This window comes from Caloramator sp. Dgby_cultured_2, assembly GCF_028872215.1.
Taxonomy (GTDB): domain Bacteria; phylum Bacillota; class Clostridia; order Clostridiales; family Caloramatoraceae; genus Caloramator; species Caloramator australicus.
In genome coordinates, this window is sequence record NZ_CP118396.1 from 1,161,671 (window position 1) to 1,217,959 (window position 56,289).

Consider the following 56,289-nt stretch of genomic DNA (forward strand, 5'->3'; position numbering starts at 1 on the left):
TTAGTTTGCCGTATGGGGTTGATAACTTGAATTTTGCATCTTTTTCTTTTTGTTTTCTTGCATATTCTTCAAGCAAACCTTCAAAGAATTTTATGCTATTTTCAAGCTGTCGGTTTTCTCTTTCTAGCCAATTCTGAATCCTTTTAATTTCTGCTTCTGCAAGTTTCTCATTCTCTTGTTGTTTTTTCTTATAAACTGCAATCTTCCTAAGAGCCCAATTTGCTTGTTCTAAATCTCCAATTATAAACTTTTTGGTAGGTTCATCATTTTCTTCCCAATAAATCCAATCAATTTTACTCTCAGCTTCCTTAAGATCTTCCCAATAGTCATTCCTAAGGTCTAAGGCTTCTAAAGCGTTCATAACTTTACCTCCTCATTTAATTCTTTTAATATGCTCTCCCCTCGTCTAAACTTAATTATGTCAATCAGTATTTGATAAATCTGTTCTTCCCCGTATGTGTCGCACATCTTCCAGAGCTGATCCGTTACCTTATCATATGTTGTTTCATACACTTCACTTTACCCCTTTGTCGAAAACTTTTTGCAGGAATTTTCTCTTTCTTGTAGAAATTTTTTACAAGAAAGGAGGTGACACTATGTCTTTTAAAATTAAAGGTTTAAATGAATTTAGAAAAAATCTTAAAAAAATTGAGGACAATCTAAAAGAATTTGAAAAAACTAATACCGTAAGTTTCAATGAATTATTTAACAGTCAATTTATGAACAAATATACTAATTTTTCAAGTTTTGAAGAGTTTCTCTCTTATGGCGGTTTTATTGTAAACTCGCAAGAAGATTTTGAAGCTATACCAGATGACAAAATGAATGAACTTGTTCAGAAAACCACTATATTTTCTTCCTGGGAAGAAATGCTTTCAAAAGCTACGGAAACTTATTTAGCTAAGAAACTAGGCTTCTAATCTACATTTATTCCGACTTTAATTTCACCTAATTTAGTGGTGATTTGTTCAAGTCGGTTTATTGCTTTGTTAAATTCATCAATTGCCTCAACTAATTCTTTTAGTAGGCTACTATTTTCAAAATTAACTTTAACTTTTGGTTCCTTCATTCTCTTACACCTCCTCTCATCATTTTCTTTTGTATAAAATATTTAGCAGGATTTCCCTCTTTCTTGTAGAAATTTTTACAAGAAAGGAGGTGAAATCATTGAAAATTATTCGTTCTTTTAGTGGTTTTTGCCCTACGTTAAACAAAGATAATACTATTAATGTAGAATATCTTGATGCTAGAAGTTTTGATAATGATAATCTTTTTATAAAAGGTCTTGCTGAATGTGAATATCATAGTAACTTTAATTGTCCTATAGCCAATGATTGCCCTATACTTAAAACTGTTCCTGAAAAACTCAATCTTTAATTCTATTTATTAGCCAAACCGACTTTATTGGTTTGGCTATTTTTCTTCAATAAACTGGAAATCATTAGTTAACAGTTTTAATGTTACTTCTATCAAAGGTGCACTGTCCGCTGTAATTGAAGTTGATACAACATAAACATAAGGACTAAAATCATTGTCATTTATTAATACTTTATACTTCTGTTGTTCAAAATCAGTTTTTCTTTTGAGTTTTATTACCTTTACACTTGGTAACATTCCTCTTACCTCCTTTGTCGAATTATTTTCGAATGATTTTCCACCCCCATGTAAAAGTTTATCTAAGGGGATTTTGCCCAGATTCAACTTCTCGCAAGGATTTTACAGCTTCTTGAAAAATATCTTTTGGAAGAAGACATAGACAAATAGTTTGTAACCAATAAGAAATTCGGTTTAGTGGCTGTTCTTGAGCTTTCTTTTCAAGTTCAGCCACTCTTTTTCAAGCTCTGCTACTCTTTGCTCCAAGTTCATCACTTTGCACCTCCTTCTTGTAACTTTTTAATAAAGTAATCTATCTCATTAGCTGCAAACTTCTTTTTATCAACTGTGCAACTGCTTTTGTGTAGTTGATACATGCTGCTTCAATATCTCCTTCAATAGTTACTTTTATTTCCTTGGGTTTCACATTATCACCCCAACTCTTGTTTGTATTAATTTATGTTGTCAAGCTGCTGTGTATCATTAAATTTATAAATTTCTTTGAACTTGTTTATAAAATATATCTGTCCTTTGCCTGTTACTTTTGGTGTCTTGCTTATGCTTATATGTCCATCTGGATGTGTTATAGTTGTTTCTTTTACTTCAAATAACCCTAATTCCATTGCATATTGCGTTGGCATATTATAATCTGTTCCTTTTCTTTTTATTAGGTATCCATTATCTCTTAGCCATTGGAATAGCCTATTTTGTCCTATGTCTATTCCGTTTTGTTTTAGAATTTTTGCAAGCTCTCCAACAAGTATTGAGTTTTTAGCTGTTGATACTGCGTCTGCAAATATTACCTTGGGTTTTTGTTCTTCAAGTTGTTTTTCATAATTCATTGTTTTTTCAAGTAATAGTTTTACTTGTCTATTTGCCATCTCTAAAGCTCTTTTCATAACCATTTCTGGACTGTTCCAAAGCTTTTCTATTTTTAAGAAGTATTGTCTTGCCTGTTTGCCTTTTTCGTTTCTTTGTATCATTGCTAACTCTTTTGCCATTTCAAGTTTGAGTAGATGGTCTATATAAGTTGTTTCATTTCCTTGAGCTGTTACTCTTTTTGAGTAATAGCTATAAAATCTTGATTTTCTGTAAATCCATATTCAATCATTCTTTCAAACCAATCATTATATCTTGTTTTAATCTCTAAAAACTCATGTAATTCTCTACCACTTATAACAATATCTCCATTTTCATTTTGTCTGATTGGTATAAGTTGATTTTCTTGATGTAAAATTAATTCATTCATCTTTCCCCTCCATCCTTTGTATGTTTAAATTGCTTTTACATAAAATATATTAAGTTTTTATGCTGTTTCTGTTATACATTTGGTAACTTTGTCTGTAAAAAAATTTCTTCTGCTGTTTTATTAAATATAGAGCATATTTTTGTATTTCTGAAACTGTAAACTCAGTATAACCATTTTCTTTTCTAATATAAGTAGACACAGGCATCCCAATTTTTTTAGCTAAATCTATTTGTGTATAGCCATGTTCAACACGTAAAGCTTTTAATTTGCTGTTTGGCTTCTTACTCATGAAAATCACCTCCTGTAAACTGATGTTATTCAATCGGCAACCTTTCTGATTATAATATATTATATTTTTGGTAACTTGTCAATAAGATTTTAAAAAAATTTTTTATTTTTGGTAATATATCTTTTAATATTGGCAACAAATAGTATAATGTAAATAAAAGGAGGTGTTATTATGGCAACTTTTCAAGAAAGAATGAAAGAATTAAGAAAAGAAAAGAATCTTTCTCTTGATAAATTATCTGAAATGTTGAATACTACTAAGGCAACATTATCAAGATATGAAAATGGCTTAAGAGTCCCTAATATAGAGTTTGTAGAAAAATTGGCTAATATATTTAATGTATCAGTTGACTATCTTCTCGGTAAAACAGATGTTCGAAATCAAGAAGAAATAAATATTCAACCTCCCCAGACTATCCACACAAAATAACATCAAGAGATAAGAAACAATACTTAGAATACATTAAATCAATTAACGAAACATTCTTTATGAATGATGAATTTGACGAAGAAGATAAGAAAGCTATCCTCGACACTATGAATGAAATATTTTGGATGGCTAAAGCACAAAGAAAAAAGAAAAAGGATAAATAAGGAGGGTGCCTATGATAAAAAACATGCGTGTTAGAGTAAAACACTTAATACAAAAGTATGGCACCCGTAACCCTGAAAAATTAGCAAGGGAGATGGGGATTGTTGTCGTTAAAAAGCCTTTTAATAATACAATGGGTTTCTTTAAAAAGGCATTGGGAAAAAGTTCATTGTCGTAAATTCTAATCTAACACCTTCACAGCAACAACTCGTAATAGCACACGAATTAGGACATGCTATATTCCATTCAAGCATTTCAGATATATTTCTTCATGAATACACACTTTTTCCCAGAGGTAGATATGAAATAGACGCTAACAGATTTGCTGCAGAGCTGTTAATTAACGATAAGGAATTTGACAAACACCAGTTTGAAAGCATGACAATAGAGCAAATAGCTCTTTATTTTAACGTTCCAAAAGAGCTGGTGAAATATAAATTTTATAAAGGAGTTGGGGTTAAATGAAAATCAAATCTTTAGCTGGTATATTTTTTACTTTGCTTATTTTAAGCTTGATTGGCTCTCCTATTATATCAAATATAAATAATCCTCTTGTAGGTTTTATTATTTTAGCTGTTTTAATTTATATTTCGTATAAATTAGGATTTAAACTGGCTAATAAGCTATTTAAGAATAAAAATTAAGCTTAAATGAAAATAATGAAGTAAATTTTGAAGAAGTTAAATCTATTACTAAAACAATTAATACACCTAATTATTCATTAGACATATTTGATGAATTTGTTGTTTTAGACTTTGAAACAACAGGACTTGACCCTGCTACTGATAGAATAATTGAAGTATCAGCACTTAAATATAAAGATGGAATATTAATTGATGAATTTCATACTCTAATAAATCCTAAAATAAAAATACCTTATGAAATAACTGAAATCAACGGAATAACAAATGCAATGGTCAAGAAGAAACCTACTATTGATGAAGTATTACCTAAATTGCTTGATTTTATAGGTGGTTTACCAATAGTTGCACATAATGCACCCTTTGATGCTAAATTTTTAAAATATAATGTTTTACGATATTATGGTGAGGACACTATAAACAATACATTTGTTGACACTTTAGCAATTGCAAGAAAATTATATCCTAACTTGAGAAATCATAAATTAGAAACAATAAAAAAGCATATAAAAATGGATGTTGATAGTCATAGAGCTTATGATGATACATTAGTAACTGCCGAAATCTATCTGAAGTATTGTAATGTATTAGGCCAAAATAGAGCTGATAGAACAGATTATGAAAGAAAAACAATAAAAAATGAAATTGAACTTACATCTTTTTCTGAATTAGATTTTCCTACAAGATCTAAAAAGAAAAACCAGGTTATTATCAAGGTAAACATTATACCGAATATGTTGATTTAGTAAAAAATTTAAAAAAAGCTGGTGAATACGATAAAGCTGAAAAATTATTGTTAAATTTAATTGATGCTGTTGAATGTGAAAGCAAAAAGAAAATTGTGGAGTTGCTCCATGGTATTATGAACAATTAGCTATAATTTATAGTGAACAAAATAATTTAGCAAAAGAACTTGAAATACTAGAACGTTTTTCAAAGCAAAAATAGGACCTGGAGCTAGTCCACCAAAACTTTTAGAACGTTTAGAAACAGTTCGCAGCAAAATGGAGATAAATTAGTATGCATTACTTGAAAATTTTATATAGGAAGTAAAAGAAATTGGTGAAATATAAATTTTATAAATAAATGGAGGTATATTAATATGGAAAAAGAATTAATCATGAGTAACGTTGTTTTGGTATGTCCTGCTCTTAGTAAGCCATATTTTGATATAAACAATTTTATAAAAAATTACAAAAAGGTAACTATCATAAATTGGGATATTTTAGGACATTTGCAATTCAATGAATTTAAAACTGAAGTTTTATTCATAGAAAATAGAATTCAAATCCAAACCATTCCACACTTTAAAAATAACAACAATAATGTAATTGAAACTTGTAAATTAATTCTTTCTAATTCAAATCCAGATAATTTTGTTACTGCATATGGATATAATTTTGATTTTAGCATTTCACCAGATACTATTGATTCTTTAATTAAAAACTTTAATTTTTATAATTTAAAAACTTTTACACCTGTAAATAATTGTTTTATTAGATTAAATTTTATTAAAGATGATATTCCTTATCTTTTGGAAATTAATAGACAAGACAATCAATCTATTTTACATATAAATGTCCATTATGGAAGACCTACCTTAATTTCTAATTTAAGTGAAATTATTTCGTCAGAATTTGAAATTGTATATAACAATGTAGAAACATTAATAAAAGAGGTGTTTAAAAATGCGTAAGCATGCTCTCGCTGGAAACACTCAATTAGAAGTAATAAAAGGCGGGAAAGACATAAATATGTCTACAAATTCTTCTGAAATGATGTATAATAAAATTAATAATACTGATCATTCAATTAGTGATGAATTTATGAATAAGATTAGTGAAATTTTAGCATACTCTAAACAAGAATTGCATAACTATGTTGATGAAAGATTATGTGACTTGTCAAATATGAATATAGAAGGTGGTGAAAATATGGATTGGCAAGAAAAATATATTGAAAAATTAAATCAAGACGTATCTGAAATTAAAAATGATATTAAAAATTTAGAAAATAAAATTGACGAAAAATTAGACAGAGTTTTAACTGAATTTAGAGATAGAGATAACCAAAGACATTTAGAAATAATCGAATTGCATAAAAAAATTGATAATAATATAGATAATATCCATAAAGAATTAAAAGAAGATAAAAAATGGTTAATTGGTTTGGTAATAACAAATATTTTCGGTATGATTGCCACTATAATTGGTATTGTAACAATAGCAATTACTGTTTTTCAATTTTTAAAAAATAATTTCTTAGGCTCACTATTTTTGTGAGTCTAAAATTTTATATAAAAGGTGATTAATATGAAATTTGCCATATACTCAAGAAAATCTAAATTCACTGAAAAAGGTGATTCTGTTGAAAATCAAGTTATAATGTGCAAAGAGTTTATAGAGAAAAACTTTAAAGATATAGAATCTATATTAGTTTATGAAGATGAAGGATTTTCAGGTGGAAATACTAATAGACCTGAATTTCAACGCTTATTAAAAGATGCTAAAGAAAAAAAGTTTGACGTTCTTATATGTTATAGGCTCGATAGAATAAGCAGGAACATAGCCCACTTTTCCTTGCTTATAAACCAACTGCAAGAGCTTGGAATATCATTTATTAGTATTAGAGAACAGTTTGACACTTCTACTCCAATGGGTAGAGCTATGATGTATATAGCAAGCGTATTCGCACAATTAGAACGAGAAACTATTGCAGAAAGAGTTAGAGATAATATGCTTGAACTCGCAAAGTCAGGTCGTTGGCTTGGGGGCAAACGCCACTTGGCTTTGAAAGTGAAGCAATTGAATATTTTGATGAAGACATGAAACCAAGAAAAATGTATAAGTTATCACCTGTTAAGGAAGAATTAGAAGTAGTTAAACTTATTTTTGATAAATACCTTGAATTAAAATCTTTAAGCCAAGTAAACAAATTTCTATTAAGTAACAACATAAAAACTAAACAAGGCAAGGACTGGAATAAAAAACAAATTCAACAGGTCCTCACTAACCCTGTTTATGTAAAATCAACAAATGAAGTTGTTGAGTATCTAAATAGCCTTGGCATGGCTGTTATTGGAAAAACAGATAACAAACATGCTTTTTGACATACAACAAAAAGATAGGAACTAAAGCATACAGAGATATAGATGAGTGGATAGCTGCTGTAAGCAAACATGAAGGTATTATTGATGCTGATAAATGGCTTGAAGTGCAAAGAACACTACAAATTAATAAAGAAAAAGCTCCAAGGTTAGGTAAAACTAATACTGCTCTTTTAACAGGATTATTAAAGTGTGCTCACTGTGGAAGCAATATGAGAGTTGCTTATGGACATAATAAAACATACTATTACACATGCTCTTTGAAAGTAGATTCAGGTAAAACAAGATGTGATAATCCTAATGTTAGAGGGGATGAATTAGAAGAAATCATTATAAATAAGTTAAAAGATATTACAATTAATCCAGAACTTTTAATGGAAGAACTAATTAACTTAAAAGAAACTGCTGCGACAGAAAATCTTGATAGTTTGATTAAGGATCTAGAACATAAAATAGAAGTTAAAAAAGCTGCTATTAATAATTTAGTTAAACAATTGGCCTTTATTACAGATGAATCCGCTTCAATGTATATTATTAGTGAAATTGAAGCGTTAAATAAGGAGATAAAGCAACTTGATAAAGAAATCCTGGATTTGAAAGAACAAAAGAAAACATAAAAAAGAGCAGTTAAATATAGATATATTTACTCAAGCACTAAAACAATTTAGCACTCTAATTGAACATTGCATACATGAAGAAAAGAAATTTTTAATTTCAAGTATAGTGGAAACAATTACATGGGATGGAGTAAATGGTGAGATAAAGATTAAGTTATTTGGTAAAAAAGTAGTAAGAATATAAGATATATTTCATCGCAAAATGGTGGTGCAGGCTTCTGTATGTCCAACAAAGAGCCCGCTCTTTTCTCCACCTACAAATAAATTGTCAATACCAACTACCTTCATATGATTATCCCTTGGTGCCATTGATAGATACCTTATTGAATTAGCTTTGCCTCCTGAATAGGGGTCTATAAATCTTGCTCTTTCAAATCCAGGAATTTTTCTAAGTTTTTCTAAAGGATAATAGCTTGTCATTAGTTTTGCATGGCCTGTATCTAATAAGACAATATTTTCAGCAAATTCCTTTAGAGCATATTGTTGACAGACTTTATTTTTTAATTTATCTAAATTTATATCTTCTTTAGGAACCGGAATAACTACTACTCCATCTTTATCTAGTTGTTCTTGTAATTCTTTAGAGAGGGAATCCTTTTCTAATTTGCAGGATCCGCTCATGGCACCAAAACTTTCATCCCCTCTAAGTCCTTGAAGATCTTCAACCCCCGCCCTCATTGAAATACTTATTCTTGGTCCATAAGATGGGCAACGCAATATACACATTGAACAACCCGTTTCCATATCTTAAGCAATTCCCAATAGGTCCCGTAGATCCAGTAGTCTCAATAAAAACATCACCCTCAATTTCGGTTCCATCGTGTAAATAAACAGATTTAATCCTTCTTCCTTCCATTTCTACATCTACAACTCTATTTTCAAACATAATATTAATTCCCATTGAATATAAATATTTTCTAACCTCAGCTTCAATAATATTAACATCATATAAAGTTGCATGTTTGTGGCCTGGGAATTCAACATTTTTGTGCCTTGCACATCTATCAGCTATTTCAAATAGGTCTCCTCCTCCTAGGGCTATCATCTCTTCTGCGGCTGTCCATCTACCATTATTTCTAATTATCCCTCCAACATTTCCAAGTCCCAAAAGCATATCAGTTTTTTCAATAATTAAAACCTCAGCACCACATTTTTTAGCCTGTAATGCAGCTGCACAACCTGCCCATCCTCCACCTATAACAATTACCATCATATATTAACATCCCCTTTTATATTGATGAAAACCTCCGCAGGATTATATTGTTGTTTACATCCCCTAATAACTTGTCCGTTGCAAAGTTTTAATTGACAACTCCCGCATACACCCTCACCACACGTCATCAAAGCATTATTTACCGTTGCAAATTTTAAATTTTTATTTACTGAATAAATATAATTAAGATAAAGTCTATGAAACTCATCGCTGCCACCTGACATAGTTACTTTAAAATCATGCTTCCTCATCAGCTCATTAATTAGTTTCTTAAACTCATCCTTAAGTGTATAATTTGAATAGTCTATCATGTTGACATCGTATACTTTGCATCCTAAATCTAAAAATTCTTTTTTGGCAAAATTTTCGTTACTACGTCCTTTGTCTAATATGACAATTACATTATTATTGTGTTTTTTAATTTGTTCGCCACCATAACACAGGGCGATGCAGCAACTCCCCTTGCAGATATTAATATTTCACTATTTTTTAAATTTTTTAAAAATATCTGACCTTGAACTCCATTCCAGTATGGACCTTTAATCTCAACTTTTTCTTTGCAATCTAAAATATCTTTTGTTTTTACCCCCAATATTTTAATTGCCATTGTAATTACATTATTTTTTATATCGCTTTTCATAATCGAAACTGGCATTGCAAAACAGTGAGGGGATTTAGGCTTTTTTAAAAATACATATGATCCGATATTATTTAATTGTTTTGCTAAATATGGGTTTACAAATACCTCCATTATAATCAAATCATCTCTTAGAAAATTGATGCTCTTTAGGACATATTCTTTAAAATCTCTTGCTTTTTGGCTTTATTATTGTTCCACGTATATTCTTGAAATATGCAAGTTCCCTTCCAGTTTAGGCAATCACAAAAGGCCCTTCCTTTTAATTGAGAACAAATAATGCACTCACCCTTTTCTGCTAAATAGCAAGGACAATATTCCGTGCCAGCATCAATGCAGTCTACAAATTTAAACATAACCGTCCCCCTTCCCATATAATTAAAATATTCATTATTGTTAATTTTGGTTACAAAAATGAGCTGTTATTTTCTAACAGCTCGTAAAAATACATCCTTTATCATGTCTATAAAGTTTTTTCTTCTAACATCTCTATCACTTATCAAAGGGGACTTTGATATAATAATATCATCAATTTTCACTACAACATTCCCCACTATCTCATCTTTTGCTATAGGCGCAAATAGCACCGAAGGTGAAAAAAGCTCAACTTTGATTTTATTCTTTTCTTCTGGAAGAATAGGTAAATATAAGTCTGATTTTGTTTGGGCAAAGATATTTTTTCGGTTCCTCCATAAAGCGGAATATTTTTTATTATTTCATTTCTATCAAAAGCTTTTATAAAAATATATTTTTTGATGCATATTGCACTAACTTCTCTGCATCCTTCCATCTATCCGCACTATTTAAAACTACACAGATATATCTTCCAAACTTGTGTCTAACTGATGCTACTAAACATTTGCCTGCATTACCAGTGTATCCCGTTTTAACACCATCAGAGTTATCAACTCTAAACAAAAATTTATTTATATTGTTATAAGAATACTTAAAAGGTCCTGTAATTCCACTAGAAATTTCTTTTGTTGCAACTATTTTTGCAAATAAATCATTTTTCATTGCATATGCAGTTATTTTTGCTAAATCATTAGCAGTTGTAAAATGATCCTCTGCATCTAGCCCATGGGGCGTAATGAAACTTGTGTTTAATGCCCCAATTTCTAATGCTTTATCATTCATCAGTTTAACAAAATTTTGCACATTACCAGCGATATGTTCAGCAATAGCAACTGCAGCATCGTTTCCCGATTTTAGCATAAGTCCATAAAGAAGTTCTTCTAAAGTCACTTTATCGCCTGCTCTAAGACCAGCTGAACTTCCAGGCACAGATGCTGCTTTAGTTGAAACTGTAACTACGTCTTTTATATTTCCCTCTCAATAGCCACAATGGCAGTCATTATCTTAGTAGTGCTTGCCATTGGCAATATTTTGTTTCCATTTTTGCTATACAAAATTCTACCAGATTCTTGATCTAATATTGTGGCCGCCACACAATTTAAGTTTAATTCTTTAGAATTTGCTAAAACATTTAAGCAAGGGACTGAAAGAATAAATAAAGAAAAAATAACTAAAAAATTCTTCTCAATTTTGTCCTACCTCCATAGCCTTAATTTATGTTGCATTAAAACCTCCATCTTCGCTTGAATATGCATTTTTTATATTTACACTTTTATCTTTTTTAAAATAATTTACAATATCTTCAATAAGATCAGGTATTCCATCTATAATTCTTTCAATTGAATTAGCTTGATTTACAGGAAGTAACTTTACCGAATCCTTTGAAACTACTAAAAATGCTACTGGACTTACAGCCATCCCTGCACCGCTTCCACCGCCGAATGGAAATTTTGCTTTTTCATCGATTTTCCCTTCCCTTGCAAATTCACTTCCTCCAGATGCAAAGCCTATGCTAACCTTCGAAATGGGAATTATGACACTTCCGTCCTTAGTTTCCACTGGATCGCCAACTATCGTGTTGACATCTATCATCTCCTTGAGGCTATCCATTGTAGTTCTCATTAATGCTTCTATTGGATGTTCCATACCTAAAACCACCCTTTCCTTTTTTCTTTATGTATTTTGATAAAAAAATTATTGACATCCATATTAAATAAAGATTTTGAATTTTTATTAGAATATCTAATTTAAGATCATATAATTCTTTGTCGAATACAGGAGTAATATTTATTTTTGATTATAATTTTTAAATGTATCTTTTAGTATTGGATAAAGCGAACCTAAAAAGAATTCATCATACCATAAAGTATAGCAGTAATATGCGGTTCCTTTGTCCCAAATAAAAAATCTATATCTAAATTTACATCAAGGCGGTGAAGTATATTACTTATTAAAGCCCTTACTAATTCTAATATTTCTATATTACCCCTCGTTCTTTCTTTCCTGATAGATTTAGTTTTGTTTTTCTCTTTAATATTTTTTCAAATAGTTTTATTTTTATAACATATAAAAAATTTAATTTAATATTTAGTTTGTTTAAATCAAAATATATTTCTATATACGTTTTTGAAAATATGACTACAATAATAAAAAAATCAATAATAATAGAAAAAATTTCATATAATTCACCCCATAAAAAAGGAAGAATAAATATACCTTCATATATTTATTCTTCCTTTTTTCCAAATTAAATTCAATTAAATTTGGTAATTCACTTAAATTTTTAAATCCAAAATACTTTAAAAATTCTTCCGTTGTTTCATAAATTATTGGTCTTCCAACTGTTTCTAATCTACCAGCCTCACGAATTAATCCATATTCTAATAAGGTTGAAATTGCCTTATCGCTTCTTACTCCTCTAATCTCATCTATTTCAGATTTAGTTATAGGTTGTTTATATGCAATAATTGCTAAGGTTTCTAAGGCAGCCTGCGACAAATTATGTTTTGATTCAGGCCTAAAAAGCTTTCTTATAAAACTGCTGTATTCAGGTTTTGTAGAAAACTGAAGCTTATCATTAAATTCCAATATAAAAATTCCTCTTTTTTCGTTTTCATATTCATCAATCATTTCCTTAATAATCCATTCAAAATCCTTCTCATCAATATTTAATACATTGATCAAATCCTTTTTAATACTGCTTCACCTGAAACAAACAATATGCTTTCAATGATACCTTTTATTCTATCTATATCCCTCTGCGTTTTTAAATCAAATAAGTATTCATCCATCAATCTACCATCCCCTCGATTAATATATCTGAAAAATTATCCTCTTGAAATACCCTAATATGTCTTAACTTAATCAACTCCAGCATAGCTAAAAATATAACTACAATTTCCAGTTTTGTTCTTGCACTAGTAAAAAATTCGCTAAATTTCATCCTCTTTTTATTTTTTAAAAGTCTCAATATCTCATCCATCTTATCTTCAATCTTATATTCGTCGTGATCTATGTTTTTGGGAATGCTACTTCGCTTATTATACCTTTTTTGTATGAATCCATTACCCTTTTAAAGGCATGCATAATATTTTCTAAGTTAACATTTTTTAAAAAGATGTCTTTATTTTCTTTAATGTCATCAATAACTTCAGGTTCCTTGAAATATAATTCATAATCCTGAGTTATTTCCCTTAAAAAATTAGCAAACTCTTTAAATTTTTTATATTCTACTAGTTTTTCAACAAGTTCTATTCTTGGATCCTGATCAGCAGCCTCTTCTTCATTTATTTTTGGCTTTGGAAGAAGCATCTTAGATTTTATCTCCAATAAAGTTGCAGCCATAACTATAAATTCACTGGCTATTTCTAAGTCTAATTCCTCCATAGCCTTAAGATACTCTAAATATTGTTCAGTAATCTCAGCTATTGGTATATTATAAATATCAACTTCTGCCTTTTTAATCAAATGCAATAAAAGGTCCAAAGGGCCTTCAAAAACATCAAGTTTTATATTAATTGACATATAATCACCTGCTAACTAATTGTATTGCAATAACAATTACTCCATTAAATACAAATTCTATTAACCTAGCTATAAAATTTTCAAAAGGTGGAAACATCAATAGTAGGAACAAAATAAATATTCCTTTGCCTTCAATTGAATAAATTATTTCAGCTATTTTCCCCCTAAATAATTCAGCAAAAATCTTTGAACCATCAAGGGGAGGAAATGGGAGCATATTAAATACAGCAAAACCAACATTGATCAAGATTAAATCCTTTAAAAAATAAATAACCGCATAAGATTCAGGCTGAAACTTAAAATAAATAATTGCAGCCAAGAATGATAGCAATAAATTAGATACCGGTCCTGCTAATGATGTCAAAATAGTCCCAAGTCTTTGATTTTTATAATTAGAAGGATTTATAGGAACTGGCTTTGCCCAACCGAACTTAAATAAAAATAATGATAAAAGTCCTAATAAGTCCACATGGGAGAAGGGATTTATAGTTAATCTATTATAATATTTGGGAGTTTCATCCCCTTGGGCAGTTGAAATCAATGCATGGGAGTATTCATGAACAGTCAAAGACAAAACTATAGCAATTGCAGTTAATATAAAAGTTCCAAAATCATAATTGTTCATCTTATTCTCTCCCCCAAAATTCCAATAATTTTTCTATTTTATAACTCACTATATCTTCCTTTTCAAATCCTTTAAAGTCATATTTAATCCTATCTATATTTCGAATATAATTGGCAATACTTTCATATTTACTGAATAAACAATATAATACTTTTTTATTGATTTTATTTATATTTATTATTAAATACCTATATAATTCCTTAACATTATCGCCTATTAACTTATTAACCTGCTTTAGCAGTTCACAATTTAATTTAAAATTATTACTAAGGTTTAGGATTTCCATTGATTTTAAGATAGTTTCTTCATCATTTTTATAAAATAAAACAATAAATTTTTCTTCATCTTTAAGAGTGTTGAACTCTTCCACATCAAAATTCATATTTAGTGTAAAATCCTCGCCGATTAAAGTATTAAACAGTTTTAATTCCTGTAAGATACTCAAAGTATATTTAATATTTTTTTCTTTTAATGCTGCAATAATCTCATTTCTAAGTCTATTTCCTGGCAATAAATTAACATATCCAGTAGATAAAGCAAGTTTAATCAAGTCAAAGGTCCTTTTGTCGAAATTAAAGTTAAATCGTGAAGCATATTTTATTCCCCTAAAAATTCTTGATGGATCATCTCTAAAGCTCAAATCATGCAATACCCTTATCCTTTTCTCCTTAATATCCTCTAACCCATTAAAAGGATCAATTAAAATTTTGCCTTTTAAGTCATAGGCTAAAGAATTTATAGTAAAGTCTCTTCTTTTTAAATCTTGATAAATATTTGTAGGAAATACAATTGGTTTAGATGCAGGGACATGATAAAACTCCCTTCGCGACATAGCTAAATCTATTCTTTTATCTTTATATTGTAAAATTGCCGTTCTATAGTGCTTATGATACTTAAAATCAAAATTTAATTCCTTTGAAAGGCTTTCCACAATATAAAAATAATCATCTTCTTCTGCTTCTACAACAAAATCGTAGTCCACTGGTTCCAAAGTAAGAATTTTATCCCTTATAGCTCCCCCAACTAAATAAAACTTAAAATCATATCTATCAAACAACTTTTTAAAATAACTTATAATTTCATCATTTTCAATATTAATATTCATGTCCATCACCCTAAAAATGAGCATCTACTTAAGTATATAATTTTTATTTAAGAGATTCAAGAGATAATTTAAACGGGTAGAATTGCCTACCCGTTTACTATCTTAAGTTTAAATATATTTTAAACATCTTCTCCAGCAAATCAAAATAAGTTGCCTTATTAATATCTTGGTCTACAATAACTTGTGCTTGAGCATAAACCTTTTCCCCTTCAACTGCTTTTATAATCCCAACAGCATCACCCTTTTTAATCGGAAGCTTTAGATCTTTAAAAAGTTCAATTTTTGTTTCATAATTAATCTTCGTTCCTTTTTCCAATAAAATTTTTAAATCTTCATTAGCTATTAATCTTACTTTTTCAGGCTTTGCCATTGGCAATTTAATTTCCCCAACAATATCACCCTTTTTACAACGGTAATAGATTCATACTTTGCAAATCCAGTATCCAATAGCTTTGCTGCCATCTCATTTCTTTCCTTTGCTGATGGAGCACCCATTATTACTGCAATGAACCTTATTCCATTTCTTTGAGCTGTTGCTGATATACAATACATAGATTCCTTTACATACCCAGTTTTTAATCCATCACATCCATGATAGCTTTTTATCATTTTATTTCTATTAACAAGAGTAAATGGTTCCTTTCGACCTTCGCTAATAGTTTCCATCCATATTTTGGTATAATCTAAAATTTTGGGGTATTTTAAAAGTTCCCTGGACATTATAGCTACATCCAAAGCTGAGGTATAATGATTTGGATCAAAGAACCCTGTGCAATTTACAAAATGGGTGTTATTCATACCAAGTTCCTTTGCTCTTTTGTTCATCTTCTCAACAAACGCTTCCTCTGTTCCTGCCAAAAATTCTGCAAGGGCAACCGACGCATCATTTGCTGATTCTATTGCAACACCCTTTAAAAGTTCCTCAACAGTTCTTATTTCACCCTGCTCCAAAAACATAGTGCTTCCGCCCATGGATTTTGCTCTTGGACTTACGACGACCTTATCAGTAAGTTTAATATCTCCCTGTCTATGGCCTCCATAGTTAGTAGCATTACCATTATTTTAGTTACGCTTGCTGGATAAACCTTCTCATTTGCATTCATTTCATATAAAATTTTGCCTGATGAGTTCTCCATAAGCAGAGCTGATCTGCAATCCAATTTTAATCCATCAGGATTTTTAGCAAAAACTTGGGTTGGAGTTAATAGCATTATTAATGATATTAGTAAAGCTATGTATCTTCTCATTAAATTCCCTCCCTGTTTTTTATCTAATTTTATTATTCCCTGCTTGAATCTTTTTATTATCTTACTTAGGAGGTATTCTCAATATAAAAAGCACGATATAAAACTATATCGTGCTTACAGATTGTAGACAAACTCTCATTGGTGTTTAGACTTTACAAGAGCCCCGTGAATGGATTTCAAAAGGCATCTCTCATGAGTTTTAGCAATTCTTGCTTTTCGACTTTTCAAAAGTCCGTAATTCTGCACACGGAAGTGCAGAGCCGAGTGGCCGACAAGGATGTCGGCTCACGAGGGTAGGACTTTGAAAACAAAGAAAAGCTTAGAATTGCTTAACGAAATGAGCGAATGCCAGGGAAATCCTTCACGGGGCTTATCAAAAACAACTTTTTCAACAGTCTGAAAGCACGATATAAAACTATATCGTGCTTAGTATCTTTGTATTCCTTCTTTTGTAACAACACCAAAAATAAGTGGTCTGTGTTCTGGTTTTTCCTTTGTTATTTGGAAGGCCCTCTTTAATCTTTCTTCACAATCCTTTAATTTGCTCATATCGTTTACATGAATATAAGCAAGCGGTTCTCCCTTTTCCACATAATCTCCAACCTTCTTATTTAAAACAACTCCAACTGCAAGGTCTATTTGGCTTTCCTTTGTTTCCCTACCTGCTCCTAAAACAAGGGCAGCTAAACCAACTTCAATTGCCACTATTTTATTTACATAGCCGCTTTCTTCTGCCTTAAACTCTATAATGTGTTCTGCCTTTGGTAAAAGTTCTGGATTATCTATAACTTCAGGATCTCCACCTTGAGCTGCAACAAATTCTTTGAATTTATTTAATGCTGCACCAGTTCTAATTGTATCTTCTAAAATCTCTCTTGCTGTTTCTACATTATCGGCCTTCTTTGCTAAAATAAGCATATATGAACCGAGGGTCATGCAAAGCTCATATAAATCCTTGGGGCCTTTTCCCTTCAGTGTATCAATCGCTTCCTTTACTTCTAAAGCATTACCAACAGCAAATCCAAGAGGTTCATCCATATCTGAAACTATGGCAATAGTATTTCTTCCTACATTAGTTCCGATATCCACCATCTCTTGTGCAAGGGCAAAGGAATCATCTAAAGTCTTCATAAATGCTCCTGCACCAGTTTTAACATCTAACACAATGGCATCAGCACCTGCTGCAATTTTTTACTCATAATACTTGAAGCAATTAAAGATATATTATCAACAGTTGCAGTAACATCTCTCAAAGCATAAAGTTTTTTATCTGCAGGTGCTAAATTAGCAGTTTGACTCTGCTACTGCAAGTTTTACTTTATTTACATTTTCAATAAATTTTTCCTTAGGCATTTCAATGCTAAGACCTTTTATTGATTCAAGTTTATCTAAAGTTCCACCAGTATGTCCAAGACCTCTTCCTGACATCTTTGCAACAGGTGCTCCTGCTGCTGCAACCATAGGCCCAAGAACTAAAGTTGTTGTATCTCCAACTCCCCTGTTGAATGTTTGTCAACTTTGATTCCTTCAATTGCAGATAAATCAACAACTTCTCCTGAATTAACCATAGCCATTGTAAGGTCTGCAGTTTCCCTTTTATTCATCTTTTGAAAATAAATTGCCATAAGAAGGGCTGAAACTTGATAGTCTGGAATTTCTCCCTTAGTATACCCATTAACTACAAATTCAATTTCTTCTTTTGTTAGTTCTCCACCATTTCTTTTCTTCAAAATAATATCATACATTCTCATAGGATTATCCCCTATTACATGGATTTGATGATTTCCTTAACTAATTTAACAAATTTTTCTGTTGCCTTTGCTGCTGTAGCAACAACCCTTTCATGATCAAGGGGCTCTAAATTATCTGGAATAGCCATGTCAGTAATACAAGAAATACCAAGAACCTTCATACCACCATGGTTTGCAACAATAACCTCAGGAACTGTTGACATTCCTACTGCATCTGCCCCAATATATCTTAACATTCTAAGTTCTGCCGGTGTCTCATAATTGGGTCCTGATACAGCAACATATACACCCTTTTGAACTTTAACATTTATCCTTTGGGCACATTCTTCTGCAAGCCTAATAAGTCCTCTATTATATGCCTCCGACATATCAGGAAACCTTGGCCCAAGCTCCTCATAGTTTTTACCTATAAGTGGATTAGCTCCTATCATATTTATATGGTCTGTAATAATCATTAGGTCACCCGCTTCAAATTCTGGATTCATTCCACCAGCTGCGTTTGTAACGATTATCTTTTCAATGCCCAATGCCCTCATAACTCTTATAGGCAAAGTCACGTCCTTTAAATCGTGTCCTTCGTAATAATGGAATCTTCCATTCATGGCCATAACATATTTATCTCCAATGTATCCAAAAATAAATTCACCAGCATGCCCTACTACTGTTGATTCTGGGAAATGCGGAACTTCGCTGTATTTAATAACCATTTTGTTTTCAATTTCGTCAGCAAGTTTTCCAAGTCCTGATCCCAATATAACAGCAACATCAGGTGTCCTTTCAATCTTGGATTTTATGTATTCCTTTGCCTCCATTATTTTTTCTAAATAATTCATTCTTATCCCTCCTACATTTTACTTACAATTCCTCTAACAAGCTTTATAAACTTTTCTCTAACCTTCATTGAAGTTTCAATAACTTCCTCATGATTAAGAGGTTGATCTAATATTCCAGCTGCCATATTAGTTATGCAGGAAATGCCTAATACCTTTATTCCTGAATGATTTGCCACAATAACCTCAGGAACTGTTGACATACCAACAGCATCTCCACCAAGCTTTCTTATTGCTCGTATTTCAGCTGGAGTTTCATAGTTAGGTCCTGTTAGCATAAAGTATACACCTTCGACAACAGGAACATCAATATCCTTGGAAACATTTTTGGCTATTTCTATTAATTCCTTATCATAAGGATTAGACATATCTGGAAATCTTGGTCCAAGCTCTTCAATGTTTCGTCCTATTAATGGATTAGCCATTGAAAAATTAATATGGTCCTTTATAATCATAAGATCCCCTGGCTTAAAGTTTGTATTTACCCCACCTGCCGCGTTCGTAACAATTAGCTTTTTAACTCCAAGCATTTTAAATACTCTAATAGGAAGCGTAACTTCCTTCATAGAATAACCTTCATAAAAATGGAATCTACCATTCATGAGCAATACATTTTTATCCTCTAATCTTCCAAAAATAAATTTACCCGCATGGCCTGCAACAGTGGAGACAGGAAAGTTTGGAATATCGCTATAAGGTATTTCAATTTTATCCTCAACTTCATCTGCTAATATTCCTAATCCAGAGCCTAGTATTATAGCAATTTCTGGAACATGTGGGATTTTGCTCTTTATAAATTCTGCTGCTTCCTTGATTTTAGTTAATTCCTGCATGATATCACCTCTTATTTCAATATTTCCTTTGCAAAACTTTCACCGTTTATGTTTGCATTTACATTTAAAAGTTCAGCTATTGTTTTTCCGATATCAGCAAAAGTTTTTCTTGTCCCTAAATTCACTCCACTTTTAATTTTTTACTGTAAATTAATATTGGAATATATTCTCTTGAATGGTCTGTGCTTTCTGTGGTCGGATCACAACCATGATCAGCTGTTATTATAAGAACATCATCATCCCTTAAATTATCAATTATTTCAGGAATCCTTGCATCAAAATCCATTAAGGCTTTAGCATATCCTTGGACATCATTTCTGTGCCCATAGAGCATATCGAAGTCAACTAAATTAGTGAAAATTAATCCCTTTGTATTCATCTTCATATATTCGATTGTTTTATCTACTCCATCCATATTATTTTTAGTATGCACTGCCTTTGTTATTCCATATCCATCATAAATATCTTCTATTTTTCCAACTACACATACATCCATTCCACTTTCTTGAATATAGTTTAACAATGTTTTATTAAATGGTTTCAAAGCAAAATCTCTTCTGTTGGATGTTCTTTTATAGTTCCCTGATGTTCCTATAAAGGTCTTGCAATTACTCTTCCTACGCCATGTTCTCCAACGAGCATTTCTCTTGCAATTCTGCACATTTCATAAAGCCTTTCAAGAGGAATAACCTCCTCGTGGGCTGCAATTTGAAATACGCTATCTGCAGATGTATAAACTATTGGATAGGCTGTCTTAACATGCTCATCTCCTAATTCCTCTATGATAGCTGTTCCAGATGCCGGTTTATTCCCTAGAGTTTTCGTTCCTATTCTTCTTTCAAATTCTTCTATTAACTCTTTTGGAAAGCCATTTGGATATGTAGGGAAAGGTCTTTCAAGAATAAGCCCAGCAATTTCCCAATGTCCTGTAGTAGTATCTTTACCTTTAGACATTTCACCTGATCTTCCATAGCTTCCTTCTGGTGCATCAACAGGCTCAATACCCTTTATGTCATCTATATTTCCAAGGCCTAATCTTTGCATATTTGGAAGTTTTAATCCCCCAATTGCCTTAGAAATATTACCTAAAGTGTCACTACCTTGATCGTTATAAGTATGAGCATCTGGTAATTCGCCTATTCCAACGCTGTCCATAACTATCAAAACAACGCGGTTAATCATAAAATATCCTCCTTCGCACAGCCAGTAAATATTTTTGGAATTTTATTATACAACATTTTTAAAAAATAAAAAGGGCATTATGCCCTTGGATGCGATTTTTTATAAACTTCACCAATTTTATATTTATAGAGTTCTGCATAAATTTGAGTTGTTGATATATCTGAATGTCCTAATAATTCCTGTAAAGATTTTAAATCCGCTCCATTTTCTATCAAATGTGCTGCAAAGGAATGCCTTATTATATTTGGGGTTATTTCTTTTTGTATATTAGCCAAATTAGCATAATACTTTAATATTTTCCAAAAACCTTGTCTTGTCATCCTTTCTCCTTTATTGTTGATAAAGAGTGCTTTTTCTTCCTTTCCTGCCAATAATTTATCCCTCAATGTCATATATTTTTCTAGGGATTGTAATGCTATTTTCCCCAAAGGTATAATCCTTTCTTTACTGCCATTACATCTTAAATATCCCAATTTTAAATTTACATCATCTACATTAAGATTTATTATTTCTGAGACCCTAATACCCGAAGCATATAAAACTTCAAGCATTGCTTTATCCCTTATTGCTTTAAAATCTTCTCCTTTAGGCATTGCAAGTAACATTTCAATTTCTTCTAAGGATAAAATAGATGGAAGCTTTTTTCTATTTTAGGGGTTTCAATCTCTAAAGTAGGATCCGATTGAATTAATGATTTTTTATAAAGCATCCTATAAAAGGATCTAATTGCAGCCAAGCTTCTTGATATAGACGAAGTTGCTCTGCTCTTTTTTGCATATTTAAAAAATATGCTATAATATTCGACTTTTTAATATTCTTATAATCTAAATTATTTTCTTCCAAATACATCAAAAATTTTTAATATCTCTAACATAAGATTCCAATGTATTTTCCGATAATCTTTTGTTCTTTAAAAATACATTAAACTCCTTTAACAACTCTTCCATCGTAAAATCCCCTTTATTTTAGATTTAAATACATCTATCTAGGAATATTTATTATTTTTTTACTATATCTAACAACCCTTTATCATCCAAGCCATAGTTTACAACAAAGATAGCATCATCTTTATTGATGTTATGATTTTTTACCAATATTGAATTTATAAGGAGAGGAAATACAACACCAATTGTCAATATAATAATTAGTATCTTTAAAAACAATTTTATTTTTTTCATTCCATCACCTTACTGAATTACTAAATATGTAGATAATGCTTTAATAATCTTTGTTATCACAAAGGATTCTAATATGTTGCCAATAAATATAATGAAAAACAAAGCTAAAATGTTAAAAGAATACCCTATAACATCATTTTGATTTCTAAAACTACTTTGTTTTTTAATTAAGTTTAAGCTATAAGCAAAACTAAAGGAGCAAATAAATAAATAGGCAGGGATATAAAATAAGTTTTGTGGTAAAAATGATAATAGTATAAATAAAAATCCCTTCATCCCAAAGGCTTGAAGTATAAAGGCTACATTAAAGCCAATGATAAATCCTTTAAAAAGGGATACTAAATTTGAAAAAATTAACCCTAAATATGTCAAGCTTAAAATCCATAATATAAAAATTATTATAAAATTATTCTTTAAAAGTTTCAAAAATATTATAAAACTATTAGTATTTTCTTTATTAATTACCTGAAAAAAATTATTTAAATACATTACAAGTTCCTGTTTTTCTGTGTAATTAATTCCCTTTGCACTTAAAGCTCCTAATGCGATACCAAAGGTAAACATTAGGGTTATTATAAAATAAATCCATAGGTTGTCCTTAATATTTGTATATATTTTATAATTTACTCCTTTTCTCGTAACAACCCCCTTTATTAAATGTTCCCTACAATAATATATGTGAAAGGGGGGTAAAATGATTAAATATAATCTTTAGCTAGTAATATACCAATAATTGTTTTTGCGTCCTTGATTTCTCCTGTTTTTATCATGTTAAATGCTTCCTCCCATGTCACTTCAAAAGTCTCAACATGTTCCCCTTCATCTAAGTTAACCTTTCCATTTTCTAATTTATCACTAAAATAAATATAAAGTATTTCAGAAGAATATCCTGGCGAAGGATAAAATTTAGTCAATAATTTTATTGATTTTGGAATTTTTCCCGTTTCTTCCTCAAGCTCCCTTATCGCACATGCTTCAGGATCTTCATTAAGTTCAAGCTTACCTGCAGGTATTTCTATCAAAACTTCCTCTGTAGGCTTTCTAAATTGTTTTATAAGCAATATCTTCCCTTCATCTGTTATAGCAACAACACCTACTCCTCCATTGTGTTGAATAATCTCCCTTGTTGCCTCTTTTCCATCAGGCAATAATACCTTATCTTTCCTTACACTCAAAATCCTTCCCTTATACTTTACCTCAGATTCTATTGTTTTTTCATAAAAATTCATATATAACACCTCTTTAGAACTACATTAATAAGGCCATTCCTTTCGGAATAGCCTATTTTTTATCCAAGTTTCTGTTTTAATCTTAATTTGTCAGCAATCATGGCTATAAATTCAGAATTTGTCGGTTTTCCCTTGTCATTATGAACTGTATATCCAAAAATTCTATTAATCGTTTCCACTTTTCCTCTTGACCAAGCAACTTCAATTGCATGTCTTATAGCTCTTTCAACTCTGCTTGCTGTTGTATTATATTTTTTAGCTATTGACGGATATAATTCCTTTGTTACTGCACTTAATAACTCTATATCATTTACAACCATTTGTATTGCCTCACGCAAATATAAATACCCCTTTATATGAGCTGGAACCCCTATTTCATGTATAATATTTGTTATTTCTGCTTCTAAAGAATTTGAATTATTTATATGTATGGTTTCTGATACACTAACATTAGTTCTCCTTACTTCTGGTGCTGATCCTGAAGATGCAAAGAGTTGTCTGATTCTTTTGCTAAATATATCCATGTCAAAGGGCTTAACTACGTAATATTCTGCTCCCAAGTTAATAGCCCTTTGAGTAATCTTATCTTGTCCAACTGCAGATAAAATTATTACCTTAGGCATTGGAATATCATCCATCGAATTTAACTTTTCCAAAACACCCAATCCATCCAAATGAGGCATTATTATGTCTAAAACTAAAACATCCGGTTTATTAGCTGCTACAAGCTTAACTGCCTCAATTCCATCCTTTGCAACACCAACCACATCAAAATCCTCTTGAGTCCTAAGGTATTCACTGAGAATTGTTGTAAATTCTTTGTTATCGTCTGCAATTACAATTTTTATTTTTCTATCCTCCATCGAATAACCCCCTCACATTTCCATTATCTAACAATATATCTATTCGACAAATCAAATAAAAATCCTGCTAACAAATTAAAAAATTTTTTAAAAATTGAAATAAAATGAAAAAAACTGTTAAAAAAATTAAGGGGACTATAAATCATACCCTTGTTCTTTAAGCATCCATTCTATATATATTCCATATCCCATATCAGGTCTATTAATAAAAACATGGGTTATTGCCCCTACTATTTTCCCATTTTGTAAAATTGGGCTACCACTCATTCCTTGAACAATTCCTCCAGTTTTTGCTAAAAGTTCAGGATCTACTATTCTAATTATCATGCTTTTAGGACTTGGTTTTGTTTGTTGAATAATTTTTTCTATTACAATATCATACTCCTTAACTGTATTTCCGTCTAAAGTTGTTAAAATTGTAGCTGGTCCTTCCTTAACTTCATATTGATGTGCTATTGGCATCGGATTTTCGTATATATTATTATTATAAACTTTTAACAATCTTCCGTAAATACCACAAACAGTATTTTTTCAATTTCCCCTAATGAAGAATCATCCATGAATATCCCCTTTAATTCTCCTGGTTTGCCTCTAAGTCCTTGTTCTATTGCTATTATATTGGCATCATATATCTTTCCCTTTTTAACGGAAATAGCATCCCTGTATCAACATCATTTATAGGGTGTCCTAAAGCTCCAAAATTTTTGTTTTTAGGATCATAATAGGTTAATGTTCCTATGCCTGAAGTTGAATCTCTAACCCACAATCCTATTTTATAATCATTGTTTTTTGCCTTTATAGGCTTTAATTTTATGATTTTAATATCTCCTTTTCTTTTTATTCTTAGCTTTATTTCTTCTCCTTTTGAGTTTTTAACAATACTTAGAAGGTCATATACGTTTTCTAATTCCTTGCCTTCAGCTTCTATTATAAGATCTCCTATCTCAACGCCACCTATTGCAGCAGGACTTTGTTTAAATCCTTCACTGGTTTCTATATCCGAAAAGCCTACTACTATTAGGCCATAACTATATATCTTAACTCCGATCGGCTGTCCACCTGGAAATAGCCTAATTTCAGGAGTAACATTTACCGTCATTGTTTTAACTGGAATTAACCCTAACAACTTTATCTTAAAATCAATTTTGGGTTGATTTTTATTTATATTCCCCTCTACTTTAAATAAATATTTATTCTTTAAAACATTTTTATAAAGAAATTCACTTGATATTTCGTTTTCTGTAGCATTTATAGTAGAAGGCATATATAAAATTTCACTTACTATTATTAAGGATAGGAATAAAGTTATATATATAAACTTTTGTTTTAAGCTTTTCAAACATTTCAAATTTATCACTCCTTATTCCTTTTTATTCCTCTCACCTTCCTTTCTCTATATCTAAATTAACCTTTTTATTGTCCATATATACTAGAATAATACTGTCATATTGGGCATTCTTGGACAATGTCTATTTTATCTATAAAATTAAAAAGACTAGTAGAAGATATTAAATTCTTCCACTAGCCTTTATTGTTTGTTTCAATCTATTCGCTATTTCAATCATTTCCTTAGCATGTTTTATAGTTAATTCTGTTACAATCGCCCCACCGACCATTCTCGCGATTTCATTAACCTTTTCGTTATCATTAAGGTGATGAACAGTTGTTGTCGTTTTCTCATCACTTGTCTCCTTATTAATTACAAAATGTTTGTCTGCCATTGCAGCAATTTGAGGTAAGTGAGTAACACAAAGTATTTGATGAGTTTTTGAAATAAGGCACATTTTCTCAGCAACTGCTTGGGCAGTTCTTCCACTTATTCCCGTATCAATTTCGTCAAAAATTAGAGTTGGAATCTCATCTATATCTGCAATAACTGTTTTTATAGCTAGCATAATTCTTGAAATTTCTCCACCTGATGCAACTTTATTTAATTTTTTTAAAGATTCACCTGGATTGGCGCTAAAAAGAAACTGAACTTCATCTTTACCGTTTTGTGAAAATTTATCCATTTCATTAACACAAACAAAAAATTTAGCTCTTTCCATACCTAAATATCTTAATTCTTCTTCAATCCTTCTAGATAGATTTTCTGCTGCTTCTTTTCTTAATTTAGTCAACATATCAGCATAATGAGTTAACTTATTGAAGCATTCTTCACGTTCCTTCAATAGCTCGTCTATTATTTTTCACTGTTTTCTATATTTTCATATTCATCTTTTATTTTTTCATAATATTCCATTATCTCTTCAATACTTTTTCCATATTTTCTTTTAAGCCTATTAATTAAGTCCAGCCTTTCTTCAATTAAGTTCAATTCATCTGGATTAAATTCGATTTTTTCTTTAAAGTCCCTTAATCTATCTATTATATCTTCAAGCCTATAATAAACATCCTCCAAATCCCTTTTTAAATTTTGGTAGGAATCATCAAATTTACTTATGTTATCTATTTGGGAAAGGCTAAAGGAAATTTCATCAAATGCAGAATAGCCTTCACTTTTTGATAAAGACTTTCATAAGCATTTGCTAATGAAGAATAAATTTTCTCAGCATTTGAAAGTAAATTTCTTCTTTTAATAAGTTCTTCCTCTTCTCCAATTTTTAAATTAGCTCTTTCTATTTCATCAATTTGAAAAGACAAAATATCTAATTTTTGAAGCTTATATTGTTCATCTCTTTTTAACTCTTCTATTTTTTGTCTATTTTATTAAATTTTTCATAATGTTCTACATATTTTATTTTAATAGAACTAAGTTCCTCACCAGAATAAAAAGAATCTAATATGTAAATATAATTTTCTTCATTTAAAAGGGACTGATGTTCATGCTGTCCATGGACATCGATTAAATATTGAGCTATTTGCTTTAAAAAGTTTACAGTTATCGTCCTACCATTTATCCTGGATATATTTTTTCCATTAATATTAATTTCCCTGGAAATTATTACATGTTCGTCAAAATCAATTCCGAAATTCCTCAATTCTTCTTGAAGTTTTTCATTATTACATAAAAATACGCCTTCTACATAAGCAAAATCCTTGCCTCTTCTTATTATATCTTTATTTTGTTTTTCTCCCAAAAGAAAATTAATACTATCTATTATAATTGATTTTCCAGCACCAGTTTCTCCTGTTAATATATTTAAATTGTTGGAAAATTCTAATTTTACCTCATCTATTAAGGCAAAGTTTTTTATATATAACTCAAGGAGCATTAATCTACCTCCTTATTTAAAATCCTTTTCATCCTCAGAGCAATCTCCTGAGCCTTTTCGTTAGTTCTTGCAAGAGCAAATATTGTATTGTCCCCCGCTATTGTCCCAACTATTCCATCAAATTTCAAAGAATCAATAGACTCTGCTGCGGCTGAAGCTGAACCTGATAATGTTTTAATCACTATCATATTTCCAACACAGTCTATATCTAAAACAGTTTGTGAAAAGATACTAACAAGTTTATCATAAAGTGCATTGTTTTGATACGAAAAGGGAGCATATTTATATTTGCCATCCTTTGTTTGCACCTTTATAAGCTTGAGTTCTTTAATGTCCCTTGAAACTGTAGCTTGAGTAACATCGAATCCCTCTTTTTTAATTCATCAACAAGTTCCTCTTGAGTCTCAATATCTTTTGGGTTATTATTTCAAGTATTTTTGAATGTCTGGTAATTTTCATAATAAAACCCCTTTCTTCCCTCAGCTGGAAAATTCCTTTAATTTTTTTGCAAAACTTCAAAAACTTCTATTGTAAAGTTTTATAAACTCTGCGTTATAAGGAGCCTTTGTTATCAATACCCTATCCCCTCTTTCAAGTTCTAATCCTAATTGGCCATCGGCGGTTAGGCAAACACCTTCATTTGCACTTACAATATTTATTTCTAAAGTTTTATTGCTCCCTATTATTATTGACCTTGAATTTAAGCTATGTGGACATATAGGGGTAACAACAATAATATCAAGCTCAGGATAAACGATTGGTCCTCCTGCAGAAAGGGAATAGGCAGTTGAACCTGTAGGAGTAGAAACGATAAGGCCATCTCCCCTATATGTTTCCATTACCTTATCATCTATAAATGTGTCAAGTTCAATTATTCTTGATAATGTTCCTTTAGTAATACAGATATCGTTTAGACTATAAAGCTCCTTTATTAGTTGCTCTTCTCTGTAAATTTGTGCCTTTAACATCATTCTTCTTTCAATTTTAAAATCATAATTTAGAAGTTTTGAAAGAGCGTCAAACATAAACTCTTTTTCCACTTCCGTAATAAAGCCTAAATGTCCAAAGTTAATGCCCAATATTGGCTTTATAAAAGGAATTTGTCTTCTTGTAACATTTAATATGGTTCCATCTCCGCCTAAAACAACTAAATAATCCGAACTTTTAAAGATATCTTCTTCATTATATCCTAATCCTTCTAGGTTAAGCTCGCCTGCTATATCCCTTTCTAAAATAACATTACAATTTCTTTCTATTAACCAATTAACAAGCTTTCTTGTTACTGTTAAATTGAAATCCTTTGTTCTATTTACTAATACTGCTATGTTCATCATGTTCATCCCATCTTTTCATCTATTTTAATTCACTATGGGCTTCATTTACTATATTTATTATTAATGATTCTAAGTTTTCGATGCCGTTATCGATATTTTTAGAAAGGTAAAGAAGATATTCTATATTCCCTCCGGACCTTTAATTGGTGAAAATTGCAATCCTTTTATCGTTAAATCGATCGATTTTGCAAAATCGATTATTTCTTTTATCACTTCCCTATGAACATCAGGATCCCTTACTACTCCCTTTTTCCCAACCTTTTCCCTTCCTGCTTCAAATTGAGGCTTTATCAATGCAACTATTTCGCCTTCATCTTTTAATAAACCTTTTACCACAGGTAGCACTAATTTGAGGGATATAAAGGATACATCTATTGATGCAAAGTCGGCAAATTCTCCTAAATCTTCAGGCTTTACAAATCTTATATTTGTTCTTTCCATAACTACAACCCTTGGGTCATTTCTTAAATCCCATGCCAATTGACCATACCCAACATCTATAGCAAAAACTTTTTTGCACCTTTTTGAGCATACAATCTGTAAATCCACCAGTTGAAGCTCCAATATCAATTGTAACTTTATCTTTTAGGTTAATGTTGAAACTTAATAAAGCCTTTTCTAATTTAAGTCCACCTCTACTAACATAAGGTATTGCGTTTCCTTTTATTTCAATTTCTGAATCAATATCCACCTTTTCCCCGCTTTATCAACTCTAACTCCATCAACAAATACCAATCCTGCCATTATATTTTTTCTTGCCTTTTCCCTTGTATCGAAAAACCCCTTCTGAACTAATAATACATCAATTCTTTCCTTGCTCATAATCACCTTACCCTTTTCCTAAATTTCTTTTAAAATAGTGTTGTATAAGCCCTCAACATCCAAATTATACTTTTTGTAAAGTAAACTTATATTCCCATGTGTTACAAACTCATCAGGATAACCAATGTTTCTGATTTTACCTTTATAATTTTTCTTAGCTGCATATTCAAGAACTGCAGAACCAAACCCTCCACTTAAGTAATGATCTTCAATTGTAAAAATTATATTGTAATCTTTAAAAATCTCATCCAACAATCTATTGTCTAACGGTTTTATAAACCTTGCATTAATCAAAGTTGGAAAAATATTATGTTTATTTAGCTTTTCTATAACCAATTTAGCGTTTTGTGTTAATCTTCCTGTTGATATTATACATACATCCTTGCCTATAGTTAATTCTTCCCATCTTCCATAGTTTATCTCATCATACTTTTCAAATTGAACATTTAAATCTCCACCTCGTGGATATCGTATAGCAATTGGTCTATTAAAATCTATAGCCCATTTAATCATCATTTTAAACTCTTCTATATCCTTTGGAGATATTATGGTTAAATTTGGAATTACCCTTAAAAATGATATATCTAAAATTCCCTGATGAGTTTCTCCATCCTCTCCAACAACTCCTGACCTATCTATTGCTAAAACCACAGGTAAATTTTGAAGACATATGTCGTGAACCACTTGATCATATGCTCTTTGAAGAAAGGTTGAATAAACAGCAAAGATAGGTTTTAAGCCCTGCGTTGCAAGACCAGCTGCAAAGGTAGCAGCATGCTGTTCTGCTATTCCAACATCAAAAAATCTGTCCTTAAAATGTTCTGAAAAGGGTTTTAACCCTGTTCCATCAGGCATTGCTGCGGTTATAGCGACTATTCTTTGATCTTCCTTTGCAAGTTTAATTAACTCCTCTCCAAAAACCTCAGAATATGTAATTTTAGATTGAGTAAAATTGTTTCCAGTTGCAACCTCAAAGGGCCCTACTCCATGATAAACATCCGGTTGATCCTCTGCATAAATATATCCTTTTCCTTTTTTAGTAATAACATGAATTAATATTGGCCCCTTTAATTTTTTTGCTCTTTGGAAAACATCAAGTAAATTTTCAATATTATGCCCATCTATTGGTCCTAAATATGTAAATCCTAATTCTTCAAAAAGCATCCCAGGTATTACAAGTTGTTTAACTCCCTCTTTTATTTTTTCCATCGACTTATATATGTTATTACCCAAAGCAGGTATTTTTTTACTAAAAGCTCTATATCATTTCTTATTGTTATATATTTTGGACTTGTTCTTATCTTACTTAAATACATAGCCAAACTTCCAACATTTTGTGAAATAGACATTTCATTGTCATTTAAAACCACAATAAGATCATTCTTTGATGCCCCTGCATCATTTAACGCCTCAAAGGCCATACCTCCAGTTAAAGCACCATCTCCAATAACTGCAATAACATTAAATTTTTCTCCCTTTAAATCCCTCGCCTTGGCAATTCCAAGGGCAGCAGATATAGATGTGCTGCTATGACCAGCACCAAAAACATCATATTCACTTTCTTTTCGAGTAGTAAAACCGCTCAAACCACCATACGTTCTTAATGTATCAAATCTATCCTTACGTCCTGTTAAAATCTTATGAACATAACACTGATGACCAACATCCCAAACAATCTTATCCTTAGGTAGATCAAAAATCCTATGTAAAGCTATTGTAAGCTCAACAACCCCTAAATTCGATGCTAAATGTCCCCCTGTTTTAGAAACTTTATCTATTAAAAATTTTCTTATCTCATTAGATAGAATATTTAATTCCTTTAAAGATAAATTTTTTAAATCTTTAGGATAATTTACCTTTTCTAGCACCGCCATTATCCTTACCTCTTTTTCTTTTGATTTTTTTCTTTTTAGTATTCCTTCTAAAAAATATCCAAAGTAAAAAACAATATTATTAGCTTGAGTAAAAGCAAAATTTTTCCCTATAGCCTTTCCGCCAATTGTCAGTGCTGCAATAATTGAACTTATTATTAATGCTATTAATGACTTATTTATATAAAAAACATAAACTGATAAATTAGCTGCTATAACAGCACCAGTTGCTCCGCTTATAATACCTACTATATCACCAATAACATCATTACAAAAATTTGAAACTCTATCTGCATTTCTAATAAGATAAACTGCCCAACTTGCCCCCTTAACCTTCCTCGATGCTAAGGAATGAAATGGTTCTTCATCAGCAGCAGTAACTGCAACACCTATGATATCAAAAAAACACCAATTGAAATTATAAAAAGTAATAGGACGATCGCATTAAAAATGCTTACATTTGGAACTAAAAATTCAGTTAAGGAATTTATAACAAAAGAAATAATTAATGTCCAGAAAATAATAACCAAAATCCATCTAATATTATTCTCATTATTAGTTTTTTCTTATAGAGCTTTATTTTTTATTTTTCCCCATGTCATCACCTTTATTTAATTTAGGTGGCAGCAGGATGAGTTAAGTTTGCGGCTTAGGTCTAGCAGGCTTTCCCATTTTCAGACCCAGGCGTCGCCGCCTAGGCGGTTTCCCTTTAACTGAAAATTCACACGTTGCCGAATGTGAGGCTAGATTACCACTTAGTCCACACTGCAATCCCCATCCTGCCTCAAAACGAGCAGTCTAGGAGCTTTCCTCAGCGGCATCATCTATTCCTAGCCTCTTTTGCAAAAATGGTTTCCTATAGCGATAATCCATATTCTTAGGCCTTATGAATATGGATCTGATCTATCCTCCACCATTCTTGCTCAAGGCAGGCTACGCTGCACGCAGCTTAACACCGCTTTGCAGGTTTAATCCCTTGCCGTAGGTTTCCCCACGCACAAGGGTCTCCGCGGGGGTAGGGTCGATTGCGCATGCCATTGCGGTCGCCCCATCCCCCTTACTCCCAGCACCAACCCACCACTGGGCGTAGCGAGCCAGCACAAGGAACTTCATCGATGTGCCCTTTAGCGGATTTTTAGCCCCGCCTTCAGAATAGACTAGCCGACTAGAATACTGCGCCACCTATTTATAGTATAATCCTATTATTAGCCCCAATATTGCTCCAGCTAAAACCTCAATCGGAGTATGTCCTATTAACTCCTTTAATTTTTCTTGTTTCAGTTTATTATGCATAAGATCATCGATAATTCTATTCAGAATTTCTGCTTGCTTACCTGCAGCCCTTCTAACACCTGCTGCATCATACATTACAACAAGTGCAAAACAAAATGCAATAGCAAACTCAACGCTATCATAACCTTTTAAAGAACCTATTCTTGTCGCTAAGGCAACAACAAAAGCAGAGTGGGAACTTGGCATTCCGCCTGATCCAACCATTCTTGATAAATCAATTTTCCTATGTTTTATAGAAACAATGATTACTTTTAAAAGTTGAGCAACAAACCATCCTAAAACAGCTGTAAGCAGCACTTCATTTCTTAGAATTTGAAGCAAACCCACTTTTTCCACCTAACTTTCACGATTCAAAAGGTATTTTGTTAAGTCTTTTAGAAATCCTGTATTATCTATTTTATTAGCAAGTTCTACAGCTTTCAAACTAAATTCCTTAGCTAATTCCCGCGATTTTTCCAATCCATATAAAGTTACATAGGTAGGTTTATTATTTTTCGCATCTTTTCCAACACTTTTACCTAATTTCTTCTCATCTCCTATAACATCAAGAATATCATCAACTATTTGGAAGGCTACACCAAGGTTTTTACTATATTCCCTTGTTATTTCTAAATATTCGTATCTATTTGCTATTATTGCCCCTACATTACATGAGGCTTCTATAAGCTTTCCAGTTTTCCTTTCATGCATTGAAACCAATAAATTCTCGTCTATAATATTGCCAACGTTAGTAATATCTATAACTTGACCTCCAATCATTCCCGTAATGCCACTGGCTTTTGCTATCTCGAAGGCCGCATCTACAAATCTTTTGTCATTTTTTCTTTTAAGAACTTTTAGCAATGTCTCAAATGCATAATTTAAAAGACCATCACCAGCTAAAATCGCAATAGCATCTCCATAAACTTTATGATTCGTTAATTTACCCCTTCTATAGTCATCGTTATCCATTGCCGGTAAATCATCATGAATTAACGAGTATGTATGAATCATCTCAATGCTACAAGCAATATCCAATACATCCTCCAAATTCCCCTCTAAAGCCTCACATACTGCAATGCATAAAATAGGCCTTATTCTTTTTCCTCCTGCAAACAAACTGTATTTCATTGCCTCTATAATAATTTGAGGAGCATCAACATATGAAAGAAGTTCTTCGAGCCTTTTATTTATAAGTTGTTGTTTATCTTTAAATGCTTTTTTAAAGTCCATCTTATTCCTCCTCGAGTTTAAACTCCTCTTCTGTTACTTCACCATTTTGACCCTTCAATATAATATTGATCTGTCTTTCAGCTTCATCAAGTTTTTTATTGCAATAATCTGAAAGCTCAATTCCTTCTTTAAACAATTTTAGTGACTCATCTAAAGATAAACTATCGCTCTCTAATTTTTTACAATATCCTCCAGCCTTTTTATCGCCTCTTCAAAGTTCAAATTAATCTGTTCCTTCATAAATTTACCTCCATCTTCTCTAGAACATCGCAATTTAATTTTCCATCATTAAGATGTAAAACTATTTTATCTCCTATTTCTACTTCATCAATACTCTTAACTATATTATCATCCTTTTGAACAAAGGCATAACCCCTAGTTAATATTTTTAATGGGCTCAAAGCGTCCAGCTTACCAACCAAAGCAGAAAAATCTCCTTTGCGTTTAAACAAAATATTTTTTCCTATATTACTAATTTGGGTCTTTTCCAAATCTAATTTTCTTTTTTGTTCGTCGATTTTTCTAGTTATAACATGAATAATTTTATTATGCAAATTATCAATATACTGGACATTTTGGACAATCCAATTATTGGGTGAATAGCTTAAAAGCTTTTGATTTAAAGTTTCAATAAACATTTGATATCCTTTAATCTTGTTTTTCAAAGACCTGTATAAAGCTTCTTGATAACTATCTATCTTAAATTTTAATTCGTCAAATTTGGGAACTGCCATTTCTGCAGCATGGGATGGAGTTGATGCCCTTACATCAGCAACAAAATCTGCAATTGTATAATCAGTTTCATGTCCCACTGCTGAAATTACAGGAATCCTACTTTCAAATATTGCTCTTGCCACAATTTCCTCATTAAAGGCCCAAAGCTCCTCTATTGAGCCTCCACCTCTTCCTATTATTATAACATCTATGTCATCTCGCGTATTAAAATATCTTATCCCTTCAACTATGCTTTCAGCAGCTCCATCTCCTTGAACCTTTGCAGGATAAAGAAGAATACTAATTCCACAAAAGCGTTTTGAGGATACATTAATAATATCTCTAATGACAGCACCTGTGCTAGATGTTACTACTCCAATCTTTCTTGGGAAAACTGGCAGTTTCTTCTTGTATTTTTCATCAAAAAGTCCTTCCTTTAGTAATTTTTCCTTCAATTGTTCAAATGCAAGATAAAGGCTTCCATACCCATCGGGTTCCAGCTTGCTACAATAAAGCTGGTACTGCCCATCCCTCTCATATACAGTCACAGAGCCATAGGCAATTATGTTCATCCCATCCTCTGGCATAAATTTTAGTCTAGAACCATATCCCTTAAACATAACGCATTTTATTTTTGCTTCATTATCTTTTAAAGTAAAATACATATGCCCTGAAGAATGTAATTTAAAATTTGATACTTCTCCCTTTACTATTACATCATTTAGCACTTCATCAAAGTCAAACACTTCTTTTATATATCTTGTTAACTGACTTACACTGAAAATCAAATTATCCATATATTCCCGCTGCCTCCAGAACGTTTTCTATCAGCATTGTTGTAGTCATCGAACCTACGCCACCTGGAACAGGAGTTATCATCGAAGCTTTTTTGCTACATTTTCAAAATCCACATCTCCTACAAGCTTTCCCTCTACCAAAGTTGTTCCGGCATCAATGACTACAGCACCTTCTTTAATCATATCTGCAGTTATCAATTTAGGTTTACCAACAGCACTAATAACAATATCTGATTCTATTAAAATATCCTTTAAATTTTTAGTCTTAGAATGGCAAATAGTTACTGTTGCATCATTATGGAGCATCAAAGCAGCAACTGGCTTTCCAACGATATTGCTTCTTCCAACTACTGCAGCCCTTGCACCTTTTATTTCAATTTGCATTTCCTTTAAAATTCTTAGTATGCCTTTAGGAGTGCAGGGCATTAAACATCTTTCCCCTCTATAAAGTTTTCCTGCATTGATAGGGTTAAAACAATCAACATCCTTATTTACTGCTATTGCATTAGCTATTTTGTCTTCATCAATATGTTTTGGCAATGGAACTTGGACCAAAATCCCATGAACAGTTTCATCATCATTCAATTTTTTAATCAAATCGAGTAGTTCTTTTTCTGAGGTACTTTCAGGCAATTCATATGTAATGGATTTTAGTCCTGCCTCAATACAAACCTTTTCTTTATTTCTAACATAAGAAACAGATGCAGGATCTCCGCCGACTATAATAGTCGCTAAGCATAATTTTTGTCCATTCTTATCCTCATACTCTCTAATTTTAACCTTTAACTCTTCCCTTATGTTTTTAGCTATTGATTTACAATCTATTATTAAGGCTGCCATTATATTTCCCCTTTAATATTTTATTCAATCCAATATATGCTACCCCAACTGCATTATCTGAAGCAAATCTTTTATTGGAAAAATAAATATTATTACCAAAGATTTTTTCTAACCTTCCTCTTAAAAATTCGCTTGAAGCAACACCTCCTAATAAAAGTATAGGCAATTTATATTCAATTATCAAATTGTTTATTAATTTTTCCAAAGTTTTAGCTACACAAGTCATAGCTGCATGTGCTATTTCTTCTTTTGATTTAGCTTCAGCTATATACTTTAACGCTAAGGTCTCTTGCCCCGAAAAATTAAAATCAAATCCATCTACCTTGGATGGTATTCTTAAAGGGCTATTTCTTACACCCATAGCTAATTGATCTAAATATTTTCCTGCTGGAAAATCAAATCCAAGTGCCACTCCTATCCTGTCTAAAAATTGACCTATACTTATATCCCTTGTTCCGCCAATCTTTTTTATTGTATAATCTATAAATCTATCAACCATCAAAACTTCAGAAGTTCCTCCTGAAATATGTAAAGCTATAAAACGTTTTAAATTGAGATTAGCTGTCCTTATTGCAGCTTCAATATGTCCCTCTTGATGGGTGGTAAAAAATAATGGAATTGAATTAGTAACAGATATCACCCTCCCAAAGGATTCTCCCGCCCTAAATACGGGCATATATGACCCCTCCACAGGTCTTGGTGCTATGCTTACACAAACAGCATCTAAATTGCTGCAACTTAAATCTTCAAATAACGTAGGCAAATTCATTACATGTTGAAAAAGGGCTTCAGATTGCCTTAAGCCCCTTTCACCCATCTTAACATTTAAAATTTTTCTTGAATCTAATTCTATTCCATTTTCACTAACGACTGCAATTGAAGTTGTATAATTGCTTGTATCAATTCCTAAAACTCTAACCATACTAGCCAATCTCCTCAACAACTTTAGCTAATACCCCATTAATAAATGCCGGTGACTGGTCAGTTCCATATATCTTTGCAAGTTCAACAGCCTCATTTATTGCAACCGGAGTAGGCACATCTTCTCTTTCCATTATTTCATATATAGCAAGTCTCATTATCGATAGATCCACCTTAGCTAATCTGTTAAGTTTCCACCCATGCGCATGCTTGTCAATCAATTCATCAATTTTAGCTAAATTTTTTCTACTCCATAAACGCAATCCTTTATGTATTCAATATCTTCATTAGAGAATTTTAATTCATTGTTATCAAAAAGTCCCTAATTATCTCATCTGCTTGAAAATTTGTCAATTCCATCTGGTAAATTAACGTCATAGCTTTTTCCCTTGCATTTTTTCTTCCCATGATCATTCCTCCATATTATCTCCAGGTGTTTAATATATTTTGTATGTCATTTAGAAGATTTTCATTATTATCTATCTTCTTACCTATATAATAACCAAAAAATATGCAAATAACAATAAAAATAGTTTTAAAAAAGCCTATAACAAGGACAAGAATAGAAAATAATAAACCTAAAAGGGTTCCTATAAATTTACCCGTATGGTTTTTAAACAAATTGATTAAATATTCTTTCCACATAACTATCCCTCTATTCCATTCGAAGCTTCGTATTGCTTGCAATTTCATCTACAATTACCTTAACTTCAGCAACAGGGATCTCAGCAACAGACTCTAGGTAGGTTTTTGTAGCCGTTTGAACTTGTAATACTAAATTGGGAATGTTGTGATCCGGAAATACTATGGCTTTAATCATTACACTTAATTTATCTTTGTTGGGTTTTAGAAACACCTTAAAATCCTTTAATCCTTTTACGTCACTTAGTGATTTCGAAATTAATGCTTTTATAGCTTCATTTGATATAATAAGTTCTCCTTCAGAAGTATATCTTGAAACACCAAGCTTAAAATTTTCCCTCTTAAAAAGATTTAATAAAACAATTAAATTTATAACTAAAACTACAAAGGCGAAAATAGTCACATAAAAATTTTTATTAGCTTCCTTAACAAAGCTTACAATAAAATCATTAGATAAAATATTTAAAGGCATCAACCCTACGACAAAAGCTAAAATAGAAGTTATTATTAAATAAAAAAACAGGAAAAATTTGTTTAAAATGTTCATTCGTAACACTCCCTATTCATAAATTAACCAAAATTAACCCTCTGCAAGCAGAGGGTTAATTTTGGTTATTTTTTAACTTATCGTCATCCTTTACTTCTTTTTGAAAGTTTACGCCTTGAATATGGACATTTACTTGAGTTACATTAATTCCTGTCATTGTTTCAACAGAAAGCTTTACCTTCCTTTGAACTTCCTTTGCAAGTTCAGGAATAACCACTCCATATTCAACGATTAAATAAACATCTATTAAAACTTCATTTTCTCCTAATTGAACCTTTATGCCCTTACCTGGTGATTTAACACCTACCTTTTCAAGCATATCCCCAGTAAAGCCAGCAGTTAAATCTGAAACTCCTTGAACTTCACTTACAGCCATAGACGCTATAAGGGATATAACCTCAGGAGCTATTTTTACTTGCCCCATTTCATTCACATTTATTTCTGTTTCCATTAATTACACCTCCTGTCGTATCCATCCTTATCATTAGTTTATTACTATTAAATAAAAAAATCAAGTAAAAATTATTTCTGTCTTACAGTAATTCTTGATGGCGATATTCCTGTAGTTTTTACTATAATATCCTTTATTTGATTAGCCTCTTCACTTGTTAGTGGATTATCAGCTCTTACGCAAACCTCTACACCATTATCATCGATAAAACATAATGCATCTTCAAATCCCTTTTCTTTAATAAGAGTCTCAATCTTGCTCTCCTTAAGTGCTCTGTCGTTAAGCTGCATTAATTTAGTTGTGGCAGCTTCCTTTGCAGACTTTGTTGCCTCCTGGCTATTTATTATTTTTTCAAGCTCTTGTTTTACTACGCTTCTTTCCTGTTGCCTTGTGATCCTGCTTTCTGCAAAATAATTAGTAGCTTCTAATTTTTCAGCATTTTTACCTATTGTAGTTAAATAAGCTGAATCGTTAAATCGCTTAGCTGCCCATCCCGCCACTGCTATTAACATTATTAGCACAGCAATTATAGCAGTTTGTCTTTTTACATCAGACATAGTCCCCTCCTAAAATATAATCTAATAAATTTATATGATATATATAATTTTTATATAATTAATTTTTCATAGGAAGAACAGATACTTTATTTGCTGGAATGTTTAAACCAGTTTTCACTGCATTTATAATTTGTTCCTTAATTAAAGGACTCTTAGCTCCCTCTGCTACTACAATAACACCTCCAATCCTTGGGCGAATTTCTTTTATAATAAAAGGTTTATTCGAAGTCCCCTCATTCATAAGAACAACATTTATATTTCTGCTATTTTCTGTAGTAATTCTTGTTCCTCCTTGGTTATCTTTTTCTTCTATTTTTCTTATGCTATTATTTTCATTGTAGGCTGGAACTGTGCTGGCACCCTCTTCAAAATAAATCATAGCATTAACTTTTCCTACACCATCTATTTGCATTAATATATCTATTAAATCCTTCTTTAACTTTTCCTCGTATGTAAGCTGTGGAGCATATGTTGAAACCTCAATAACAGACTTTTCCTCCTTTTTCTTTTTGTCTGCTAAATTGATACTTTTATAAACATTTGAAATAAGCATCATCAAAATACCTATCAAAATTACTATAATCATGTTTAAAATAAACTTCTTTGGATTTTTCATATTTTTATCTAAAAGGCCCTTTAAATCCATACCCATCCCTCACTTTATAACAGTTATTTCATCTTGACTTATTTTAAGATACTCAGATAAATATTTTTTTACCTTTATTGTCTCAGCATCTTCCTCATTTGTCCTTCCTATTACTACCTTTTCAACTGGTTTCACATTACTTTTGTAGCTTCTAATTAAAGTTAATGAGTATACCTTACCAAAGCTTAGCGAACTCATATTTTCATCAATTTTTATATCTTTAACAACATATTCAAGGTTTAACCTATTTTTTATATCCTCTTCTATTCTCTTTGATAAATTATTTTTAAACTCCAAAATTAATTGCTTATTGTATTCATTCAAATTAGTATTCTTTCCATCCTCTAAACTATATTTTTCATAATATGACGCGACGGTATTTTCAACATCAATATTTTTGCCTATAAATTGAAATATAGGCATAATTATTGTAATTAAGATTATAAAGCCTAAAACAAACCTAACATATTTTTTAAATTTATTTGTAGGCAAGACTATTTCTACTAAAGTAGCGAAAATATATATACTCAATATCATCTTAACCCAAGAACTGAAAAAACTCAGCATACCCATCACCCAACATTAACAATAACTTTGCCAGCGGAAGCTAAAATAGTTATCATTATAAAAAACATAACAGCAACGGATAAAACAGCGGCAAACACAATCGTTAAAGATTTACTAGCTGCATTTAAACCCTCTACAATTTTTTGTCTACTATAGGTTCTAAAACTACACAAGTGAATTTATAAATTAAACTAATAACCATTATTTTTATAAGAGGAAAAACACAAATTCCAACAATCATAACTACACCGAATACGCTCAAAGCATCTTTTAAAATTAAAGAATAGCTTGCAACAGTTGCAACCGCATCCGAAAGAGCACCACCAACAATTGGGATCAACTTATCAACAGCAAACTTAGTGCTTTTAAGAGCCACTTCATCAAAGGTATTAGCTGTTATTCCTCTAACTGTAATAATCGCTATAAAAACCGCCATTAAAAATCCTAAAACTAAAGTATTTATTGTATTTATAAAATCCCCTAATTTCCCAATTTTTATATCATCGCTTAAATTATCTACTATATGGACAGCTACAACGATTATAGTTACAGGTAAAACAAAGTTTTTTATTATATCGCTGGAAAACTTTATAAAAAACATAATGATCGGATCTAAAGTTGTTGCTGTTGCTACGCTACCTGTTCCAATCAAAATACTAATCATCGACGGAATCAATGCATTCATAAATTCAACCATATCAGTTATAGCTTTAGCTGCAATTGAAATAGCATATGTAAAACTTTTAATTATAATAGTAGTTATTAAAAGAAATATTGCAAAATTAGCGATTTTAGCTATACTATTTTCATCAAAGGAATTTTGAAGGTTATGCATAAGAGCCGAAATAATTCCAATTACCAAAAGTTCAATCAGCAATCTATAATTAATCAAGATTTCTTTAATCGAAAATCCAATAATATTCTTAGTAAAATCCTTAAAAGTTAACTTCAACGATCCAGAACTTTTATAATCATCTAAAATCTTTTTTAAACTTAATTCTGGGAAATATTCATATGTTTGTTGTAACGATTTCGATACTTTTTCTAAAGAAGAAAAATCAGTATAAGTTGGATTTTTATTCATAGAAAATACATATATGTTAATAAAAAACAAAAACAAAAATATTAATGCTGATGTTTTTAACATTATTTTCATATTTACCACATCCTATGGTAGAATTTTAATTATTAAGTCGATTACCGCAAGCATTATGGGCAAAGATAAAATCAATATCAATATTTTCCCTGCAAATTCAATTTTACCCGCAATAGAACTTTGACCTGAATCTTTACAAATTTCAATCCCAAAGGAAGCCAAATATGCTATTCCAATTATTTTAAATACAATGCTTAAATATGTGTAGTCTATGTTAGCCTTTATAGCAATTTGTTGAATGGCTTGTATTACTATAGTAAGTTTAGAAATCATCATAAAAAATATTATTAAACCTGTAACTATACTCAAGTGAACTGCATACTCAGGCCTGTCTTCTTTGATAAATAATATTAATACTGAAGCTATAAAAGCAATTGAAATAACCTTTATTATTTCCATGAAATCACCTTCTAAAATTGGAACATGGATTTTACAGTATCAAAAAGTTTTATTAGCATATTTATTGTTAAGAATAAAATTATAATTATTCCCCTAGTGTAGTTAAGGTAGCAAAATCGCTTTTACCTTGGCTATCAAATATTTTATCGAGAATAATTATTACAATTCCTATCATTCCAATCTTAAAGATAATATTAACATCAAACATAATCCCCTCCTAAACTAGTATAACAACTATAAGTATTCCTGAAGCAAACCCTAAGTATTTAACCAGTTTATCATTTCTTTGTCTTTTATCATCCGCCTTCTTTTCAAGCATATCTAGTTTTTTCATAGTTAAATTAAAATTCTTTTTTGTCCCTCTAAATCGCTTGTCCCTAAACTAGAAAAGAAACTAACTAAAACCTCAATTTCTTCCTTTTCTAGCAAAAAGCGATCCTTATGTCTGTCAAAAGAATTTATAAATATATCATGCAAGGTGTCCTTCTCAAAATCCTTTATTGAATTTGCTAAATCTAGAAAAAAACCTTTTAATGGTTCATTTACTTTTAACGATAAATTTGATAATGCCACATATAAAGGTTCTGCCGAATAAATTATCTCGCTTTCTAAAATCTGAAGAGCATATTGCAGTTCCCTAAGCTGCCTTACCTTCTCATAAAGCAAATGAGATATGTAAAAACCTGTTATAGTAGATGCTATAATAATAATTAATCCCCCTATTAACTTTAGCATTTTCCCCTCCTTTATGTTAGGTAAATAATTTTTTCTATTGTGCCCGGTCCCCTTTTATTGCTTAAAATTATAACTACATCAAAAAACTATTTTCTATCATTTCCTTAAAACCAGCTCTTACCTTAATCTCATCAAAAGTTCCTGCATGGGCAGTTGCAATAATTTTTACTCCTGCCTTTAAAGCATCCTGAATTGCTTTTGCATCATCTACCCCACCTATTTCGTCAACTGCAATAATTTCAGGTCCCATAGACCTTAAAAGCATATAAATTCCTAATGTCTTTGGACAGGAATCTAATACATCCGTCCTTAAACCCACATCAAGCTGTGGAACTCCTTGATGACATGCTGCTATTTCTCCTCTTTCATCAACAACACCTATTCTATATCCTCTTACATTTAATCTCTTATTGCCATCACTTAAATTTCTTATTATATCCCTTAAAAGGGTTGTTTTACCACATCCTGGTGGTGATATAATTAAAGTATGCTTTATACCATCTGAATATAATTTTTTACAATTGCATCAGAGCAACCCTTAATTTCCCTTGCAATTCTTACATTTAATGCAGAAATATTCTTAAGCGTTTTAATACCTTCACTGCCTAAAACCGTTCTCCCTACAATTCCTACCCTATGACCACCTTTTAGTGTCAAATAGCCATTTCTAAATTCATCTTCAAAGGAATACAAAGAATAATTTGTCATCCTTTGAATCGTCCTCTCAATATCCTTAATATCAACTAAAAACGCACTATTACAATCATAAGTAATGCCGCCATTTATCCCAATAAAAAATCTGAATTGTTTTTTACAATCATGAGGGGCTTATTTGCTCTTAGCCTTATTTCTTGAATGCCTTGCATATCGTTAGGCTCTGTCCTTCTAAAAACTAATGATATTTCTTCAGGAAATATTTCTATTATTTCTTTCGTTAAAATCAAACATATCCCCCTTTCTTAATATAAAGTTTATTATTGTCCTCAATTTTTTATGATAAAAAGTTACTTATTATTTTACGCATAAAAAAGAGTCCCTAAAAATTTAGGGACTAACAATTGCAGTTTTCATCATCACAGTTGCATTCATCTTTTATAAAAATAGGTTCACTGCAGTTAGGACATATAATTTCATCTTCCTCCTCATCTTCAAAAACATCTTCATCAAGATATATCTTCTCATGGCAGTGTGGGCATTCAACTTCTACAAATCCATCTTCCTCATCATCCTCATCATATATTTCATCCTCTAATCTTGTTAAATCTTCGTCTATTGCATCAACATAGTCCTCAAGATCAGACTGCTCATCATATATTCTGTCAATTTCCTCAGCGATTTCATCCAAAACATCGATTATAGCTATTAATAGCCTACCTTCCTTTGTATCTTCATTGATCCCAAGGCCATCAGCCAACCCTTTTAAGTATGAAACCCTTTCCTTAACTATGTTCATAAAATCACCCCATTTTAAAATTTAAGCAGTGGTATTTACCACTGCTTATTAATAGTATGCATCATACTCTGCTCATATATTCACCTGTTCTTGTATCAATTCTTATAACATCGCCAACATTTACAAATAGCGGAACCATAAATGTAGCACCAGTTTCAACTGTTGCTGGTTTTAATGCGTTAGTTGCTGTATCACCTCTAACACCTGGTTCAGTTTCAACAACTTCTAACTCAACAAATGTTGGTGGTTCAACTGAAAAAGCTTCTCCTTTGTAGAACTTGATTATAGCAGTCATATTTTCCTTTAAATATTTGATAGCATCTTCTACCTTATCATAGTTTAATGGAATTTGTTCATAAGTTTGAGTGTCCATAAAGTAATATAAAGTTCCATCATTGTAAAGATATTGCATTTCCTTTCTTTCAATAACTGCTTCTGGGAACTTTTCAGTTGGGCTAAAGGATTTTTCAATAACTGCTCCTGTTACTACATTCTTTAGCTTAGTTCTTACGAAGGCAGCTCCTTTTCCAGGCTTTACATGCATAAAATCAACAACTGTAAAAACTTGTCCATCGAGTTCAAAAGTAGTTCCTTTTTAAAATCACCAGCTGAAACCATGAATATTATCCCTCCATATTGTGAATTTTATCTAAATTATTAAAAATTACTCGATTTCAATTAAATGCTTTGGTGAATGAGAAAGAACTCTATATCCATCTTTAGTCACAACAACTAATTCTTCAATTCTAACTCCACCAAAGTCTGGAATATAAATCCCTGGTTCATCAGTAATAACCATTCCTGCTTCTAAAACTTCATTGCTTCTAAAGTTAACCCTTGGAAGTTCATGAACCTCCATTCCAACTCCGTGTCCTAAACCATGGCTAAATCTTTCCCCATATCCTCTTTCAGTTATTATATCCCTTGCTATTTTATCAAGGTCAAAGCAGCTAATACCTTCCTTTACTGCCTTTAATGCCGCTTCATTTGCATCTAAAACTGCATTGTATATCTCCTTTTGCTTTTCTGTTGCCTTACCAACGACAATTGTTCTTGTCATATCAGAACAATATCCATTATATATACATCCAAAATCTAAAGTTACAAAATCCCCATACTCTAACTTTTTATCAGTTGGAGTTCCATGTGGCAAGGAAGACCTAGCACCTGAAACTACTATTGAATCAAAGGACAGCCCTTGTGCACCCTGCTTTTTCATAAAGTATTCTATTTCTAAAGCAATATCTCTTTCTGCAACTCCTGGCTTGATAAATTTTAAAATATGTTCAAAGGCCATATCGGCAATTGAAGCAGCCTTTGCGATAAGTTCTATTTCTTCTTCTTCCTTTATCATTCTTATCTTTTCAATAGTATGATTTAGTTTAACTATTTTTATGTCTCCTAATTTTTCTTTATATATTTCTAGATCTTGAAATGTAAACCTATCTTCTTCTACTCCTAAAACCTTTACATCGTTTTCTAACAATATGTTTTTAACGGCATCATAAATAGGTGGCTTATATTCTATAACTTCGTAGCCTACAACTTCCTTGTGAGCTTGTTCTATGTATCTACCATCAGTTAGAAAGTAAGCTTTATCCTTTAAAATGACTGAAAAACTTTCATGGCCTGTAAATCCACTTAAGTAATTTCTGTTGTAGTCACCAATGATTAAAGCAGCATCAATTCCTAATTCATCAAAATGACTTCTAAAATTTTCTAATCTTTTTAAAATATTCATACTTCTTCCCCTTTGTAAAATAAAAAATTGCCAAAATATATGAATAATAGCCAAAACCACTTATTTGGCCAACACAAGCAGGAGCAATAACCGACTTTCTTCTAAATTCCTCCCTCGAATAGATATTTGTCAAATGAACTTCAATAGCTGGTATTTGAATAGACCTTAATGCATCATAAATAGCGATACTATAATGTGTATAAGCACCTGGATTTATAATAATCCCATCATAGATTCCCTCAGCAGAATGAATTTTATTTATTATCTCACCCTCTACATTGCTTTGATAAAAATCAACTTCAACATTATGCTGTTTAGCAAAATCAGATATCTTTTGGCACAATTCATCGTAAGTTAATTCTCCATAAAGGTCTACTTCACGTTTTCCAAGCATGTTTAAATTGGGCCCATTAATTATTAAAAGTTTCATAAGATCACATCCTCTTAAACAACAATTGTATTTTATCAAATTTATGCCAACAATGCAATTAATATTTGTCTTTTAAGCTGCTTAATGTATCAAGATATATTCTTTTAAGCTTTAATGCATCTTCCGCCATGTTTTTTCTTGATTCACATATTATCCTCAATGATAAATCTTTTTAACGAGAACTATTGCAAGATCCTTAAATTCAGGACCAAAGTCTATATCGTCAATCGTCCAATGCTTTTTTCACCTGCATTTGTCCACTCTATTCTGCTAAAATGACAATGGATATCTTTAACTCTATCTTTTCCAAGTTTCTCTTCAACTTTATTTATAATATACTCAAAATCATCAACGCTATTTAATGCTCCTCGTCCTAATGCATGAATATGTCCAAAATCTATTGTGGGAACTATTTTTTCGTCAAACTCACAAATCTCTAAAATTTCATCTAAAGTTCCTATTTGGTTTTGTTTTCCCATAGTTTCAGGGCATATCATTATATCTGGATATAGTTCTTCCTTTACAAGCTCATCTATTGCTTCATATATTCCTCTTTTACAATTATCAAAGGCTCTTTTCCTATCTGTCTTTGCTGAAGAACCTGGGTGAAAAACTACCCTATCTGCTCCCATTATTTTAGCAAAATATGAACTTTTTTTAAGTATCCTATTGATTTTTGGACAATATCTTCATCTTCGCTTGCAAAGTTAATATAATATGGTGCATGAATAGATAATTGAATACCATATTTTTGGAATTCTCTCCTATTTTTATTGCTGTTTCTTCCTTTAAATTTATTCCCCTACCAAAGGAATATTCATAAAGTTCCAATCCCATCTTATTTAACCACATTGGATAATCAATAGATGATTTATAACCATCCTCATAAAAAGAATCAGAAATCCCCGACGGTCCAAATTTTGTTGTCATATTAAACCTCCCGTTTAACAATCATCATTATATGCTTTGCAGTTTCATAAGCTGATTTATCATTGATAACTAAAAAGTGTGCACATTTTTCATATATTTTATGCCTTTTGTTATATAGCTCATATATTGCATTAGGATTATCCTTCAGCAAAGGTCTTTTTCAATATCAATATCCTTTAATATATCCTTTAAATCTCTTTTTATATAAAAGACTAAAGAATTTTCCCTCAATATCTCTATGTTTTCTTCAACTGTAATAACGCCCCCGCCTGTGGCTATCACTTTTTTGATCCTGCTATAATCTCTTTTAAGGATTCTGATTCTAATTTTCTAAAAAATTTTTCTCCAAAATTTTCAAAAATATAATCAATTCTCATTCCACTTTTATTTTCTATATATTCGTCTAAATCAACAAAATAGTATCCTAATCCTTCTGCTAATATTCTTCCAATTGTAGTTTTCCCACAGCCGGGCATTCCTATTAAAGAAATATTCTTCACTATTTAACCTCCTAATCATTTTTAATGGTTATCTGCTCACTTAAATAAGTTAAATAATCATTATAAACTCCCTTGACAGATATATTGTAAGTAATGTATCCTACTCCGTTAGTGCAGATTATCTTTATATAAACATATCTTTTACCAAGTAGGGTCTGTGAAACGTTAATATAGTCACCTTCGAATAATAAATAAAATTGCCTGTTTCCAGTAAAAATCTTATTTTTAATCCCTTCTATTGCATAATTAAGTCCTATTTCAGCATAGTATTTGGATTGAGTTTTATTTTTTATTTGATATATCTCATTGAAATTATTGTAAGCTGTATTTAATGCAAAAATGATATACTCATTAAGACAGCAAAAATAATTAAAACGATTAGTTCTACAAATCCCTTTTACCGCTTTTTTAATGATAACTTTATTAACATAGCTTCCCGATGATATATGAATTTCATAAACTCCCCTACCAAGATCTATAACGTTAAAATAATTTATTTTATCTACTACTGGAGTAGAGTTATATTCATAGATTAAAACATCTTTGTTTAGATAAATTTTTTGTTGTCAACCGTCAAAATACCATTATTAAAATAAATATTTTTAGAACTAAGTATTTTATCTTGTAAAAATTCGGTAGCAATTCTTGTATTTTCTCTGCCCTCTAATCCTTTAAAAATATTATTATATAACTTGTTTGAAAACATATAAAATTCAATAATCAGAATAAATATTAAGTTAATTACTAAAAAATACATAATAACTTCAATTAACAAGTAACCTTTGTTTCTCATAATGGTTTAGCATAAAAAGCTCTACCTCACCCCTTATTCCTTTACATTTAATTTTAAATATTTCAAAACCATAATTATTGAATACTTTTATCATCAATTGATATCTTTTATTTTCTTGAACATTAAAATTTAAATTTAAAAAATTTCTAACACCAAATAAAAGTATTTCACTTTTCAATTCTTCAAAATCATCAAATGGGACGATAACTTCTACTGGCCCTATCCTTTCTTCTTCAGATTTATACAACTCCACAATGCTTCTACATGTATTTAGCATATATTCAATTTCATCGGCTTTAAATATATTGTTTAACATTTTATTATTTAAATTAATAAATGACATTAAAAGAATTGATACAATCCCAGCAATCACAATTGTCCTAGCAACAATAAATCCCTTTCTCATAATCATCACTACTTATCTGTAATCCTCGTAAATCCAATTGTTAAAGTTATCTTTTTTGTCGTATTAGTTTTTTTATTTATTAAAACAATCGTGCAGGCATAAGGAGAAACACTTCCATTAGAATTAAAGGTTAATAGACCACTAGTTGGAATAGTGCTTAAACTTTTTGAAATAATTATATCCTTCGGAAAATAGGTCTTTTTACAAACTTAAGTCCCTGTGAAATATTGTAGCCAATGTAGTCGTTGGATTTATCATCTTTAATAAAAGCAAAAGTAACCTCCACTCCCTTTGAATATGCCATAATTTTGCTAAGTTTTAAATCGCTTATCAGCATATCCTTCGAATATCCCAAAAAATATTACTATAATTTTTAAAAGGGAAAACAAGTCCTGAAAAAACTAATAGCATAATTGATATTGATAAGGTAAATTCTAATAAAGTGAAACCCTTTTTCATAATCACCACTAAAACAATAATTTATTAATTATAAACTCCCCAAACAAAATAGAAATTACTGCTCCAATCGAAATAAAAGGACCAAATGGGATATAATCCTTTCTTGATTTAATTTTTAATATTATTAGGACACCTCCGGCAATTCCACCAATGATAAAAGATAAAAATAAAGTAACTAATGTCAACCTAACTCCCAAAAATAGACCAATAATGAATAAAAGCTCTGCATCTCCCCATCCCATTCCATTAGTCAAAAGAATAATCAATGAAATGACTCCTCCGCCGATTAAAGAGCCAATTATATAAATCATAATACTTCCTTCAACAAAGAAACTAATAATTGCAAATGCTATTCCTACAATTAATCCCACAATTATAGTATTAGTATAAATATCAGTAGTAAAATAATCGATAACACCAATTACAATAACTAAAGATGTCAAAAAGCAAATTTTATAAACTCTAAACTAAGTCCATATTTAAAATAGATTAAAAGATATAAGAATGCATTTAAAAATTCAATAAATGGATAAACAGGAGATATCCTGGCTTTACAATATCTACATCTGCCTCTTAAAACCGCATAACTAATCAAAGGAATTAAATCTTTCCATTTAAGGTTTAATTTACAGTTCGGACAATGGGAGGGGGAAAAACTATCGATTCCTCCCTTGGAATTCTATATATACAAACATTTAAAAAACTTCCAATAATAAGGCCAATAATAAAAATCAATATTGCCAAAATAATTCCCCTATATTTATAAATTAAAATTATTTAAAAGTTCAAACATCGGAAGCATTATAGATAAAACCAAAAACCTACATGCACTGATATGATAATTATGATTATAGGATTTATAATATTTACTAACGATTTTAGTCTTTTTAAAATCTCTGCATTTAAAAAATTCGATATATTTTTCAGTGAATCTTCCAGTTCACCAGTTTCCTCACCAACTGAAATTAATTCAATAAAAAACAAAGGAAAAGTTCTACTTATATTGAAAGCTTCTGATATACTTTTCCCCAGTTTAATGTCATTTATTGCTCCTTCAACATCTTCATACATAATTAGGTTCCCTATAAGTTTTTTGATGATTCAAGAGCTTCTATAATGGAACCTCCACTTTCTAATATTAAAGCTAAACATTTTGTGAATCTTGATATTTCTAAATTAGTTTTTATATCTTTATATAAAGGGACACTTAACATAATCCTGTGATAAAACATTTTTATCCTTTTGTTCCTTACAATGGACAAAACAAAAATGCCAAAATCATAAAAGCAAAACCTAAAATAAAATAATAAAAAATTTTGTTAAAATAAATTGCATATTTTGTTATTTGCGGCAACTCTTTAATATTAAGTTCACGGAATAAAACAAAAAATTTAGGAATTACTTGTTTGGAAATAATTAAAAAGGCAACAAATGATGTCGATAGTAAAAATATAGGATAATAAATGGCTTCCTTAAGTTTTGCTTCAAAATTGTATTCTTCTTCATAATAGCTAGAAAGTTCTAAAAAATTTGCTCAAGTTTTCCTGTATTTTCACCAATTTTTATTAATTCAATTACAAAGTCAGGGAAGCATCCAGTAAGTTTCATTGACTCGCTCAAACTATTTCCAATAGCTATATATTGAAAAATATTATTAAGAATATTATTGTATTTTCTATTCCTCAAAAACCTTTTAATATATTGATACCTTTAACTAAATTAATTCCTGAAGATATAACAAAATAAAAGCATCTAAATAAATTTGACAAATCACGTTTTGAAAAGCAAAAAGTTTTTATATTAACAGAACCCCCTTAAGGATTTTATTCTTTAATTCAATCCTAAGGGGTAGCATAAAAAACACCTCTTTATAGTCTCATTAATCTTTCCATAATATCCCTATCTACAGCATGGGTTAAAGCGTCTTCTTGTGATATCAATCCTTTTTGTAAAGTTCAACCAAAGATGAATCCATAGTCTTCATTCCATATTTTCCACCGGTTTGAACTACAGAATCTATTTGATGCGTTTTCCCTTCTCTAATTAGATTTCTCACTGCAGGAGTTGCAACCATTATTTCCATAGCACAAACTCTTCCGGAAGCATCAGCTCTTGTTATAAGCTGTTGAGAAATAACACCCTCTAATACAGCTGCAAGTTGCACCTTTATTTGCTGTTGTTGATGGGGTGGAAAAACATCAACTATTCTATCTATAGTTTTTGAAGCTCCAATGGTATGGAGTGTTGATAATACCAAATGTCCAGTTTCTGCAGCGGTAATTGCTATTGATATAGTTTCAAGATCCCTCATCTCGCCAACCAAAATAACATCAGGGTCTTCCCTTAGGGCAGCCCTTAGTGCACTTGCATAGGATTTTGTATCATAGCCAATTTCCCTTTGATTAACAATGCTTTTTTATGTTTATGTAAATATTCAATAGGATCTTCCAATGTAATGATATGGCAATTACGGGTATTGTTAATTTCGTTTATCATTGCTGCTAATGTTGTAGATTTTCCACTTCCTGTTGGTCCTGTGACCAATATCAATCCTCTTGTTTTTGTGCAAAGTTCTTTTAAGACTGGAGGCATTCCTAATTTTTCAAGGGTTGGAATCTGAAGAGCAACTATTCTAATCGCCAGTGCATCGCTCCCTCTTTGTTTAAAAACGTTTATTCTAAATCTTCCAACACCTTGAATAGAGTAGGATAAATCTATTTCACCATTTTTTATATAATATTCATACTGATTTTCATTTAAAATGTGTTTAACAAATTGTTCCGTATCCTTAGGAGTTAACTTTTCTTCACCTATATGTTGTAGAACACCATTAATTCTAAAGGTTGGTGGAATACCAACAGTTATATGAATATCTGATGCTTCAAGTTCAACAGCCTTTTTAGCAATTCATCTACACTAAGCAATGTCCATTCCCCTTAATCATATAAATAAGCTATTTTTAAATATTCATCAAAGGTTGTAATCCCTTGGACAACAAGCGTTTTGCAATACTCTATTAAATTTTTATAATCTGAGCATGTTTCTTTTATTTTTGTCTCATTAAAATTGTTTGCAATAACCTCCCTTTGTTTTTCTTTAATCTGCAAAAGTTCAAAAATACCAATTCGGCCCTTATAACCAGTAAAATTACATTCTCTACATCCTTTAGCCTTATAAATATTTTGGTCCCACCCCAAAGTCTTCATTTCAAAATTTGAAGGCTTATATTCTTCTTTACAATTAGGGCAAATTTTTTTACAAGTCGTTGTGAAATTATAAGATTAATTGCTGAAGCTAATAAATATGGCTCTATTTTCATTTCTAGTAATCTAGTTATAGTTGTAAAAACATCATTCGTGTGAAACGTAGAAAGAACTAAATGTCCTGTAACTGCTGCTCTAACTGCAATCTCTGCAGTTTCCTTATCTCTTATCTCACCTATCATTATAACATCCGGATCCTGCCTTAAAATAGCCCTAAGTCCCGTTGCAAAATTGAGCCCTGCCTTTGGATTAACATTTATTTGATTAATACCATCAACAGAATATTCAACTGGATCTTCAATCGTCATAACATTAAGGCTTTCCTTATTTAATAACTTTAAAATAGAATATAAGGTCGAGGATTTACCGCTACCTGTTGGACCCGTAACTAAAATAATACCATTACCTTTGCTTAATGCACCAAGTAAAATTTTTTATGTTCTTCTGCCATACCTATTTGATTTAAATCTAATATTTTAGATTCCCTATATAAAATCCTTATCACAATTTTTTCAGAATAACAAGTAGGGATTGTTGAAACCCTTAAATCATAATTTATTTCATTTAATTTAACAGAAAATTTTCCATCCAATGGAATCCTCTTTTCTGCAATATCCATGTTTGCAAGGAACTTAATCCTGTTAGTAATTAAATTATAAGCTTCATAGGATATTCTTAAAATCTCGTTAAGTTCTCCATCAATCCTTATTCTTACTCGTGCATATTTTTCAAAGGGCTCAATATGAACATCGCTAGCATTCTTAAAAACTGCATACTCTATTATCCAATCAAGTAAATTAGAGGCGGATGTTAAGTCATAATATCGGTTTTTGGATAAAAAATTGGTAGTAGATTTTATTTTTAGTTTTAATATCTCCTTTTGAGAAAAATTTTCTAAATCTTTAATCACTATTTCACTTGAATTTTCATTCACACCTAAAACCATTCTATTTTCATTTACATATAATGGAATAATATTGTTATTTTTTAATATAAAATGTTCTCTTTGAAGAATATCATCTAAATAAAACAAATCTAAACTTATTCCATCAAGAACTTCCATTTTATCACCTGTAAAAATTTTCTTATTATAATTTTTACAGGTTTTTACATTTTTAAAACATCTTTATTAAGAATTTCTATTATTTTATCTGCTAATTTAATATCTAAATTTGTTCCATTCCAAACTTCCTGAGCCTTTATCGCCTGGTAAACCAGCATTGCCATTCCATTATAGGAAGGAATATTAAATTGTTTTGCCCATTTCATTAGGATTGTTTCCTTTGGATTATAAATTAAATCATAAACAATACTAAAATTAGCAATGATGTCTCTTTCTATAGGTAAAATATCCAAATCCGGATTCATACCTAATGGAGTGCAATTGATTAAAATATCCCCTTTTCCTTTCTTTGATAGCTCATAATAATCAATAAGTTCCACATCCAGATCCTTTTTATTTTTTTGTTCCTTGTTACAGCAATTATTTTCTTTGAATTTAAATCCTTTAGGGCTTGAATAACAGCCCTTGATGCTCCACCTGTTCCTAAAACATAAACTATCTTATTTTTAACATCGATGTTATATTTTGACAATGAACTAATAAAGCCAAAATAATCTGTATTATAACCTATAGAATATCCTTCCATAAACTTTATCGTATTAATTGAGCCTATATTTTTAGCTTCCAACGATAATTCATCAACCAATTCCATAGTTTTTATTTTATATGGAATAGTTACATTGATACCCTTTATTTTTAATATTTTAAATCCTTCAAAGGCTAAATTTAACTTATCCTCTTCAACTTCAAATAAACAATATAATCCATTGATATTTAATTCTTTTAAAATAATGTTATGTATTATTGGCGAAAAGCTATAACCAAGTTTTTGCCTAATAGCCCATAAATTTCATTCATCTTTCATTATCTCCTTTGAATAGTTTAAGCTATTCCTTATTTTCCCTTCAACCTTTCTTATTATTTTTGTCGTAATAAATTCTTTTTTTCTGTAGGATCTACTAAAATAGTTATAATCCCGCACCTTTTGGCACCTAAAACATCAGTATAAATCTGATCTCCTATACAACAGGTTTCATTAGGTTTTGAATTTAATATCTTTAATGCCCCTTCAAACATTTTTTTCATAGGTTTAATTCCAAAAGCTGAATAATATTCTATATCAATATCTCCTTTAAACCTTGTTATTCTCCTTTTAGAGCTATTAGATAAAAGGCATACTTTAAAACCTTCATTCACAAGATAATTTAAAAGTTCCTTTGCTCTTTCATCTGGATTCTTTGCTCCCCAATACATTAATGTATTATCTATATCAACAATTAACGATTTTATTCCTATTTTTTTAGTTTAGAAAAATCAATTGAATAAATACTTGGAACATAAAAATCCGGTCTTATATCCCTTAACATACAGCACCCCATAATATAGTATTCACATATATTATACATGTAGTGAATATTAATATAAAGTTTTTTTTAGAAAATTTTACATAAAAAGAGCATTCCAGATTTTCTGAAATGCCCTTAAACCTTCATAGCCTTTGCAAGTTTTTTAAGAGCCCTTTTTTCTATTCTTGAAACATACGACCTTGATATCCCAAGCATTTTAGCAATTTCCCTTTGTGTTAAAGGCTCTCCTGATATTCCATATCTCAATTCGATTATTATTTTTTCTTTTTCATCTAAAATTTTATTTATAAGGGTCTTTAGTTTTTTGTTGAAATCTTATTGTCTACTTCATCGACTATTTTTTCACTATCTGTTCCTAATATATCAATAAGGCATATCTCATTGCCTTCCTTGTCAACTCCGATTGGATCTTGAAGGTAGACTTCAGATTTTGCTTTTTAGTGCTCCTTACATGCATTAAAATCTCATTTTCTATACACCTTGCTGCATAGGTTGCAAATCTGCTTC

Annotated in this window: 68 protein-coding genes and 21 pseudogenes (2 of these 89 only partly in view); 11 read left to right on the forward strand and 78 right to left on the reverse strand. The window is 30.8% G+C overall.

Translation table 11 applies throughout. The annotated features are described in order from the left end of the window. Positions 1-361: the 5' portion of a host-nuclease inhibitor Gam family protein gene (locus PWK10_RS07930; protein ID WP_274767922.1), read on the reverse strand. It extends 233 nt beyond the left edge of the window; 361 of the gene's 594 nt are visible here — the first part of the coding sequence; the start codon lies at positions 359-361; its stop codon lies off the left edge, out of view. Beyond that, a complete protein-coding gene (locus PWK10_RS07935; protein WP_274767923.1) occupies positions 358-513 on the reverse strand; it encodes a hypothetical protein in 156 nt (51 codons plus the stop codon). Before PWK10_RS07935 ends, PWK10_RS07930 begins: the two co-directional genes overlap by 4 nt. A gap of 83 nt (positions 514-596) precedes the next feature. Here PWK10_RS07935 and PWK10_RS07940 point away from each other — a divergent pair, with 83 nt between their 5' ends. After that, on the forward strand, positions 597-920 hold the full coding sequence (locus PWK10_RS07940) for a hypothetical protein (RefSeq protein ID WP_274767924.1): 324 nt from the start codon (positions 597-599) through the stop codon (positions 918-920). Here the strand turns inward: PWK10_RS07940 and PWK10_RS07945 are convergent. Then, positions 917-1,069 (reverse strand): hypothetical protein, encoded by a 153-nt coding sequence (locus PWK10_RS07945; RefSeq protein WP_274767925.1) that lies wholly within the window; start codon positions 1,067-1,069, stop codon positions 917-919. The two genes, PWK10_RS07940 and PWK10_RS07945, sit on opposite strands and share 4 nt — an antisense overlap. 98 nt (positions 1,070-1,167) lie before the next feature. On the opposite strand from PWK10_RS07945, the gene PWK10_RS07950 reads away from it, so the two are divergent. Then, entirely contained in the window at positions 1,168-1,377 is a 210-nt protein-coding gene (locus PWK10_RS07950; protein ID WP_274767926.1) for a hypothetical protein, read from the forward strand. Between the two features lie 36 nt (positions 1,378-1,413). Here PWK10_RS07950 and PWK10_RS07955 read toward each other — a convergent pair whose 3' ends face one another. The 3 genes and pseudogenes from PWK10_RS07955 to PWK10_RS07965 form a co-directional block, all read right to left on the reverse strand. After that, entirely contained in the window at positions 1,414-1,614 is a 201-nt protein-coding gene (locus PWK10_RS07955; RefSeq protein ID WP_274767927.1) for a hypothetical protein, read from the reverse strand. A gap of 431 nt (positions 1,615-2,045) precedes the next feature. Then, positions 2,046-2,842: pseudogene (locus PWK10_RS07960) on the reverse strand (phage antirepressor KilAC domain-containing protein). A 49-nt stretch (positions 2,843-2,891) separates the two neighbouring features. Continuing rightward, positions 2,892-3,131: a helix-turn-helix transcriptional regulator gene (locus PWK10_RS07965; RefSeq protein ID WP_274767928.1), complete on the reverse strand. Its 240-nt coding sequence runs from the start codon at positions 3,129-3,131 to the stop codon at positions 2,892-2,894. A 171-nt stretch (positions 3,132-3,302) separates the two neighbouring features. On the opposite strand from PWK10_RS07965, the gene PWK10_RS07970 reads away from it, so the two are divergent. The 9 genes from PWK10_RS07970 to PWK10_RS08005 all read left to right on the forward strand — a co-directional run bounded on the left by PWK10_RS07970 (position 3,303) and on the right by PWK10_RS08005 (position 8,086). After that, positions 3,303-3,560: a helix-turn-helix domain-containing protein gene (locus tag PWK10_RS07970; RefSeq protein ID WP_274767929.1), complete on the forward strand. Its 258-nt coding sequence runs from the start codon at positions 3,303-3,305 to the stop codon at positions 3,558-3,560. A gap of 175 nt (positions 3,561-3,735) precedes the next feature. After that, complete coding sequence (locus tag PWK10_RS07975) at positions 3,736-3,900, forward strand: hypothetical protein (RefSeq protein WP_274767930.1); 165 nt, start codon at positions 3,736-3,738, stop codon at positions 3,898-3,900. 35 nt (positions 3,901-3,935) lie between these two features. Further along, positions 3,936-4,187 carry an ImmA/IrrE family metallo-endopeptidase gene (locus PWK10_RS19660; protein WP_446715356.1) on the forward strand — a complete coding sequence of 84 codons (252 nt, stop codon included), beginning with the start codon at positions 3,936-3,938 and terminating at the stop codon, positions 4,185-4,187. A gap of 262 nt (positions 4,188-4,449) precedes the next feature. Next, a complete protein-coding gene (locus PWK10_RS07980; RefSeq protein ID WP_274768183.1) occupies positions 4,450-5,109 on the forward strand; it encodes a 3'-5' exonuclease in 660 nt (219 codons plus the stop codon). A gap of 356 nt (positions 5,110-5,465) precedes the next feature. Then, a complete protein-coding gene (locus PWK10_RS07985) occupies positions 5,466-6,059 on the forward strand; it encodes a hypothetical protein (RefSeq protein ID WP_274767931.1) in 594 nt (197 codons plus the stop codon). After that, positions 6,052-6,645 carry a hypothetical protein gene (locus tag PWK10_RS07990; protein ID WP_274767932.1) on the forward strand — a complete coding sequence of 198 codons (594 nt, stop codon included), beginning with the start codon at positions 6,052-6,054 and terminating at the stop codon, positions 6,643-6,645. The genes PWK10_RS07985 and PWK10_RS07990 overlap by 8 nt, the downstream gene beginning before the upstream one ends. A 30-nt stretch (positions 6,646-6,675) precedes the next feature. Continuing rightward, on the forward strand, positions 6,676-7,191 hold the full coding sequence (locus tag PWK10_RS07995) for a recombinase family protein (protein WP_274767933.1): 516 nt from the start codon (positions 6,676-6,678) through the stop codon (positions 7,189-7,191). Further along, complete coding sequence (locus tag PWK10_RS08000; protein WP_274767934.1) at positions 7,188-7,472, forward strand: recombinase family protein; 285 nt, start codon at positions 7,188-7,190, stop codon at positions 7,470-7,472. Before PWK10_RS07995 ends, PWK10_RS08000 begins: the two co-directional genes overlap by 4 nt. After that, positions 7,469-8,086: a zinc ribbon domain-containing protein gene (locus PWK10_RS08005; protein ID WP_274767935.1), complete on the forward strand. Its 618-nt coding sequence runs from the start codon at positions 7,469-7,471 to the stop codon at positions 8,084-8,086. The genes PWK10_RS08000 and PWK10_RS08005 overlap by 4 nt, the downstream gene beginning before the upstream one ends. A 204-nt stretch (positions 8,087-8,290) precedes the next feature. On the opposite strand, the pseudogene PWK10_RS08010 reads toward PWK10_RS08005, so the two are convergent. The 72 genes and pseudogenes from PWK10_RS08010 to sigK all read right to left on the reverse strand — a co-directional run. Beyond that, positions 8,291-9,299 (reverse strand): annotated as a pseudogene (locus PWK10_RS08010) (FAD-dependent oxidoreductase); the annotation flags it as partial. Continuing rightward, a complete protein-coding gene (locus PWK10_RS08015; protein WP_274767936.1) occupies positions 9,296-9,610 on the reverse strand; it encodes a hypothetical protein in 315 nt (104 codons plus the stop codon). The pseudogene PWK10_RS08010 and the gene PWK10_RS08015, both read right to left, overlap by 4 nt. Positions 9,611-9,696: 86 nt before the next feature. Continuing rightward, positions 9,697-10,050, reverse strand: a complete 354-nt coding sequence (locus PWK10_RS08020) for a hypothetical protein (RefSeq protein ID WP_274767937.1) — start codon at positions 10,048-10,050, stop codon at positions 9,697-9,699. 308 nt (positions 10,051-10,358) lie between these two features. Beyond that, positions 10,359-10,610: a hypothetical protein gene (locus PWK10_RS08025; protein ID WP_274768184.1), complete on the reverse strand. Its 252-nt coding sequence runs from the start codon at positions 10,608-10,610 to the stop codon at positions 10,359-10,361. A 61-nt stretch (positions 10,611-10,671) separates the two neighbouring features. Beyond that, positions 10,672-11,259, reverse strand: coding sequence for a D-alanyl-D-alanine carboxypeptidase family protein (locus tag PWK10_RS08030; RefSeq protein WP_274768185.1), 588 nt, complete (start codon positions 11,257-11,259; stop codon positions 10,672-10,674). Further along, entirely contained in the window at positions 11,256-11,480 is a 225-nt protein-coding gene (locus PWK10_RS08035; RefSeq protein WP_342455733.1) for a D-alanyl-D-alanine carboxypeptidase, read from the reverse strand. Before PWK10_RS08035 ends, PWK10_RS08030 begins: the two co-directional genes overlap by 4 nt. Before the next feature lie 25 nt (positions 11,481-11,505). Then, the gene (gene ytfJ, locus PWK10_RS08040) at positions 11,506-11,937 is read right to left on the reverse strand and encodes a GerW family sporulation protein (protein WP_008909660.1); all 432 of its coding nucleotides are present in this window, start codon (positions 11,935-11,937) and stop codon (positions 11,506-11,508) included. A 492-nt stretch (positions 11,938-12,429) separates the two neighbouring features. Beyond that, positions 12,430-12,975: an SMC-Scp complex subunit ScpB gene (scpB, locus tag PWK10_RS08045; RefSeq protein WP_274767938.1), complete on the reverse strand. Its 546-nt coding sequence runs from the start codon at positions 12,973-12,975 to the stop codon at positions 12,430-12,432. Between the two features lie 106 nt (positions 12,976-13,081). After that, positions 13,082-13,815: pseudogene (locus PWK10_RS08050) on the reverse strand (segregation/condensation protein A). A gap of 4 nt (positions 13,816-13,819) precedes the next feature. Continuing rightward, complete coding sequence (locus PWK10_RS08055; RefSeq protein ID WP_274767939.1) at positions 13,820-14,440, reverse strand: site-2 protease family protein; 621 nt, start codon at positions 14,438-14,440, stop codon at positions 13,820-13,822. A gap of 1 nt (position 14,441) precedes the next feature. After that, positions 14,442-15,545, reverse strand: coding sequence for a hypothetical protein (locus PWK10_RS08060; RefSeq protein ID WP_274767940.1), 1,104 nt, complete (start codon positions 15,543-15,545; stop codon positions 14,442-14,444). Between the two features lie 97 nt (positions 15,546-15,642). After that, entirely contained in the window at positions 15,643-15,915 is a 273-nt protein-coding gene (locus PWK10_RS19665; protein ID WP_446715309.1) for a hypothetical protein, read from the reverse strand. Continuing rightward, positions 15,894-16,792: pseudogene (locus PWK10_RS08065) on the reverse strand (D-alanyl-D-alanine carboxypeptidase family protein). Before PWK10_RS08065 ends, PWK10_RS19665 begins: the two are co-directional and overlap by 22 nt. A gap of 426 nt (positions 16,793-17,218) precedes the next feature. Further along, positions 17,219-17,710, reverse strand: coding sequence for a hypothetical protein (locus tag PWK10_RS08070; protein WP_274768187.1), 492 nt, complete (start codon positions 17,708-17,710; stop codon positions 17,219-17,221). Continuing rightward, a pseudogene (gene deoA / locus PWK10_RS08075) lies at positions 17,687-18,253 on the reverse strand (pyrimidine-nucleoside phosphorylase); the annotation flags it as partial. The gene PWK10_RS08070 and the pseudogene deoA, both read right to left, overlap by 24 nt. Before the next feature lie 11 nt (positions 18,254-18,264). After that, entirely contained in the window at positions 18,265-18,543 is a 279-nt protein-coding gene (locus PWK10_RS08080; protein WP_274767941.1) for a hypothetical protein, read from the reverse strand. A 14-nt stretch (positions 18,544-18,557) separates the two neighbouring features. Next, on the reverse strand, positions 18,558-19,376 hold the full coding sequence (locus PWK10_RS08085; RefSeq protein ID WP_274767942.1) for a purine-nucleoside phosphorylase: 819 nt from the start codon (positions 19,374-19,376) through the stop codon (positions 18,558-18,560). 11 nt (positions 19,377-19,387) lie between these two features. Further along, positions 19,388-20,206, reverse strand: coding sequence for a purine-nucleoside phosphorylase (locus PWK10_RS08090; RefSeq protein ID WP_274767943.1), 819 nt, complete (start codon positions 20,204-20,206; stop codon positions 19,388-19,390). Between the two features lie 11 nt (positions 20,207-20,217). Further along, a pseudogene (locus PWK10_RS08095) lies at positions 20,218-21,388 on the reverse strand (phosphopentomutase). A 77-nt stretch (positions 21,389-21,465) separates the two neighbouring features. Continuing rightward, complete coding sequence (locus tag PWK10_RS19670) at positions 21,466-22,017, reverse strand: tyrosine-type recombinase/integrase (RefSeq protein WP_446715357.1); 552 nt, start codon at positions 22,015-22,017, stop codon at positions 21,466-21,468. A 558-nt stretch (positions 22,018-22,575) separates the two neighbouring features. After that, positions 22,576-23,265 carry a stage II sporulation protein M gene (spoIIM, locus tag PWK10_RS08105; RefSeq protein ID WP_342455734.1) on the reverse strand — a complete coding sequence of 230 codons (690 nt, stop codon included), beginning with the start codon at positions 23,263-23,265 and terminating at the stop codon, positions 22,576-22,578. Continuing rightward, complete coding sequence (locus tag PWK10_RS08110; RefSeq protein WP_274767944.1) at positions 23,265-23,795, reverse strand: NUDIX domain-containing protein; 531 nt, start codon at positions 23,793-23,795, stop codon at positions 23,265-23,267. The genes spoIIM and PWK10_RS08110 overlap by 1 nt, the downstream gene beginning before the upstream one ends. 59 nt (positions 23,796-23,854) lie before the next feature. Further along, the gene (spo0A, locus tag PWK10_RS08115; RefSeq protein ID WP_274767946.1) at positions 23,855-24,658 is read right to left on the reverse strand and encodes a sporulation transcription factor Spo0A; all 804 of its coding nucleotides are present in this window, start codon (positions 24,656-24,658) and stop codon (positions 23,855-23,857) included. A 135-nt stretch (positions 24,659-24,793) separates the two neighbouring features. Then, positions 24,794-25,922: pseudogene (spoIVB, locus tag PWK10_RS19675) on the reverse strand (SpoIVB peptidase). 244 nt (positions 25,923-26,166) lie between these two features. Beyond that, positions 26,167-26,829 (reverse strand): hypothetical protein, encoded by a 663-nt coding sequence (locus PWK10_RS08135; RefSeq protein WP_274767950.1) that lies wholly within the window; start codon positions 26,827-26,829, stop codon positions 26,167-26,169. An 11-nt stretch (positions 26,830-26,840) separates the two neighbouring features. Continuing rightward, positions 26,841-27,059, reverse strand: a complete 219-nt coding sequence (locus tag PWK10_RS08140; RefSeq protein ID WP_274767951.1) for a hypothetical protein — start codon at positions 27,057-27,059, stop codon at positions 26,841-26,843. Positions 27,060-27,106: 47 nt separating this feature from the next. Beyond that, on the reverse strand, positions 27,107-27,301 hold the full coding sequence (locus PWK10_RS08145; protein ID WP_274767952.1) for a hypothetical protein: 195 nt from the start codon (positions 27,299-27,301) through the stop codon (positions 27,107-27,109). Positions 27,302-27,348: 47 nt separating this feature from the next. Further along, positions 27,349-27,873, reverse strand: coding sequence for an AAA family ATPase (locus tag PWK10_RS08150; RefSeq protein WP_274767953.1), 525 nt, complete (start codon positions 27,871-27,873; stop codon positions 27,349-27,351). Continuing rightward, positions 27,873-28,332: pseudogene (locus tag PWK10_RS08155) on the reverse strand (arginine repressor). Before PWK10_RS08155 ends, PWK10_RS08150 begins: the two are co-directional and overlap by 1 nt. Positions 28,333-28,388: 56 nt before the next feature. After that, positions 28,389-29,207, reverse strand: coding sequence for an NAD(+)/NADH kinase (locus tag PWK10_RS08160; protein WP_274767954.1), 819 nt, complete (start codon positions 29,205-29,207; stop codon positions 28,389-28,391). Positions 29,208-29,226: 19 nt separating this feature from the next. Beyond that, positions 29,227-30,029, reverse strand: a pseudogene (locus PWK10_RS08165) (TlyA family RNA methyltransferase). 18 nt (positions 30,030-30,047) lie between these two features. Continuing rightward, positions 30,048-31,903: pseudogene (gene dxs / locus PWK10_RS08170) on the reverse strand (1-deoxy-D-xylulose-5-phosphate synthase). Between the two features lie 1,179 nt (positions 31,904-33,082). Beyond that, positions 33,083-33,520 (reverse strand): divergent PAP2 family protein, encoded by a 438-nt coding sequence (locus PWK10_RS08175; RefSeq protein WP_008909827.1) that lies wholly within the window; start codon positions 33,518-33,520, stop codon positions 33,083-33,085. A gap of 9 nt (positions 33,521-33,529) precedes the next feature. Further along, a complete protein-coding gene (locus PWK10_RS08180; RefSeq protein WP_274767955.1) occupies positions 33,530-34,405 on the reverse strand; it encodes a polyprenyl synthetase family protein in 876 nt (291 codons plus the stop codon). A 1-nt stretch (position 34,406) separates the two neighbouring features. Continuing rightward, the gene (locus PWK10_RS08185; RefSeq protein ID WP_274767956.1) at positions 34,407-34,541 is read right to left on the reverse strand and encodes an exodeoxyribonuclease VII small subunit; all 135 of its coding nucleotides are present in this window, start codon (positions 34,539-34,541) and stop codon (positions 34,407-34,409) included. A 100-nt stretch (positions 34,542-34,641) separates the two neighbouring features. Then, the gene (xseA, locus tag PWK10_RS08190) at positions 34,642-35,916 is read right to left on the reverse strand and encodes an exodeoxyribonuclease VII large subunit (RefSeq protein WP_274767957.1); all 1,275 of its coding nucleotides are present in this window, start codon (positions 35,914-35,916) and stop codon (positions 34,642-34,644) included. Further along, positions 35,909-36,756 (reverse strand): annotated as a pseudogene (locus PWK10_RS08195) (bifunctional 5,10-methylenetetrahydrofolate dehydrogenase/5,10-methenyltetrahydrofolate cyclohydrolase). Before PWK10_RS08195 ends, xseA begins: the two are co-directional and overlap by 8 nt. Next, positions 36,731-37,678: an O-sialoglycoprotein endopeptidase gene (locus tag PWK10_RS08200; protein ID WP_274767958.1), complete on the reverse strand. Its 948-nt coding sequence runs from the start codon at positions 37,676-37,678 to the stop codon at positions 36,731-36,733. Before PWK10_RS08200 ends, PWK10_RS08195 begins: the two are co-directional and overlap by 26 nt. A 1-nt stretch (position 37,679) precedes the next feature. Continuing rightward, positions 37,680-38,085 (reverse strand): annotated as a pseudogene (nusB, locus tag PWK10_RS08205) (transcription antitermination factor NusB). 15 nt (positions 38,086-38,100) lie between these two features. Then, entirely contained in the window at positions 38,101-38,322 is a 222-nt protein-coding gene (locus PWK10_RS08210; RefSeq protein ID WP_008909834.1) for a DUF2273 domain-containing protein, read from the reverse strand. 10 nt (positions 38,323-38,332) lie between these two features. Continuing rightward, positions 38,333-38,866 carry an alkaline shock response membrane anchor protein AmaP gene (gene amaP / locus PWK10_RS08215; protein WP_274767959.1) on the reverse strand — a complete coding sequence of 178 codons (534 nt, stop codon included), beginning with the start codon at positions 38,864-38,866 and terminating at the stop codon, positions 38,333-38,335. Positions 38,867-38,921: 55 nt separating this feature from the next. Beyond that, entirely contained in the window at positions 38,922-39,317 is a 396-nt protein-coding gene (locus PWK10_RS08220) for an Asp23/Gls24 family envelope stress response protein (RefSeq protein ID WP_274767960.1), read from the reverse strand. A gap of 71 nt (positions 39,318-39,388) precedes the next feature. After that, the gene (locus tag PWK10_RS08225) at positions 39,389-39,874 is read right to left on the reverse strand and encodes a SpoIIIAH-like family protein (protein ID WP_008909837.1); all 486 of its coding nucleotides are present in this window, start codon (positions 39,872-39,874) and stop codon (positions 39,389-39,391) included. Positions 39,875-39,932: 58 nt separating this feature from the next. Continuing rightward, positions 39,933-40,520 carry a stage III sporulation protein AG gene (gene spoIIIAG / locus PWK10_RS08230; protein WP_274767961.1) on the reverse strand — a complete coding sequence of 196 codons (588 nt, stop codon included), beginning with the start codon at positions 40,518-40,520 and terminating at the stop codon, positions 39,933-39,935. A 9-nt stretch (positions 40,521-40,529) separates the two neighbouring features. Further along, positions 40,530-41,087 carry a stage III sporulation protein AF gene (gene spoIIIAF, locus PWK10_RS08235; protein ID WP_274767962.1) on the reverse strand — a complete coding sequence of 186 codons (558 nt, stop codon included), beginning with the start codon at positions 41,085-41,087 and terminating at the stop codon, positions 40,530-40,532. A gap of 5 nt (positions 41,088-41,092) precedes the next feature. After that, positions 41,093-42,243 (reverse strand): annotated as a pseudogene (gene spoIIIAE / locus PWK10_RS08240) (stage III sporulation protein AE). Positions 42,244-42,255: 12 nt separating this feature from the next. Further along, positions 42,256-42,642 carry a stage III sporulation protein AD gene (gene spoIIIAD, locus PWK10_RS08245; protein ID WP_274767964.1) on the reverse strand — a complete coding sequence of 129 codons (387 nt, stop codon included), beginning with the start codon at positions 42,640-42,642 and terminating at the stop codon, positions 42,256-42,258. An 85-nt stretch (positions 42,643-42,727) separates the two neighbouring features. Continuing rightward, positions 42,728-42,850, reverse strand: a complete 123-nt coding sequence (locus PWK10_RS19680) for a SpoIIIAC/SpoIIIAD family protein (protein ID WP_446715311.1) — start codon at positions 42,848-42,850, stop codon at positions 42,728-42,730. A gap of 9 nt (positions 42,851-42,859) precedes the next feature. Next, positions 42,860-43,377 (reverse strand): annotated as a pseudogene (gene spoIIIAB, locus PWK10_RS08260) (stage III sporulation protein SpoIIIAB). A gap of 73 nt (positions 43,378-43,450) precedes the next feature. Continuing rightward, positions 43,451-43,873, reverse strand: coding sequence for a hypothetical protein (locus tag PWK10_RS08265; protein WP_342455736.1), 423 nt, complete (start codon positions 43,871-43,873; stop codon positions 43,451-43,453). Continuing rightward, positions 43,870-44,085: a hypothetical protein gene (locus PWK10_RS08270; protein ID WP_274767967.1), complete on the reverse strand. Its 216-nt coding sequence runs from the start codon at positions 44,083-44,085 to the stop codon at positions 43,870-43,872. The genes PWK10_RS08265 and PWK10_RS08270 overlap by 4 nt, the downstream gene beginning before the upstream one ends. Before the next feature lie 74 nt (positions 44,086-44,159). Next, positions 44,160-44,321 carry a hypothetical protein gene (locus PWK10_RS08275; protein ID WP_274767968.1) on the reverse strand — a complete coding sequence of 54 codons (162 nt, stop codon included), beginning with the start codon at positions 44,319-44,321 and terminating at the stop codon, positions 44,160-44,162. Positions 44,322-44,428: 107 nt separating this feature from the next. Further along, a complete protein-coding gene (locus tag PWK10_RS08280; protein WP_274767969.1) occupies positions 44,429-44,830 on the reverse strand; it encodes a CD1247 N-terminal domain-containing protein in 402 nt (133 codons plus the stop codon). A 61-nt stretch (positions 44,831-44,891) separates the two neighbouring features. Further along, positions 44,892-45,448: pseudogene (efp, locus tag PWK10_RS08285) on the reverse strand (elongation factor P). Positions 45,449-45,494: 46 nt separating this feature from the next. After that, positions 45,495-46,571 carry an aminopeptidase P family protein gene (locus PWK10_RS08290; protein ID WP_274767970.1) on the reverse strand — a complete coding sequence of 359 codons (1,077 nt, stop codon included), beginning with the start codon at positions 46,569-46,571 and terminating at the stop codon, positions 45,495-45,497. Next, on the reverse strand, positions 46,540-47,001 hold the full coding sequence (gene aroQ / locus PWK10_RS08295) for a type II 3-dehydroquinate dehydratase (RefSeq protein ID WP_274767971.1): 462 nt from the start codon (positions 46,999-47,001) through the stop codon (positions 46,540-46,542). The genes PWK10_RS08290 and aroQ overlap by 32 nt, the downstream gene beginning before the upstream one ends. Before the next feature lie 215 nt (positions 47,002-47,216). Further along, positions 47,217-47,633 carry a TIM barrel protein gene (locus PWK10_RS08300; protein ID WP_274767972.1) on the reverse strand — a complete coding sequence of 139 codons (417 nt, stop codon included), beginning with the start codon at positions 47,631-47,633 and terminating at the stop codon, positions 47,217-47,219. A gap of 34 nt (positions 47,634-47,667) precedes the next feature. Further along, positions 47,668-47,931, reverse strand: a complete 264-nt coding sequence (locus tag PWK10_RS08305) for a hypothetical protein (RefSeq protein WP_274767973.1) — start codon at positions 47,929-47,931, stop codon at positions 47,668-47,670. A gap of 144 nt (positions 47,932-48,075) precedes the next feature. Then, positions 48,076-48,407 (reverse strand): annotated as a pseudogene (locus PWK10_RS19685) (shikimate kinase). Positions 48,408-49,195: 788 nt separating this feature from the next. Next, positions 49,196-49,630, reverse strand: a complete 435-nt coding sequence (locus PWK10_RS08320; RefSeq protein WP_274767976.1) for a hypothetical protein — start codon at positions 49,628-49,630, stop codon at positions 49,196-49,198. A gap of 175 nt (positions 49,631-49,805) precedes the next feature. After that, positions 49,806-49,967, reverse strand: coding sequence for a hypothetical protein (locus tag PWK10_RS08325; RefSeq protein WP_274767977.1), 162 nt, complete (start codon positions 49,965-49,967; stop codon positions 49,806-49,808). 130 nt (positions 49,968-50,097) lie between these two features. Further along, positions 50,098-50,833 (reverse strand): annotated as a pseudogene (locus PWK10_RS08330) (prepilin peptidase). Between the two features lie 57 nt (positions 50,834-50,890). Next, entirely contained in the window at positions 50,891-51,160 is a 270-nt protein-coding gene (locus PWK10_RS08335) for a type II secretion system F family protein (RefSeq protein ID WP_274767978.1), read from the reverse strand. A gap of 450 nt (positions 51,161-51,610) precedes the next feature. After that, a complete protein-coding gene (locus tag PWK10_RS19690) occupies positions 51,611-51,787 on the reverse strand; it encodes a type II secretion system F family protein (RefSeq protein WP_446715358.1) in 177 nt (58 codons plus the stop codon). Between the two features lie 170 nt (positions 51,788-51,957). Next, positions 51,958-52,996 (reverse strand): annotated as a pseudogene (locus PWK10_RS08340) (type IV pilus twitching motility protein PilT). 29 nt (positions 52,997-53,025) lie between these two features. Next, a pseudogene (locus tag PWK10_RS19695) lies at positions 53,026-53,783 on the reverse strand (GspE/PulE family protein). Next, positions 53,765-54,415: a GspE/PulE family protein gene (locus tag PWK10_RS08355; RefSeq protein ID WP_274767980.1), complete on the reverse strand. Its 651-nt coding sequence runs from the start codon at positions 54,413-54,415 to the stop codon at positions 53,765-53,767. The pseudogene PWK10_RS19695 and the gene PWK10_RS08355 overlap by 19 nt, the downstream one beginning before the upstream one ends. A 44-nt stretch (positions 54,416-54,459) precedes the next feature. Then, complete coding sequence (locus tag PWK10_RS08360) at positions 54,460-54,795, reverse strand: shikimate dehydrogenase family protein (protein ID WP_274767981.1); 336 nt, start codon at positions 54,793-54,795, stop codon at positions 54,460-54,462. Beyond that, positions 54,741-55,067, reverse strand: coding sequence for a shikimate dehydrogenase family protein (locus PWK10_RS08365; protein WP_274767982.1), 327 nt, complete (start codon positions 55,065-55,067; stop codon positions 54,741-54,743). Before PWK10_RS08365 ends, PWK10_RS08360 begins: the two co-directional genes overlap by 55 nt. Continuing rightward, positions 55,068-55,253, reverse strand: a pseudogene (locus tag PWK10_RS18530) (shikimate dehydrogenase); the annotation flags it as partial. Positions 55,254-55,333: 80 nt separating this feature from the next. Next, on the reverse strand, positions 55,334-55,711 hold the full coding sequence (locus tag PWK10_RS08375; RefSeq protein WP_342455738.1) for a YqeG family HAD IIIA-type phosphatase: 378 nt from the start codon (positions 55,709-55,711) through the stop codon (positions 55,334-55,336). 185 nt (positions 55,712-55,896) lie between these two features. Then, a pseudogene (gene sigK / locus PWK10_RS08380) lies at positions 55,897-56,289 on the reverse strand (RNA polymerase sporulation sigma factor SigK); it runs 288 nt beyond the window's last position.

Excerpts from the sequence above, each read along its gene's own strand:
- PWK10_RS08080 (WP_274767941.1), bottom strand. The coding sequence starts at position 18,543 with ATGAGAATGTATGATATTATTTTGAAGAAAAGAAATGGTGGAGAACTA.
- spo0A (WP_274767946.1), bottom strand. The coding sequence starts at position 24,658 with ATGGAGGATAGAAAAATAAAAATTGTAATTGCAGACGATAACAAAGAA.
- amaP (WP_274767959.1), bottom strand. The coding sequence starts at position 38,866 with ATGAACATTTTAAACAAATTTTTCCTGTTTTTTTATTTAATAATAACT.
- PWK10_RS08070 (WP_274768187.1), bottom strand. The coding sequence starts at position 17,710 with ATGCTTATTTTAGCAAAGAAGGCCGATAATGTAGAAACAGCAAGAGAG.
- PWK10_RS08300 (WP_274767972.1), bottom strand. The coding sequence starts at position 47,633 with ATGGGAGCAGATAGGGTAGTTTTTCACCCAGGTTCTTCAGCAAAGACA.
- PWK10_RS08270 (WP_274767967.1), bottom strand. The coding sequence starts at position 44,085 with ATGACAAATTATTCTTTGTATTCCTTTGAAGATGAATTTAGAAATGGC.
- PWK10_RS07995 (WP_274767933.1), top strand. The coding sequence starts at position 6,676 with ATGAAATTTGCCATATACTCAAGAAAATCTAAATTCACTGAAAAAGGT.
- PWK10_RS08060 (WP_274767940.1), bottom strand. The coding sequence starts at position 15,545 with ATGAATATTAATATTGAAAATGATGAAATTATAAGTTATTTTAAAAAG.
- PWK10_RS08290 (WP_274767970.1), bottom strand. The coding sequence starts at position 46,571 with ATGAATATTTTAAAAAGATTAGAAAATTTTAGAAGTCATTTTGATGAA.
- PWK10_RS19680 (WP_446715311.1), bottom strand. The coding sequence starts at position 42,850 with ATGTTTGATGTTAATATTATCTTTAAGATTGGAATGATAGGAATTGTA.
- PWK10_RS08160 (WP_274767954.1), bottom strand. The coding sequence starts at position 29,207 with ATGATGAACATAGCAGTATTAGTAAATAGAACAAAGGATTTCAATTTA.
- PWK10_RS08015 (WP_274767936.1), bottom strand. The coding sequence starts at position 9,610 with ATGATAGACTATTCAAATTATACACTTAAGGATGAGTTTAAGAAACTA.
- PWK10_RS08180 (WP_274767955.1), bottom strand. The coding sequence starts at position 34,405 with ATGGACTTTAAAAAAGCATTTAAAGATAAACAACAACTTATAAATAAA.
- PWK10_RS07990 (WP_274767932.1), top strand. The coding sequence starts at position 6,052 with ATGCGTAAGCATGCTCTCGCTGGAAACACTCAATTAGAAGTAATAAAA.
- spoIIIAF (WP_274767962.1), bottom strand. The coding sequence starts at position 41,087 with ATGCTGAGTTTTTTCAGTTCTTGGGTTAAGATGATATTGAGTATATAT.
- PWK10_RS08020 (WP_274767937.1), bottom strand. The coding sequence starts at position 10,050 with ATGGAGGTATTTGTAAACCCATATTTAGCAAAACAATTAAATAATATC.
- PWK10_RS08150 (WP_274767953.1), bottom strand. The coding sequence starts at position 27,873 with ATGCTCCTTGAGTTATATATAAAAAACTTTGCCTTAATAGATGAGGTA.
- PWK10_RS08220 (WP_274767960.1), bottom strand. The coding sequence starts at position 39,317 with ATGGAAACAGAAATAAATGTGAATGAAATGGGGCAAGTAAAAATAGCT.
- PWK10_RS08000 (WP_274767934.1), top strand. The coding sequence starts at position 7,188 with ATGAAACCAAGAAAAATGTATAAGTTATCACCTGTTAAGGAAGAATTA.
- PWK10_RS08335 (WP_274767978.1), bottom strand. The coding sequence starts at position 51,160 with ATGTATGAAGATGTTGAAGGAGCAATAAATGACATTAAACTGGGGAAA.
- ytfJ (WP_008909660.1), bottom strand. The coding sequence starts at position 11,937 with ATGGAACATCCAATAGAAGCATTAATGAGAACTACAATGGATAGCCTC.
- spoIIIAD (WP_274767964.1), bottom strand. The coding sequence starts at position 42,642 with ATGGAAATAATAAAGGTTATTTCAATTGCTTTTATAGCTTCAGTATTA.
- PWK10_RS08280 (WP_274767969.1), bottom strand. The coding sequence starts at position 44,830 with ATGAACATAGTTAAGGAAAGGGTTTCATACTTAAAAGGGTTGGCTGAT.
- PWK10_RS08355 (WP_274767980.1), bottom strand. The coding sequence starts at position 54,415 with ATGGAAGTTCTTGATGGAATAAGTTTAGATTTGTTTTATTTAGATGAT.
- PWK10_RS07955 (WP_274767927.1), bottom strand. The coding sequence starts at position 1,614 with ATGTTACCAAGTGTAAAGGTAATAAAACTCAAAAGAAAAACTGATTTT.
- PWK10_RS08320 (WP_274767976.1), bottom strand. The coding sequence starts at position 49,630 with ATGAGAAAGGGATTTATTGTTGCTAGGACAATTGTGATTGCTGGGATT.
- PWK10_RS08085 (WP_274767942.1), bottom strand. The coding sequence starts at position 19,376 with ATGAATTATTTAGAAAAAATAATGGAGGCAAAGGAATACATAAAATCC.
- PWK10_RS19665 (WP_446715309.1), bottom strand. The coding sequence starts at position 15,915 with ATGGCAAAGCCTGAAAAAGTAAGATTAATAGCTAATGAAGATTTAAAA.
- PWK10_RS08055 (WP_274767939.1), bottom strand. The coding sequence starts at position 14,440 with ATGAACAATTATGATTTTGGAACTTTTATATTAACTGCAATTGCTATA.
- PWK10_RS07970 (WP_274767929.1), top strand. The coding sequence starts at position 3,303 with ATGGCAACTTTTCAAGAAAGAATGAAAGAATTAAGAAAAGAAAAGAAT.
- PWK10_RS08200 (WP_274767958.1), bottom strand. The coding sequence starts at position 37,678 with ATGGTTAGAGTTTTAGGAATTGATACAAGCAATTATACAACTTCAATT.
- PWK10_RS07985 (WP_274767931.1), top strand. The coding sequence starts at position 5,466 with ATGGAAAAAGAATTAATCATGAGTAACGTTGTTTTGGTATGTCCTGCT.
- PWK10_RS08225 (WP_008909837.1), bottom strand. The coding sequence starts at position 39,874 with ATGTCTGATGTAAAAAGACAAACTGCTATAATTGCTGTGCTAATAATG.
- aroQ (WP_274767971.1), bottom strand. The coding sequence starts at position 47,001 with ATGAAACTTTTAATAATTAATGGGCCCAATTTAAACATGCTTGGAAAA.
- PWK10_RS07975 (WP_274767930.1), top strand. The coding sequence starts at position 3,736 with ATGATAAAAAACATGCGTGTTAGAGTAAAACACTTAATACAAAAGTAT.
- PWK10_RS08325 (WP_274767977.1), bottom strand. The coding sequence starts at position 49,967 with ATGCTGATAAGCGATTTAAAACTTAGCAAAATTATGGCATATTCAAAG.
- PWK10_RS07965 (WP_274767928.1), bottom strand. The coding sequence starts at position 3,131 with ATGAGTAAGAAGCCAAACAGCAAATTAAAAGCTTTACGTGTTGAACAT.
- PWK10_RS08110 (WP_274767944.1), bottom strand. The coding sequence starts at position 23,795 with ATGAATTTTTATGAAAAAACAATAGAATCTGAGGTAAAGTATAAGGGA.
- spoIIIAG (WP_274767961.1), bottom strand. The coding sequence starts at position 40,520 with ATGGATTTAAAGGGCCTTTTAGATAAAAATATGAAAAATCCAAAGAAG.
- PWK10_RS07940 (WP_274767924.1), top strand. The coding sequence starts at position 597 with ATGTCTTTTAAAATTAAAGGTTTAAATGAATTTAGAAAAAATCTTAAA.
- PWK10_RS07945 (WP_274767925.1), bottom strand. The coding sequence starts at position 1,069 with ATGAAGGAACCAAAAGTTAAAGTTAATTTTGAAAATAGTAGCCTACTA.
- PWK10_RS08305 (WP_274767973.1), bottom strand. The coding sequence starts at position 47,931 with ATGACAACAAAATTTGGACCGTCGGGGATTTCTGATTCTTTTTATGAG.
- PWK10_RS08090 (WP_274767943.1), bottom strand. The coding sequence starts at position 20,206 with ATGCAGGAATTAACTAAAATCAAGGAAGCAGCAGAATTTATAAAGAGC.
- xseA (WP_274767957.1), bottom strand. The coding sequence starts at position 35,916 with ATGGATAATTTGATTTTCAGTGTAAGTCAGTTAACAAGATATATAAAA.
- PWK10_RS08210 (WP_008909834.1), bottom strand. The coding sequence starts at position 38,322 with ATGTGGAAAGAATATTTAATCAATTTGTTTAAAAACCATACGGGTAAA.
- PWK10_RS08365 (WP_274767982.1), bottom strand. The coding sequence starts at position 55,067 with ATGGAATTGGTTGATGAATTATCGTTGGAAGCTAAAAATATAGGCTCA.